Origin of the sequence: Ancylomarina euxina, from assembly GCF_003863355.1 — a bacterium.
GTDB classification, from domain to species: Bacteria; Bacteroidota; Bacteroidia; order Bacteroidales; family Marinifilaceae; genus Ancylomarina; species Ancylomarina euxinus.
This window is the reverse complement of record NZ_QQWG01000016.1, coordinates 57672-103696: the sequence shown is the minus strand read 5'-3', so window position 1 is coordinate 103696 and position 46025 is coordinate 57672. Positions and strand designations below refer to the sequence as shown.

The following is a 46025-nucleotide window of genomic DNA, read 5'->3' as shown; positions in this document are numbered from 1 at the left end:
ATTATTTTGAGAAATATTTTCTCTCCCTTTTTCAACTCTCGCCGTTTTCCTTTACCAGACTTTTAAGAACTTTTTCGCTATTTAAGCGGCTGCAAATATAAGAACTTTAATTCCTAAACTGCAAATCACAATTCGTTTTTTTTGAAATTTTATTTCCTCAAAAATATAGAGCTAAAAAAAGAGAATTCGACACAATGATCAAAACTCTCAACTACTCCCGAATCATGAGGTTGTTTAGTAGGTGTAAATAATCCTTTAAAAAATAAAAAATTCCTACGACCACCCTACCACTGCCTATAAAATACTACTAAACAACCATTTTATAAATCCACTCTCCGTTGAAAGTGGCTACAAATATAGGATCAAAACATCCTAACTTCCAAACGAAATCCAAGAAAAAAACAAAGAAATATTGCATTATACTGATTTAGTGATACTTAATTTCAAATCTGATTTTAAAATAAATATTTCTGACGCTATTTCCCAGTAGTAAGCAACTCCTTAAGTCGCTTTAACTGCCGTGCATCACCTAAAACAAAAAGTTGGAATTTTTGATCGAGTATAATATGCGGAGAAGGGTTGTAGATATAATTCCCTTCATCATCTTTCAAACCAATAATATTGGCTCCAGAAACATTTCTAACATTCAAATCTAAAATTGACCGACCAACAAAGCATGTGGCAAGCTTAGAACATGAGACTTCCATTAAGTTTACACCTTTGATTGATTGTAGCAAAATCTTGTCAACAAACTCAACAACATCGGGCTGAGCAACTAACTTAGCCATCTGCTGACCACCTAGAAGGTCTGGCATAATAACATTATTGGCCCCAGCGCGTTTTAATTTATTATCAGATTGCAATTTAGACGATCGAGAAATTATTCTAATTTCAGGATTCAACTCCCTAGCAGTCAAACAAACGTATACATTAGCCGCATCATCGGGTATTGCGGTAATCAGAGCCTTAGCTTTAGATATATTAGCAAGTGTTAAAATTTCCTCCAGAGTCGCATCCCCTTGAATAAACAGCAATTCAGGAATCATACGGATCTGATCAATACTTGACTCTTTTGAATCAATTACAACAACCTGCTCCTCATGCTCAATTAACTCAAGACTTGCCTGACGTCCATTTCGACCGAATCCACAGACAATGACATGATTACTTAACTTCTCGATTTTTCTAGCCACTCTATAATCTTTTAAATTTCTACGAAAAACACCATCTAAAATAAAACGGGTCACTGCTGAAACAATATAACCAAAAATACCAAAACTTGTCAAAATCAATAACATTGTAAACACCTTACCATTATCTGTAAGATCGTGCACCTCCTTAAAACCAACCGTTGAAATTGTAATTACTGTCATATATAAAGCATCGATCAGGCTATATTCTTTGTTAAGTTGCATATAACCAATCGTACCGATACCAATCACAATAAACATCAGAATCAAAGCGAAACTAAGTGTTTTAACATTTTCTTCCCAGACTTTACGTCCCTTTAATGACATTGCTCGTATTTAGGTGAAAAATAAAATCTAAATTAATCAATCTTATCTAACTGCAATACGTAAAATCACATTTGTTCAAGACGAAGAATTCTATTTCCTAATTCACATTCAAGACACTTATACTTATTGCAATATTCTGATTTCAGATGCAATAAAGATTGGGAATCAAAGGCTGACTTCACAACAACTCCACTTTCTATCCACGATTTAACAATCGAATTTCTCTCAGGCTTCATCTGTTCAAGATAAACTAAGACTCTATCAAGGTAGAAATGATTCCCAATTTCTTTACCATAAACAAATAGAATGGGAACAATTGCATTTATTATTAATATATCGATGGTCGATCTACCCAAGACTTTTTTCTTAAAGTCAACTTTTTCTCCAAACCTATAATGATTATCCCAATATTGAGAAGCCTCAGTTTCCAACAACAGATAAAACTCATTAACATTTTCAACCTGTTTAATTTTAGAAAATAATGATTGTGACTGATAAATCAATTTAGCGAACTGAGCAATACGAATAATTGGAAAGTTAACAGGGTGAATCCTCATAAATTTCCATCGCCTTTTCTCGATAGGCTTTAACTCAAACTTATTTTTCAAAAAACGATATTCTCTTTGCAAATCACAATAATATGGGTCTCCGGGAATAGAATCATCAAGAAACCCAGCTTGACCAAATAAAATAGCTTCCAATTGCAAGAGTGAATTTTTGTGTTTGGCAAGAATCTTCAGAGAAACTGATCTGGCAAGCTGCTCAAAAGGATCTGCATTTACCTTCATGCCAAAATATCGAGCCAATAATTGATAGAAGGTTTCTTCCCAAGAATCCGCATTTTGATGATAAATCTGATTTATCTCACCAGCCTTCCTCTCCAATCTTTCCAGCAACATTCTATCTAACCAATGATTCACAAAGAAATTATTCAATTTCGGGATATCCACCTGACAAGGAATCCAAGACTGAGAAGACATCAGGTTTTGATATCTTTTCAGGTATTGATCTGGAATTTTAAGCTCTAGACATGGTAACAAACGCCCATCTGACAAAATAATATCTGTATCATTTTTAAGAACAACATGTAAAATGACATTATTATAGGCCGAATCTACTTCGTGATGATGCTTATACCAATCAGACGATTTAATATGAATCTCCACATTTCCAACCCAAAGCAAGTCATCGATTTGGATTCGAGCTTCAAAAAAATCAGGGCCAGAATCTCTATTTAAACGACCAACATCAATCAATTCCAAATACTGCCCCTGACTTGACATCAATTCTTCTGAATCGAAAAGGCGATATTTCCAGATATAGTGTAGAAAATCCTCATTCATAAAAACAGATTCTAAGTTTTTAAATAGAATACTAAATTTATGATATGATTTCTAAGAATACAAAAAAAAGCGATGACATTGAGACCATCGCTTTTCTATTTCTTTAATAGCTAAGACTATAAGATTCCTTTCGCATCCATTAAGGCTGCCATCTCTTCCTGAAGTTCCAATGCTTTTTCGCATGCAACATCAGCAAAATTCGGAGTTGAATCAGCATAAATAATTCCTCTCGATGAGTTAACCAACAAACCACAATGGTCATTCATACCATATTTCGCGACCTCTTGCAAACTTCCACCTTGAGCACCAACTCCTGGAACCAATAGGAAATGATTTGGGGCAATCTTACGAATATCAGATAACATTTCTGCTTTTGTCGCACCAACCACGTACATCATATTATCCTGAGAACCCCACTCTTGTGATTTTTCAAGAACTTTCTCGAACAATTTCTGCTCCCCTTCCTGAAAGAATTGGAAATCGAAAGCACCTTTATTAGATGTTAATGCCAATAGAATTACCCACTTGTCTTTATATGAAAGGAAAGGCGTAACCGAATCCTCACCCATATAAGGAGCAACTGTAATTGAATCAAAAGGCATATTCTCAAGAAATGCACTGGCGTACATTTTTGATGTGTTTCCGATATCGCCACGCTTGGCATCAGCAATCAGGAATACTTCTGGGTAATTCTCCTTAATATAACAAACTGTTTTCTCAAGAGAAAGCCACCCCTTTGCTCCTTTACACTCGTAAAATGCAATATTTGGCTTATAAGCCACAACCAAGTGAGCTGTAGCATCAACAATCGCTTTGTTGAATTCAAAAATAGGATCTTCCTCTTTAAGCAAATGCGCTGGTATCTTCTTCTCATCGGTATCCAAACCAACACATAGGAAAGACTTCTTTAATTTAATTTGCTCGAATAAAGCTTGATAGTTCATTTGTTATTTATTTAATGGTTGTTTTATTTCTTTTTATCTAAGACTCATTAAAATGAAATCAAAAAAAAGGCAGTAGTTAAAAACCACTGCCAAATATTATTATAAACCACTTTCCTTAAGTCGCTCTGCATTTTCTTCAACCTGAAGCTTATCGATAATCTCTTGAATATCGCCATCGATAATAGCACTCAAATTATACATCGTTAAATTAATTCTATGATCGGTTACACGACCTTGTGGGTAATTGTATGTTCTAATTTTAGCCGAACGGTCACCAGTAGAAACCATCGTCTTACGTTTAGATGAAATTTCATCAAGATACTTCTGATGCTCCAGCGCATAAATACGAGAACGCAATTCGATCATCGCCTTAGCTAAATTCTTAATCTGAGATTTCTGATCCTGACAAGTTACTACAATACCTGTTGGATTATGAGTCAGACGAATAGCTGAATAAGTTGTATTCACCGACTGTCCACCAGGTCCTGAAGAACAATATGTATCCTTACGGATATCACTTTCTTTCACATCAATATCAAACTCTTCAGCTTCTGGTAATACGGCTACTGATGCAGCACTGGTATGCACACGGCCCTGAGTTTCAGTTTGAGGCACACGCTGAACACGGTGTACACCTGATTCATATTTCAGAACACCATAAACACCGTTACCAGACACATTTAAAACAATTTCCTTGTAACCACCAGATGTTCCTTCACTACATGAAGTCATAGATACTTTCCAACCTTTACTCTCGCAAAACTTAGTATACATTCGATATAAATCTCCTGCAAAGATACTAGCTTCATCACCACCAGCACCAGCACGAATTTCTACAATTGCATTTTTAGAATCTTCAGGATCTGCAGGCACTAGAAGCAATTTAATCTCATTCTCCATTTCTGGTAACTTTTCCTCAAGCTCTTCTAGTTCCATTTTTGCCATTTCGCGCAACTCTTCATCGCTTTCAGTGGCTAATATTTCTTTCGATTCAGTAATCGTTTCAAGTGCATTTCTATATCTCGTTGCAGCAGAATCGACTAACTCCAATTCTTTATATTCTTTACTTAGCTTAACATAGCGTTTCATATCACTCATTATCTCAGGGTCGGTAATCAATTGACTAACCTCCTTAAATCGGATAAAAACACCTTCTAGTTTTCCTAGTAACACATTATCGCTCATCCTTATAATCTCTTAAATTTGCACAAAATTAGGAAAATAAAATTACTTTAATTGATTTGAATCTCATTATTAGAATATTTAAGCTTCATCAGACAACATAATACTAAGCTAACATCAATATTCTCATACAAATAAATAAAAATTCTATTTCATTTGGATTTCAAATACAAAGAAGCCGATCATCCCAATAAAAGGACGATCGGCTCATTTATAAATTCTATTTAGTATTCGAACTTGCCGAATTCACTTTCAATAGTCAACTTTTTGCTATCAGAGGCTTCAACGCGTCCAACAATTTTAGCATCTACATTAAAGCTCTTCGAAATCTCGATAATATCATTTGCAATTTCGGCAGGCACATAGAACTCATAACGATGTCCCATATTAAAAACCTTATACATCTCATCCCACTCTGTTCCACTCTGCTCTTTAATCAACTTAAACAATGGTGGCACATCAAACATATTATCTTTTACGATATGAAGATTGTCAACAAAGTGTAGAACTTTTGTTTGTGCTCCACCCGAACAATGAATCATACCATGAATTTGTGAACGATACTTATCTAAAGCAACTTTTACAATTGGTGCAAAAGTACGAGTCGCAGATAAAACTAATTTACCAGCATCCAATTCAGTCCCTTCAACAGCATCGGTTAGTTTACAAGCTCCTGAATACACCAACTCTTCTGGAACCGCTCCATCAAAACTCTCCGGGTATTTTTCCGCAAGATACTTTGAGAAAACATCGTGACGTGCAGATGTTAATCCATTCGATCCCATTCCACCATTGTAAGTTTCCTCGTATGTAGATTGACCGTATGAAGACAAACCAACAATGACGTCACCCGCTTGGATTTTTTCATTTGTGATCACATCTTCGCGTTTCATTCTACAAGTTACAGTAGAATCAACAATAATTGTACGTACCAAATCACCCACATCAGCCGTTTCTCCACCCGTTGAATAAATATTCACACCTAGTTTACGATACTCTTCAAGCAATTCTTCGGTTCCATTAATAATTTCAGAAATAACCTCACCTGGAATCAGGTTTTTATTGCGTCCAATTGTCGACGAAAGCAGAATATTATCAACAGCTCCTACACAAAGCAAATCATCAAGATTCATAATGATTGCATCCTGAGCAATGCCTTTCCAAACCGATAAGTCACCTGTTTCTTTCCAATACATATAAGCTAAAGCAGATTTTGTTCCTGCTCCGTCAGCATGCATGATGTTACAGTATTCATCGTCTCCAGTAAGATAATCAGGAATCACCTTACAAAAAGCCTTTGGATAAAGTCCTTTATCAATATTTTTTATTGCATTATGCACATCTTCTTTCGATGCCGAAACGCCTCTTAAATTGTATCTTTCGTCTTTTCTCATGGTTGGATAGTAGTAAAAAAAGCGCTCTGCATGGCAGAACACTTTTGTTAATTTTTTGCCGTCGTAAAGTTAGTATTTTTTCCCTTTAACGAAAGCTATATTCCTGAACTATCTCTTCGATCTTTTTGATCTGTCAGTTCTTGACTCCGACTCCTTATTAATTCGTTCAATTTTAATCTCGGTTCTTCTATTCATCTGCATAGCGACCTGTTTATCTTCCTCATTAACTAGCTTGTAAATAAACGCCTTATTAAGTATATCACCAACCTTTAAGAATGGATATTTATCCTGTCCTTCTTGTTTCACAACCCAAGGCTTAGTCTCACCAAAGCTTAATGCTTTCAGTCGAGAACGATCGACACCTTGCTCAACCAAATAATCAACACAAACCTTTGCTCGTAATTGTGATACACTGTCGTTTACCAATTTTGGACCAACATAGTCGGTATGCGAACTTAATTCAATTACGATATCAGAATGCGTTTTCATTGTCATGACTAAATCGCTCAGTGCAGTTTTGGCCTCATCTGTCAACACCCACTCATTAAAACCAAACAATACATTTTTTAATCTAATCGGCACACCAACACCTTTAAGCTCAAAATTTAAATCAAGATTCAGTTTCTCATCAACGTTTCCTGCTTCAATCACCTTTTTCTCAGTAAGGAAATCGTCACCTGAAACCGTTATCGTATATTTTGTATTGGCTCGAATCGGCAATTTAAATTCGCCCTTATCATTTAAATTGATATTTGAATTTCCGTCCTTATCTGATTCAACTCGAACTCTGATATTTCTACCAGCCAATCCTTCATCAAAACTAATTTTACCTTCGGCAAATTCAATAATCATAGGGTCGATTTCAACCTTTTCAAACGAAAAGATATCGTCATTCCCTTTATTTCTTGATGACGCAAACAAGCCTTTATTTTCACCAGATTGGAAAACAATACTAAAATCATCCGCTTCGGAGTTTATAGGATACTTCATATTCTCAACATCCCAGACATCAGTTCGAGGTTTCGCCACATATAAATCCAAACCTCCCATTCCTTCTAATCTGTCAGATGCAAAATACAACATCCCATTATCACGGATATATGGAAAAATCTCATTTTTATCCGTATTAATATCAGCACCCATGTTGACAGGGCTTCCCCATTGGCCTCCTTCTGACTTTACCATCCAAATATCATTTCCACCGTAACCACCAGCCATATCTGATGCAAAATAAAGAGTTTCACCGTCAGATGAAACGGAAGGGTGTCCTACAGAAAGTGAATCTGCCACAATATCAATCTTACTCAACTCACCCCACTCATCTCCCTGAATGGCGATACTATAAATCTTAGTTCCTCGGTCTTTCCCATCAACTTTACGAGAAGATGTGAAATACAAAGTATTTGTCTTTAAATCAATACAGGCTGCTCCGTCATTAAAGACAGAATTTACACTATCACCTATACTAACGGGTCTTTGCCACTCAAATTCATCTTTGATGATTGTTTTAGAATCAATAACCTTTCCTCTTTTATTCTTTACATCTCTTTTTACCTCATTCGTATAATCAGAACGATAAAGATTAGAGTAATTATCACCCGTTACGCCATCTTGCTTAACACCAAAACCTCCCTTTCGGGTACTTGTAAAAACAATAATATTTGTATCACCACTATAATAAAGAGGGGCAAATTCACTAGCTGGTGAGTTAAGCTTATGCATTGGGCGGATAATATAAGCTTGTGGATTATCCTTCCACTCTTTTATTCTTTCGAAAACTCCTACCAATCTCTCTTCATCTCCTCTTGCATTTTCAGGGACATAATCCTTATAAATAGAAAAGGCCTCTTCTGCATCTTCAACATTTCCATTCTTAATTTCAACCTGAGCCAAGTGAGTCAAAGCATCTGGAAAAGAATCTCTTCTGCGCGTTGCTTTTTTATACCAACGTGCTGCTTTCTTTGGTTGGTTTATTTTCTCGAAACTAAGTCCCGCTTTGAGTGCTATATCTGATTTAAAAATATGATCGTCTGACTTTTCGTAAGCCTTATCATATTTAGACTCCGATTGATGATATAATCCTTTATCAAATAACTGATCGCCTTTGCGAGCGTAGTATTGTGGTGAACACGCCATGCAAAATAACAACGAAAGACAAAATGTAGTTCCTGCTAAAACTTTCATATTAACAACAGTATAAATAGTGCAAAATAAAATTGACTTTCCAATTTAGGAATTCCTGATAAAGATACAAAAGCAGATAAGCTTTCCTCTTATATTTAGACCATAAATATTTCAACTCATTTCCCATAGATCCCAATGTTTATCTTTAGGCAGATCAAACAAAAAAAAGAGCCCCGACTGGGAGCTCTTTCTAATCTATTATTTACAAGTTGACTTGTATCTTTTATTCTAATTATTAAATAGTAATTCGCGATACTTAGGCAGTGGCCACATCTCATTATCAACAACCAACTCCAGTTTATCGATATGATATCTAATTTCTTCTAAATAATGGCACACAGTTTTATCGTAAGCATAAGCCGATTCTGTAGCATTTTCTATAAGATTACAAGCTTTACGAGCTTCTACCATAGCTTTTACCTTAGCCTTAATTGAAGAAATATGAGCCGATATTTGTTTGATCAAATCTTTTCTTGCACCAGCTAATTCTTCAAACTCACTGTTAGTGAAAATATCTCTTAACCCCTGAACATTCTGTATTAACTTAGTTTGATAGGCTACCGCTACGGGTACGATATGGTTAATAGCCAAATCGCCAAGAACACGAGATTCGATCTGGATCTTCTTCGTAAATTTCTCCATCTCAACTTCAACACGAGCCTCAAGCTCTTTCTCAGTCATCACACCACTACCAATTAAGGCTTTTCTAGCAGCAGGATCTAAGTATTTCGACGTTGACTCTGGCACACTATTGATATTCGTCAAACCTCTTTCGGCAGCCTCCTTCACCCAATCATCAGAATATCCATCACCGTTGAAACGAATTGGTTTCGATTCGATAATCATCTTCTTCATTACCTGGAAAATAGCCTCATCTTTCTTAATACCTTCTTCGATTAAGAAATCAACGGAAGCTTTAAATTCATTTAACTGAACAGCAACTGCAGCATTCAAAGCGGTCATAGCAGCAGCATTATTCGAACTTGAGCCCACAGCACGGAATTCAAATCTATTTCCAGTAAAAGCAAAAGGCGAAGTACGGTTGCGATCTGTATTATCGAGAATAATTTCAGGAATACGACCAATACCCAATTTCAAAGCTGTTTTTTCGTCTGGAGTCATCTTTCTTTCTCCAACTTCCTCAACAATACGGTCTAACATTTTAGAAACCTCATCGCCCAAGAAAACAGACATAATTGAAGGTGGCGCTTCGTTTGCTCCCAAACGATGACTATTGGATGCTGTTAAAATAGAAGCACGCAATAAGTCTTGGTTTTTAAAAACAGCCATTAAAGTATTCACTACAAAACACAAAAATTGAATATTAGCTTTCGGATTTTTACCCGGAGCTAATAAAACAACCCCCGTATCGGTGCCCAATGACCAGTTGTTATGCTTACCTGATCCATTTATTCCAGCAAATGGTTTCTCGTGAAACAAAACTCTAAATTTATGATGACGTGCAACTTTTTTCATCACATCCATTAATAACTGATTGTGATCATTAGCCAGGTTAGCTTCCTCGTAAATAGGGGCTAATTCGAACTGAGATGGAGCCACCTCGTTGTGACGTGTCTTTACTGGAATCCCCAATTTATGACATTCCAATTCTAATTCCATCATGAAGTTAGTAACACGCTCTGGAATCGACCCAAAGTAGTGATCATCCAACTGCTGATCTTTCGACGAAGAATGCCCCATTAACGTACGACCTGTCAAGACCAAGTCAGGACGAGCCTGATACAAAGCCTCATCAATTAGAAAATACTCCTGCTCCCAACCTAAGTTGGTATGAACCTTAGTTACATTCTTGTCAAAATACTGACAAACGCCTACGGCAGCCTCATCAACTGCTGCTAAAGCCTTAAGCAATGGTGTTTTGTAATCTAACGCTTCACCTGTATAGGAAATAAACACAGTAGGAATACAAAGAGTTGTCCCTACAATAAAGGCTGGTGAAGACACATCCCAAGCCGTATAGCCACGTGCCTCGAATGTCTGACGAATACCTCCCGATGGGAAAGAAGAAGCATCTGGCTCTTGTTGAGTCAACAAGTCTCCTGAAAAGTTTTCAATCATATGACCACCATCTCCATAATCGATAAAACCATCGTGTTTTTCAGCAGTTCCATCCGTTAATGGCTGAAACCAATGCGTGTAGTGAGTCACATGGTTTTCAATTGCCCAGGCTTTCATACCCGCAGCAACACCCGAAGCCATTTTTCTGTCGATAGCGCCACCATTCTGATTAGCATCCATTACAGCTTTAAAAGCTTCTTTCGATAAATATTTTCTCATAGAGCCTGTATTGAATACTAGATCTCCATAATAATCGGTCACTTTGTTTGATGGTAAATGGACTTCCTTAGGAACCCTTGACAAAAGCTCAGTTAGAGCTTGGAAACGAATAGTGGACATGGTTATTTGGTTTATAAGTTAGAATAAAGGGCTTTATTTCTATAAAACGTGTTTTTTAGAGACACACCCCCTAAGAATGACACCACAAAGATGAGAAAAACTTTTTATTCGACAAAATCTATTTAAAAACAAGGGGCATACTGACGATTATATGCAAAAATTAAACAAAGCACCCCATTTAACAAAGGGATGCTAAACTAAAAACTATTAAAACAGGAAATAATGTTTATCCGAAATGTTTTATTTCTGACAAAAAAATGAGTGGATTAATGAGAAGAAGATTATTCTGTAGGAATTTTCTTTGCTTGTTTCAAGATATATTCTTTCACATCAACTTTAGAAGAAATTAAATCATAGAATTCAGAAATATACGCAAGTAATTTAAGACGATTATCTCTTTCGAGGTAAGGGAAATCAGTTATCAAACTCATTAATTCGTCGCGATGCTCATGAAATTCTGCAAAAGCTGCTTCGAATTCCTCATCAGACCATCTATAACTTTTATATCGTCTTTTATATTTTGCTTCTAAGTCTATTTGTGGATCGGGAACAAAATAGTCATGAGCGATAATTGCAGACCAATCAAAATCATAAGGAATAGCCACAGGCAAACTATGCTCGTTAACAGACATCAAATCTACATTATGTAAGCGAGAAACATCCCAATCACAATTCCCTATCATACATTGAAATAATGAGAGAACCAGAATATTAGATCGCAATACTTGATATTGCTTAACATTTCGAAACTTCAAAGCTCGACGTCCGATTCTATCTGCCAAATGCTCTTTATCTTCAATAAAAAAACCATAGCGCTGAATCGTATCCCGCCTATTAACATCTATAAAACTAATATGAGCCAAACGCACCTGATAGCTATAATCGGTAAAGATATTATACATTCTATACAATAGAAATTCCTCAAGAGTGTGCATCTCATAATCCTTCTTTGAATTTTGACAATGACTCACGTATTTTAGCTTATCCTGCCCTTGGAAAATAGATCCCCTTGCTTGATCAGCTTCAAATTTAAACCTTAAAGGCGGGAAGTCGCATGTTTGCTTACGTAAACGAAAATTGCCTCTTGTTTTTACCTTAACTGTCATATCGCTAAAAGCAGAGGACGAGTTCTTCACAGTAAACTTAGCATCATGATAAACTCTTTTATCTGAAACATCATCAAAAAGACTGATGTAATCGGCATAAAGATTAATTAGAAGGGGCTTTTCCTCAGAGAAAAGATCAGTAAAAGCAAGACTATCCTTATTTTGGAAACCAGCTAGAACTTGAAAATCAATTCCCCAAACCATTAAAATCAACAGTAATATAAATGACTTTACATTCTTCATCTTATATTATGATTTTCGAAGAAGTGAGAGCTTTTAAAATTATTTAATATACTCCTTTTCTCCATTCAACAAACAGCGATAAAACTGACCACCAACAATTAGTAATATTTGTGGTCGGAATTGCACATAACCCATAGGCACATTTAATGCACACAATTTTTTCTGGAATAAAAAACTAATTTCATCTAGCTCGGTATGTCCGAACATGATTTGCTTTACATTGTAATATCTTAGAACCTTATCTACCTCAGACTCGGTAATCATTGAGTAATATCTCGATTCCATCATATACCCCCTATACCACAAAGGATTTCCTGGGAAATAAATTTTACTTTTCAGTTCTTTAGCTGACATCGATTTAGCATTTAACAAACTATACCGAATGTCCATATTAATTTGATTAATTGACAGATTCTTTTCAACCACATCATAAGACAAGCCTCCATGAACAAATAGCTTGTCGTTTATTTTGAGAACAGAATTCAAAGATCTCAACCATCTTCCTAAATCAGCATTTTCAGCAAAGAAATTATAATAGTTCGTTAACAACCGTTTACTCAAATTTCTGTATTTAGGAGCTATGTATCGAGAATCATTCATCAATACCATCACCTCATGATTACCCAATATCAGATGAACTCTTCCACCTTTCTCTCTTGCCAGTCGAGATATGTGTCTAATAAAATACAAAGCTTCTGTTACCTGATCTCCCCTATCAAAAATATCTCCTACAAATACCAAGTGATTCTTTCCAAACAACCAACCCCCTTTGGCATTAATAACTTTATTAGCAACTAATAGCTTTTTCATGGTTTCAAATTCACCATGCACGTCACCCACAACCATTACAGAATCAACTCCAGAATATTCTGATTGACTTGGCTCAGGTTTCTGCTTTCTTAACCAATACCGATTTTTATCACCATACATACCCTTAAATTGAAGAGAATCCTTCTTTAGCTTGATAATCTTCTCCTTCAAGTCAAGGGTATTCCCGGAATGCTTGTGAGAAATATACCAAACCTTGACTCTGTCATTCTCTTCCCAGAAAAAATGAGGTCCATCCAAATAATCAGGCAGATTAATCTTATTAACATCACCCGAAAAAATTTTGTCATAGGACGAAAATGCTCCCGAACTAAGTTGTTTCTTTTTCTGAGCCTGTGTACAATACACAAACATTAAAAGAGACAAAAGCAAGACAAGCCTTTTCACTTTTAAAAATATTTCTCTTAACCACATCATATTTATCAATTTCAATACCGGAACACATAACATACTGCATACGAGTCGAATATGAATTTACCTTTTAAAAATAGGTGTTCACTACAGTTACAACTCGTGTTCATAAACGCACAGTTGCATATCTCAATAATTATTCTTTAGAAATGTTTTTTTGCAAAATAGTTGCACCCAAATTCCGATGGCCCTTTTTACAGATAACATCCCAACCGCGTTTTCTCAACTCTTTTGAAATAGCCGCATTTATCATGCCATGTCCTACCAAGATAGCAGTTTCTTCTTGACTAGCAAGCTTTTCTAGATTATCAGCAGCCCAAACAACTCGTTCTTTAGCTTCCTCATGACTTTCTATTCCCTCATGATTGCAGCCCAACAACCAAAAAAGTCGACTAACACCTTTCCAAAGATCTAAAGGGAGCTGTACTATAGAATTTGAACGAACAATTTTCAATTCAAATTCCCTAAAAATACGATCAGATACAATGACATAGGAATCGCCAAACAAACTCAGAGCTGTTTCTTGAGAACGAACTAAATTTGAACAATAAATTTGATGGGGCTTTTTTAAGTCAATTTTCACCATATTCAAATCTATTTCGTGAATAGGTGCCTTATTGTAATGCTCAACATAATCTTGAGCTTGAACCGAAGAGCTTAAAAACCTCTTATGTAAATTGGGTTTTGCATGACGAATTAAGTAAATCTGAATCTTTAACTGCCCTGCTTCCGATAGTTCGTTTTGGATAAACTCAGGAACATCCTCTACAGAAGTAAAAGGGAAATCGCAGCTAGTCTGCTGTGCAAAAACCACAGCAATTGAGAAATTAATGACAATTGCAAACCGAAGAATAAATTTCAACATACACGAAAATAAGAAATCTATCTGACAATACTATTACTTACACCGCCTACAAAGCATGCTCGGGAAGGTCGATATTGAATTTTTGAAGTCTTCTATATAGAGCATTCCAGCTCAAATTGAGAAGCTTTGCTGCCTGGGTTTTATTGTAATCACATTCTTTCAATGCTCGAATAATCACTTCCCGCTCAATCAATGCTAAATCAAAACTATTAACCAAAGAAAATTGCCCTTCCTTTTCGCTTACAAATGATGGGAAATGATCTAAATTCAACGAATCCCCATCACAAAGCATGACCGCACGTTCTATCAAATTCGATAACTCCTGAGTATTTCCAGGATAGTAATATTCAATCAGCTTACGCTCAGCGTATGGATCAAACCCACGAATAATCTTTCTCATCTTCTCTGAATATTGCCGTATAAAATAATTCATTAGAAAAGGGATATCTTCTTGCCTATCGCGAAGTGGTGGGATATATAAGTTATAACCATTAAGCTTCAGCAATAAATCCATTCGGAAATTGTTTTTAGACTTCAAACCGTTCAAAGTATCACTACAAGCCGAGATCAATCGAACGTCAACATCATTCTTTGCTTTTGAACCAATCTTGGCATATGATTTATTTTGAAGAACTGAATGCAATTTTGCTTGCTGATAAATAGATAAGTCAATAATTTCATCAAAGAAAAGAGTGCCACCTTTGGCAATTTCAAACCATCCAAACTCATCCTTCTGTCTGCCCTTTCTACTCTGTTTGAAACCAAAATACTTCTTTTCAAACATCGCATCTGAAACAGAAGCCATATTAATGGCTATAAAATTTTTCGCTGATCTACCACTTAAATTATGAATCCGACGAGCAATAGAATCTTTATACAAACCAATTTCACCAGTAATGAGAACCGGCACCTGATTATCCCTAGCCAACTCTTCCATCGCACTTTGAACCTGACGCATAGATTCACTACAATAAACAAAGTCTATAGAGTGCTGACTATTCAACTTCTGACTTAAAAAAGAATAATGCTTTTCAATCTCCTTATTTTTCTTTTTTAAGGAAACAAAGCTTTTCCCGCGCTCAATAGATATTTTTAAAGCTTTATACTCAATCGGTTTTTGCAAAAAGTCAATTGCCCCCGAATCAAAAGATTCTTTAATCTGCCAATCTTCAGCGCTACCGCTAATCATGATCACATCCGTCTCAGGATGAAACTCCTTTACATTTCTCAAAACCTCCACTCCAGTCATCTCAGGGAGATTAAAGTCACAAATTAAGACATCAATTCGTTCTTTCAACAATAAATCAAAAGCATCGGACGGACATAGTGCCGTAAAAACAACAAAATCTTTTTGCAACCTACTTTTAGCTAATTTTAAGTAGATGGGATCATCATCAAGAATAAGTGTGCTTAATTTATTATTCATCCTATTTATTTTCCAAAAACCTATAATACCCCTGAAAACTAAAAGCTAAAGCCATACATTTTCAAATACATAATCAATTTTAAATCTTTTAAAATAAGATAACCAAATTACAATATTTATTCATTAAACATCTAATTTTTAACATTTAAAGTTTCAGTATTCAGAACATAAAAAATCAACATCGCAAATACATAACTAAACATCGCTATTTCAATAAAATCTGACAGCTAAAATTATTTTGGAAGGAAAATAGGAATACAAAAAAAGCCGATCTAAAAGATCGGCTTTCTGGGTGGTGCCACCTGGAATCGAACCGGGGACACATGGATTTTCAGTCCATTGCTCTACCAACTGAGCTATGGCACCCAAAAGGTTATTCAAAAAAATAATAGTGGTGCCACCTGGAATCGAACCGGGGACACATGGATTTTCAGTCCATTGCTCTACCAACTGAGCTATGGCACCTTATTATAATTTGTTCGTCAAGTTTAAAGTGTGGTGCCACCTGGAATCGAACCGGGGACACATGGATTTTCAGTCCATTGCTCTACCAACTGAGCTATGGCACCGCTTTACTTGAGCGACACAAAAGTAAGCAAAAAATTATCGCCTCCAAATAAATTCTACGAAAATAAACAGGTATTTTCATCGATATATAAAGTTCTTATTACCTTTGCAGCCTAATAAAATTCTATATGCTTTTCGAAACTCACACATTATCAAATGGTATCCGTTTAATCCATCGTCAGGTGGATCAAAAAGTAGCACACTGTGGAATCATTCTAAATACCGGATCTCGCGATGAAAGTGAAGACGAATGGGGCATTGCCCACTTTATTGAGCACGTAATTTTCAAAGGAACGACAAAACGCAAGGCCTATCATATTCTAAACAGAATGGAAGATGTAGGCGGAGAACTCAATGCTTATACCACCAAAGAGGAAACTTGTATTTATGCTACTTTCTTAGATAAGGACTATAAAAGAGCCTTAGAACTCATCAGCGACATCAGTTTTAACTCGATTTTTCCAGAAAAAGAATTAGAAAAAGAAAAGGAAATTGTTCTCGATGAAATCAACTCCTATAAGGACAGTCCTTCAGAATTGATTTTTGACGACTTTGAAGATCTAATTTTCAAAAATGATCCTATTGGTCGAAACATATTAGGAACACCTGAAAACATTAAGCAGTTTACAAAAGAAAACATCCAGAATTTCATAAAAAACAACTTCCATACTGATCAAATGGTTATTTCATCGGTTGGAAATATCTCTTTTAAGAAATTGGTGAAAATGGTTGAAACTTTTTTTGCTAAGATTCCACAAAATTTACGAATCAACAAAAGAGTAAAACCTAAAATATATAAGCCAAGAACACTTGTTCTTGAAAAAAACACACATCAACGCCATTGTATTCTTGGAAATGTGGCGTATGATTTAAACGACGAAAGGCGGATTCCTTTATCGCTATTAACAAACCTATTAGGTGGGCCAGGTATGAATTCCCGTTTGAATCTTACTTTACGAGAAAGACATGGTTTGGCCTATAATATAGAAGCTGGCTATTCTCCATATGTAGATACAGGTCTTGTGAGCATCTACTTTGGAACCGATAAGGGTTATCTGGATAAATGCCTATCGCTTATTTATAAAGAAATGGATCTCCTGTGCACAAAGAAACTCGGCGCCATGCAATTGACGAGAGCGAAGAATCAAATACTAGGGCAAATTGCTATCTCTTGTGAAAATAATGAGAATTTGATGCTTAGCGTTGGTAAAAGCTATTTACTATACGATAAAATTGACTCTCAGCAAGATATTTATGACAAAATAGAAAGCATTACTGCAGAAGAACTTCTTGAGGTTTCTAACGAGATATTAAACAAAGACCATTTGACCACTTTGATGTATAAATAAATCATGATTGAAGTAAACAAAGCCCTGGAAGACTATATATTAGGGCACTCAGAAAACGAAGATCAAGTTCTAAAGGATTTAAATAGAGAAACACATGTAAAAATGTTGCGTCCCAGAATGCTTTCGGGCCATCTACAAGGAAAATTCCTAAAAATGATCTGCCAAATGCAAAACCCTAAACGTGTTTTGGAAATTGGGACTTACACAGGCTATTCTGCCATATCAATGGCAATGGGCACTTCTTCTGATTGTGAGATCCACACTATTGATTGTAATGATGAGCTAGAAAGTTTTACGAGAAAATTTTTCAAACAATCGGGCTGCGAAGAGCGTATTAAATTTCATATTGGAGAGGCTTTGGATATCATTCCAAAACTAAAAGGTGAATTCGATTTGGTTTTTATTGATGCTGACAAACGTCAATACACTGAATACTACGAAGCCATTATGCCTTTATTAAAAAAAGGAGGCTTTATTTTAGCAGACGATGTCCTATGGGATGGTAAAGTTCTTGAAGATATCGATCCAAACGATAAACAAACCCAAGGAATTCTTGATTTCAACAAGCATGTTCAGGATGATGAAAGAGTTGAAAATCTCATGCTACCTATTCGACATGGCTTAATGATGATTCGAAAGAAATAGACTCAAACTTATATTTAAAAGCTTCAAAATAGAGAATCTCTCTTTTTGAAGCTTTATTATTCCGATCTCTTATTCTGTTACCACCACCAAACGCTTTTTCCCATCCATCTTTACCGTTATCGGCTTTTTAAATCTCACATGCTTAATGGCACCGTCAGCCTCAACCAACTCTTGAGCCTTAAACATTTCATAATCGATGTGAGAATCTTTTGAATGATAATATACCGAACAATAACCAATATTCATAGAGGTGACATTGTGAAAAAAATGAGATCCTGAGGAGGCTTCCAATGGATAATCTTTATAACTGGTTTCCACAATCAATTTAGATCTCGATATATCTTTCCACTTCACTGGGATACCAATCCATCTGTCACGAGTTCCCCAACGTCCAGGTCCGATAAGGATGTAATGTCGATCTTCATTTTCCATTTTTTGATTAATCTCAGCAATTTTATCAGCAATACTAGATGTCATACCTTTCTCAAATAGATCTGGATCAACAAAAATAACATCCGTAATATCTTCAACTAAACCATTTCCCATTCCTTTATCAGAGAACATCAAGCTTGTAGCTGGATTAATTGTATCCATATCGATATTATAGTCGTCTGCTCCTGCGACTAAGGGTTTTATCTGCAAAATATAGAAGGATGACTTGCCATCTTCATCCCTGTTTAAATCCACTGAGAACTCTATCTCAACGGCTGAACCCATTGCCTCTTCAATAATCTCGAGTACTGTCCGAATGGTTTTAGCCAAAGGAATATAATCGTATTTCAAGATATTAGCAAAGTTTACAATCCTCGGTCCATATTTATCCAAGCCAGGACTGATCATATCATTTTCAGTATCATAAACTGATGCACAATGGGTCAAAGTTCCATGATCTTCAGCTTCATCTATGTCTAAACGAATAAGACCTGCAGTATCGCCTTCGAGTAAATTTAACTCCTTCTTTTTTAAATTAACCGCATAAAATTCAAGTTGTGAATTCTTAAATTGATCCTTAGCTGTGTTATTCTCACTCGAAGGAAATGCGGGTGAAAAGCGATAGGCCTTTTCACCATCAACCACATACTTGCCCAGACCAACAGCTATAACAGCAAAACCATCCTCAGGTTTCATATGTCCGTAGGGGTAATAATTATACGATTGTGCAACACCACTGATATGTGGATAGAAATAATCGCCATACACATTGCCAACAACCTCCTGTATGACAATTCCCATTCTTTCCTCATCTACTGAATAATTACTCCCATGAATACTCGTTTGTGACTCATTGGAAAAAACGGAAGCATAAACCAATTTAATTGCATCCAAAACCTGATCAAGTCTTTTATTTAAGTCTGGATTACTATTAGGCAATAAATAGGTTTGAAAAATTCCCGCAACAGGTTGCTGAAGAGAATCCTCAAATAAGCCTGAAGAACGAATAGCCAATGGCTTATCAAAATTTGAAAGTATATGCTTGATTCGATTCTTTAATCGAGACCTTAAACTTCCTTTCAAGAATAGTTTTTGAATTTTTGAATAGTCCGAAACTTGCTTAATCTTATTTACCAAATCATTACGCTCCATAAAACTCATATACTCATCAACACCAATTACAGCCGTCATGGGAGCTTTTACATTAATCCCAGGCACATAGCTACTCAAGTTCAAATTATAGAGCATTGAATTGATAAAAGCCAAACCTCTACCTTTCCCCCCTAAGGAGCCTGGAGACAAGGACACAATATTCTCGGCATTAAAGCCAGGCTGAGATTTAAAGGCAACGATCTTTCCTTTCCGTTTTTCATTTCGAAACTCATGGATCATACTTATTAAATAAGCTCGAATATCTTCTGCCGATTTAAAATCAGTCGTTTTATAACGGGCAATCATCTTTGCAATCTTAACCTCTCCACGAGCCATTAGCCACAACGAAAAATTATTTCGGTTGGCATGATAGATTAAGGATTCAGCAGGTATATTGTACAAATGCTCTTCAAACTCCCTAAGCGATTTAGCCGTTACAATTGGATCCCCATGAATATTCTTATACACAAAATCACCAAAACCAAGATATTCCTCAATAAAAGCGCGTATATCCTGACGCAAACTATCTGAATTTTTATCAATAAAACTACACTTTAGTTCTTTGGCATGAGAGGCATTATCAACTTCGGATGATTGTAGAATTGCTGGTAGGTTTGGCAATTCACTTCTAATTTGTTCTACTAGTTTAATTCCTGCCCTATCATCCATCACCTCATTCATCTTAAACTTTACATCAGAGATCAAGCATAGCAGGTAATCCTTATATCGACTATAAATTGACATCGCTTCCTCATAATTAGAGGCCAAGAGGATCTTTGGGCGTGCACGCATCCTCAGAATTTTATATTGAGGATCAGTAGTCACATCATCAATTATTCTTTGAGTTTGAGCCATCACACTCTGATACAGCAGAGGCAAATAACGGGAATAGTACTTAGCCGAATCCTCCACAAGTAGAATAACCCTCACCAATCCAACATCTGTGTCGTTCTCAGCATTGACCTTATCCTCCAAACTCTTAATCATGGCAATAAACACCTGAGACTCGCCATTCCATATAAACATTTTATCAACACAGTGCAAACTGTCACGTTGTTCTTCATAAAACCCAACATCTGCATCATTATTCAGCAAGAGAAATATTGAGATATAAGGAAAATCTTTCTTAACCCTTTCACTAAGCTCAATTGGTGTTTTTTTATCTACACCAACCATAACAATTATCATATCAAAATGCTTGGATCTTAGCTGTTTCAAAGCTTCATCACAACAAGAAACCCCTGTTACCCTAGGCATTGAAGATAAATTAAGCTGATGATACTCATCGTAAATTTGTTCAGTAAACCGACCCTCTCGTTCGATATTATACGCATCGTAAAGGTTTGCTACTAACAATATTTCTTTAACCTTAAAAGGCATTAAGTCGTGATATACATCACGGTTCGCATTATTTCGATTCAAATAATCATTCAGAAGATTTCTATTCTCGACACGTACAAATGGCCCCTCAATGTATTCATCCTCCGAATGCTCCTCCTTCGTTTTCGTTATCAAATATTTTCCTGCCTCAGTATTGATATAACCCGAAATCATATTCGATATATTATCAATTAAATCTCTCTCCTCTTTGAGAAAAGGACCTTCATATAAATCCGGGAATTCCTTGGTGTAAAAAATTTCTATTAATCCTATCCGCTTATCAATACATTCGAAGCTCTGCTTCAATACCCACTTGGATTCGCTAAAATTCGGACTTAAATATTGCTTCTCATCAAAACTAATACGTGCAGCTGTAAAAGGAGGATATTGCATAGCCTCTTTCAAAATAAAACTAATATGTTGTAAGGTATCGGGAATTGATTTTGCCTCTTTAATAATCCCAGTCGTTTTATTAATTGCAGCTAACTCCTTCAATCTCTCAAGATTCTCCTTTGCTAATCGAGAAACATTTCTTTTATCTGGTTTTAATGTCATAAGCTTATATTTTGCACACTTTTAAATTTAACAAAAAATCAGATCATATAAAATCTTGACTCTCAAGTATTTCTTTTTTACCTTTAATAAGGAATCTACATTTACGAGATCATTCCCATTCTACGAAATTCAATAGTTTCGAATTTATTAACTAGATCGATTTTCCAACCTAAAACCACAGATATGACAAGTACGATGACAAGCACAAAAAGATCAAGCTTTGGAGAGGAATTCATGAATAATTTTAAAAATCGGAATCCAGGCGAAATAGAATTTCATCAGGCTGTGCACGAGGTAACGGAATCCTTGCTCAATTTTATTGAAGACAATCCGAAATATAAGAATGCAAAGATTCTTGAACGTATGTCGGAACCTGAACGTATTATTATTTTTAGAGTCCCTTGGGTTGATGATAAAGGAGAAATTCAAGTCAATAGGGGGTACCGAGTTGAAATGAACTCTGCTATTGGACCCTATAAAGGTGGACTTCGTTTTCACCCAACAGTAAATCTTAGCATATTAAAATTCTTAGCTTTTGAACAGGTATTCAAAAATAGTCTCACCACACTGCCTATGGGTGGTGGGAAAGGTGGATCGGATTTCGACCCGAAACAAAAAACAGATGGTGAAGTAATGAGGTTCTGTCAAAGTTTCATGACTGAACTTTCAAAGCATATAGGACCTAATACTGATGTTCCAGCCGGTGATATTGGTGTTGGTGGTCGTGAAATTGGCTTCCTGTTTGGTCAGTATAAAAGATTGAGAAACGAATTCACAGGCGTTCTTACTGGTAAAGGAAGGGAATGGGGAGGCAGTTTAATTCGCCCTGAAGCAACAGGATATGGTACTGTTTATTTTGCTGACGAAATGCTTAGAACCAGAAATGATAGTTTCAAAGGTAAGATTGTAACTGTTTCGGGTTCTGGCAATGTGGCTCAGTTCACAACCGAAAAAGTAAATGAGCTTGGTGGTAAAGTCGTCACTCTTTCCGATTCATCTGGTTTCATTCATGACCCAGATGGTATCGACGCTGAGAAATTAAAATTTGTCATGCGATTAAAAAATATAAAGAGAGGAAGAATTGAAGAATATGCTAAAAAATTCGGCGCTGAATATTACGCAAATGAAAGACCTTGGAAAATTAAATGCGATGTCGCTCTACCGTGTGCAACACAAAATGAAATTAATAAGCAAGAGGCTGAATTATTAATCAAAAATGGTTGTATTTGCGTTTCAGAAGGTGCCAATATGCCTTCCACACCTGATGCCGTTGATGTTTATCTTAAGAATAAAATTCTTTATGGACCTGGGAAAGCTGCAAATGCCGGGGGGGTTTCTGTTTCAGGATTGGAAATGTCGCAAAATTCATTGCGTATGAGCTGGACTCGTGAAGAAGTTGACGGTCACTTAAAGCGAATTATGCAAGATATTCATACCACTTGTGTAAAATATGGCAAAACAAAAGATGGCTTTATCAATTATATGGATGGAGCTAATATTGGAGGTTTCGTAAAAGTTGCCGAAGCTATGTTGGCTCAAGGACTGGTATAAAGAAAAAGAGGCGCCAATGGCGCCTCTTTAATTACTCTATTCATATATTATAACTCTATTGATCCAGCCAATCGAAATCCTCTTCCATCTTTCACAAAACTAAGATCACCTAGTCTAAAATAAACCCCTCCTCGGTAAGAAACACGTTCACACCCATCAGGGATATGATCAAAACAAGCTGCCTCTGGAGCATTTACTCTTATGTAACCAAGCTCTGGATAATACTGATAGTATCGCCCTCTTGAATAATAAAAGTCACCATCGCAATGAGTAATAATAGTTGGTCGAGCTGAGAATTTTACGACGACATCCCCATATCTTGGATGTGCATAACATCTATGTCCATGACGCTTGTAATAACGACGAGCAACTTGTTTGTGGTGACTATGCCCATGCTTAGCATGTCTGTCATATTGATGATTATCATGACGTCTTACGACTCTATCGTTATGATAACGATCTCCATCGTAATGTCTAGTTCTTACCTTAGAATACTCATCATGATGGTTATGCTTCTTATGGCTCTTTGCATGATAATCTTTCTTCTTATCTTGCTTATGCTCTTTAGTTCGTTTAGTATATTTGCTTTTCTCATTCCTGTTTCGCTCATCCTGATGTGATCTGTGTTGAGCAAAAGTAGGTAGTCCTGAAAATATAATTGCTGCTACCAATACTATACTGGCAACCAACTTCTTTATTATCGATCTTCTCATGGCAATTGTATTTAAGTTTTAAAAAATAGTTATCCTCTGGTAGGGATAAATCTTAAACTGATATATCACTCTTATTATTGCTCTACACTGCAAAGCTTGTGCCATAAAAATAAGAAAGCACCAAACACAAGTGTATTTAGTGCTCATAAAGAATTAAACTAAAGCTAATTCACATTTATTTTATTTGTTTCCTGATAGCTTTCTAAAGCTATATCAGTAAAACTTCTTTTTTTTTTAGGTCTTGTTAAAAACCCTCAAGGATTGATTGGATATAAAATAATTCCAAAGCCAATTAATTAAAATGAAGAATCAATTTCTCGGCCCAACAATAACTATCAAATGAAGAAATTGCCAAAGAGTTAAATACATAATCGCACTTTTCCTAAGAAGATAAGTAGACTTAAATTTTTATCAGGCAAATCTCACAATTGGTCAAAACACTTCGAAATAAACTATTTACAAACTTATTATTAACGTATATTATATAAGAATTTAATAATCTCAATAGAAATATATTAAAGCTAAATCATATGAAAATCTCTGCGCCTATTCTTCTTTTTCTATCGGTTAGTTTATTAGCTCAATGTCAAAACAAACAAAACAGTACTCCAATAGAAAACAATCCAACTTCAATTAGTTATGAACTAATTGTTGATGACTTAACAATTCCTTGGGCTATGGCATTTCTACCAGATAAAAGTTTATTAATAACGGAAAAATCAGGGATATTATATCACTTCATTGAAGGTGAAAAAATTGAAATTGAAGGTCTGCCAGATATTTTGATGCGTGGCCAAGGAGGATTAATGGATATCGTGTTACATCCTAATTATGAAGAAAATAATTTGATCTATTTCTCATATATCTCAACCCAGGGCGATGGGGAAGGAAGCAACACTGCAATAATGCGAGCCAAATTAGATGCAGAAAGAAATATCTTGACAGATAATCAATTATTATATAAAGCTTCTCCTAATAGCACAAAAGAGCATCACTTTGGTAGTAGAATTACATTCGATAATAATGGGTATTTATACTTCACCATTGGGGACAGAGGCGATAGAGATGTAAATCCTCAGGATATAAATCGAGATTGTGGTAAGGTTTATAGACTTTATGACGATGGACGAATTCCTGCAGATAATCCTTTTGCTGGACAAATTGGTGCTAAAGAAGCCATATACAGTTTTGGGCATCGAAATGCACAAGGCTTAACAAAACATCCAGAAACTGGAAAAATATGGGAACACGAACATGGTCCCAAAGGGGGAGATGAAATTAATATTATTGAAAAAGGAAAAAACTATGGTTGGCCAGTTATTAGCTATGGTATTAATTATGATGGCACAACATTTACAGATATTACACACAAAGAAGGCATGGAACAACCTATTCATTATTGGACTCCCTCTATTGCACCCAGTGGGATGTGCTTTATTACATCTGATATTTACAAGGGATGGAAAGGAAATCTTCTTGTAGGTTCCTTAGTGTTTCAGCATCTGGAACTTCTTACCATAAAAGATGATCAGGTTGTAAATCGCGAGAAATTATTACCTGATATTGGACGAGTTAGAGATGTTCGAATAGGCCCTGATGGTTATATTTATGTAGCTGTGGAATCTAAAGGCATATTTAGGTTAAGTCCTAAATAAGAATAAATAATAGCTACAATTCTAGACGATGCATTTTTTTAGCTATTCCAATCATTTTAGACGGAAGCACAAAACCCGAACCTAAAAACATAGAGAGTATATTAATATTTTATTGAAGTAAAACTGATTTCTGCAAAACAATTTATACTTGGGAATAAAAATAATAGCACCATGAATCCGATAAAGCCAATCATATTTTGTCTTGTTTTATTACCGATTCTAGCCATTTCTCAAGAAACTAAAAAGCAAGATACTTTAATAAGATACACTTTAGAAACAATTAATGTTAAGGCTAGTCGAATTGAAAGTACTTTCAATCAACTGCCCTATGCTTATTCTGTATTAAAGACAAAACAAGAAGATCAATTCAAACCTCAACTTTCTTTACAAGAGTTTATTAATCAAATTCCAGGGCTATATTCTCAAAATGCAAATAACTTTGCTCAAGATTTAAGAATCTCAATCCGAGGTTTTGGTTCTCGATCAGCATTTGGCATTAGGGGCATAAAACTCATTATTGACGGTATTCCCGAAACCACTCCTGATGGGCAAGGACAATTGGATAATTTAAACCTTGGAATAATAAAACAAATTGAAGTGATTAGAGGAGCAGCCTCATCACTTTATGGGAATGCTTCAGGCGGTGTTATTGCCATACAGACTAAGAAAAATTTCGCACAACCATTTTCCAAATTACGAACTTCAATTGGAGCCTTTGCCATGCAAAACCATTCTATAAGTACTGGTTTTGGAATTAAACGTGCAACATACTTTATACATGGGGCTTATACCTCATCTAATGCATACCGTGAACACAGTCGTTTTAAACAATACGCATTTAACACGAATGTTTCTTACATATTAAGCTCCCGATATAAACTAAATATTATTTTAAACTACTTAAATAGCCCTGTAGCTCAAGATCCGGGAGGGTTAAATATGGAAGAAGTAAAAACAGATCGCCAACAAGCAAGAAACACAAATCTCCAGTTTAAAACGGAGGAATCTGTCAAGCAATTAAAAATAGGACTCGCACTAAAGGGGAGAATTAATGTTGGATTAGACCTAGACGCCTATACTTTTCTTAGTTATCGTGATTTTATAGGTAAACTTCCTTTTGAATATGGAGGACTTATTAATCTGTATAGAAACTATGGTGGCCATGGAGCAAGTCTAACTTACAAAAACTCAAAAAATAAGTTTAAACTAGGATATGACATTAATTTTCAGTCTGACAATAGAAAGCGTTATGAAAACTTAGATGGTTTTCAAGGAAATATCACTTTAAATCAACAAGAAAAATTTGGTAATATTGGGCTCTATTTACTCGATCATTTTTCTTCAGGGAGATGGAATCTGACAGGAGGTTTTCGGTTTGATTGGAATAAACTAAAAGCCCAGGACAGAATTCTAATTGATGGCGATCAATCAGATATTCTAACATATCGCAGAATAAATCCAAGTTTAAGATTCGCATATAACGTCATAAATAATCAAAAAATATTTACTGGTATCTCAACTAGTTTTGAAACACCTTCCCTTTCTGAATTATCTGCCAATCCACAGGGGGAACAAGGTTTCAACCATAAACTCAAACCACAGACTGCTGTAAATTACGAGATCGGATTAAAAGGACAAATAAGTGAACAGATATATTACCAGTTCAACTATTTCTTTATCAAGACAAAAAATGACTTGGTCCCCTATGAGATAGAAACTTCTCCAGGACGTAGTTTTTACCGAAATGCTGGAAAAACAAATCGGAATGGATTGGAATTCGAGATGACTTACCGTCCTAATAAAAACTGGAAACTGAATACATCATACACCTTCTCTAACATAAAATATAAAGATTATTGGGTTGGAGACAGCAATTTTAAAGGAAACTATTTACCTGGAATTCCAAAAAAATTAGCAAGTATTTCATTAGAATATCAATCACAAAAGGATTTTTATATTAATTTTCAAACCAACTATATAGGTTCATTATATGCAGATGATGCTAATACTGTAAAAATCCCCTCTTATTTTCTTTCGAAACTAAACCTTGGATATTCCCATCAATATAAAGGACTTACTGTGAAACCCTTCTTAGGAATAAGCAACCTTTTCAATCAAAAATATAATGATAACATACGCATTAATGCTTTCGGGCAACGATATTTTGAACCAGCCCCTAACATTAATATATATGCGGGTATATTATTAAAAATATAAACAGCTAATTCTTCATTCATTCAATTAGTTTAAATTTATTTTCTGATGCCTTTCTGAAGCTATATCGGTAAAGCTCCTTTTTTTAGGTCTAATCAAAACTCGCAAAGATTGATCGGATGTAAAATAATTCCAAACCCAATTAATTAAAATGAAGAATCTATTTTTCACACCAACAATAGCCATCAAGTGAACAAACAACCAAAGAATCCAAGCTGCAAAGCCTTGTATTTTCATTCCTGGCAAATCAGCCACAGCCAAATTTTTGCCAATTGTAGCTAGCGAACCTCTATCCTTATAATGGAAAGTCTTCATGCTTTTATTCTGCAGAAGATTCTTGAAATTCTTAGCAAGATTACCAGCTTGCTGTAAGCCAACTTGAGCAACCTGAGGATGTCCATTTTGATAATCGCCCTCTTTTTGAATAGCCAAATCACCAATGGCATATACTTGATTCAAGCCTGCCACTTTATTATATAAATCAACTCGAATTCGACCACCTCGAGAGGCTGCAATTTCAGATATTCCTTTAATCGGATTTGCAATGACACCTGCAGCCCAAACCAAAGTGAAAGAATGAAACGCCTCTCCATTATCAAGTTTTATTGTTAGTCCATCATAGTCCGCTACACGTGCTTCAGTTTTCACGATCACTCCCAATTTTCTCAAATAGGCTTCTGCTTTCTTAGATGCGTTATCCGACATGCCATTTAGCAATTGCCCCGATGCTTCGAACAAATACACATTCATCAAAGAAAAATCCAACTCAGGGTAATCCTTAGGAAGAATTTCTGATTTCATTTCGGCTAAAGCTCCAGCCAACTCTACACCCGTAGGCCCACCACCAACTAAAACAATATTCATATAATTGGCAGCCTTTACAGGATCAGATTCATTTAGCGCCTTCTCATAATTTCTAAGAATGGAATTTCTAAGAAAAATCGCCTCCGAAACCGATTTCATCGGGATCGCAAATTGCTCAATATTTTTGTTCCCAAAATAATTGGTATCAACGCCAGTAGCTAAAACCAGGTGATCATACTTCAGTTTTCCTAAGCTGGTATAAATCTCTTGAACATTAGTATTGACTTCCAAGAGTTCCGCCATTCGAAAATGGACGTTCTGACGTTTCTGAAAAATTTTACGTAAAGGGAATGCGATAGAACTGGGTTCCAATCCCGAGGTTGCAACCTGATAAAATAAGGGTTGAAACTGGTGAAAATTATTTTTATCAATTAAGACAACCTGATAAGCTGTATTAGCCAATTGTCGAGCTAGCTTTAATCCAGCAAATCCGCCACCAATGATTATAACTCTCTTCTTTCCATTTTCAGGAATATGCTTAATTTTTTCCATTTCAAAATTATTAGACAGACTGATCAAAATCCCTTAAATAATAAAAGACCTTTTTATCTGATACAAAATAAAGAAGAAATTCGCTAATAATCTAATTCAATGAAATTATAAATTTGAAGAATACAAAAAATCCCAGTTTTGAATAAGATCAAAACTGAGATTAATGACTTGCTATTATATTTTATATTATTTCTTTGCAGCAATGACTGACATTTCAACTAATAATTCTGGTCGTGCTATGCGAGCTTCGACACAAGCTCTGGCTGGTTGATGTCCATCCTCTACCCAGGCATCCCAAACTTCGTTCATTGCAGCAAAATCTTTCATATCGCGCACATAAATAGTAACAGATAAAATGTGTTTTTTATCTGACCCAGCTTTATCCAATAGCTCTTCTATTTTCTCAAGAGTTGTAATCGTCTGTTCCTTAATATCAGCATTTGCATCTTTAGCGGTTTGCCCACATAGATAGATCGTATTGTTGTGTTCTACAATACGGCTCATTCTTGGCGTTGAGTCTGTTCTTGTAATACTCATCGTGTTTATTATTTAGTGTTAATAGTAAACACGAAGATAATAAATCATCATTCAAGTCAACATTTATGACTATCTTCATAAACAGTCAAATTCTAGAAAAAATACAAAGTCATGAAAATAATTACTTCTGTTCTAATCCTGTTTCTTGGATTCTCATCATGCGACGCCAGTAAAAATGTTACATCAAAGTGTGAAGTACAAAACCCACTTGAAGATGTAGCTTGGCTCAAAGAGCTTAAAGAATCTTTAAAGGATAGCGATGTGGGGAAAACAATTTACCAAGCTTCATACAAGAACGAAACCGTTTTTTATGTGATGATTACCGACCCCAGAGTCAGATTAGCTTTTGGCGTTACGCTTTGGGATTGTGAAGGGAAAGTCATTCGTGAATTCAAATCTGGAGAATCAGAAGATTACGAAAAATTGGTCACGAATCGAATTGTACTATACCAACATGTTCCTAGTGAAAAAGAATAATCAATCTTGTCCTAAATAATTTTTACAATTGGGCTTTCCACCCAAACCCGACATCATTTCTTGTCTTGAAACAAGAAACGAAGCAAAGAAATTCAAGGCTACTTTTTAAATATCTTTCTTATTTGCCTCACGCTTAAGTGCGGCCGGGTGATTTCCTCGACAAGCTCGGAACTTCCCGGTCTTTCTAAAGCTTTCGTAAAACGAAAAACATTTAAAAGAGATGCCATATTATAAAAGTGCCCAAAAATAACCTCTCTATCTTAACATCTAACTTAAATGCATTGTTAACAATAAAATGCAGAACATAAACAAAAACATTTAGGACGGGTTTGAAGAATAATCTCTAATTCTCTTTTAAGAATCGGACAAGCGGAGCTTTCCATCAGGCATATTCTTTTCACTTCTTCGGAATCTTTCGATAATCAACCGTTGCAATATCTTGCTTTAAGCGTTTACTAGGACGAAAAGCAATGGTACTTTTCTTAATGCGATGACGTGTCACCTCTTCCTCCGAATCAACACCTTCAGCTGAGATATGAAGAGAGAAGGTCCCTAAATCGCCCAATTCAACACTTGTATTGTCTTTTAACAACTCAGGAATTAACCCGGTGAAAGCCTCTAAAACACCAACCACATCCGATGGACTAAAAGTAGACATAGACGAAATTCGATCTGCGATATCTCTTAAATCTTCCTTCCGTCGATTCGCGACCCTAGGGTAATATTTCTCTTTTTTACCATCCTTACTCAATGGTATTTTAATTTTTACAGGTTTATAATAGACTGCCATATACCGATGATTTGAATTAACACTAACTATAAGTTGATTCTATTGTCATTACGATCTAACATTATCACCTACAAGTTAATCATTTTTTATGTACATCAAAAATAAGTTTAAGATACATCAAAGCAATGTTTCATGTACATCAAATAATTAAGTTGTAGTTAGAAGATAATCGAATTAACGGTAGAAGAGTGTCAAACGCACAGTATAAGATGACCAAGCTATAGTTAGTGAATAGAAAAAGGTGAGTTAAAAGTTTAAGTTATAGAGCAAATAAAAATGCCGCTCCAAATCGTTGGAACGGCATTTATATATTAAGAGTTAATCTCTTCTTACTTCATACTAGCAATACGATCTTCTAAAACCTTAATTTTAGCTTCGGCATCAGCCATTTTCTTCTTCTCAATCTCAATTACTTTTGCAGGTGCGTTGTTTACAAAACGCTCGTTGCTCATTTTCTTCTGAACTGACATTAGGAAGCCTTGAGTGTATTTCAACTCTTCTTCCATCTTCTTCAATTCTTCTTCAACGTCAACAAGATCTCCAAGAGGAATAAAATACTCAATTGCATTTACAATAAACGACATGGCTCCAGTCATTTCACCATTCGCAATCGTAATCTCTTGCAGGTTACACATTTTAGCTACTACAGAATCGAAAGAAGTATCGTAATTATCTTCTTTTGCTTTGTAGTTCATTTCTAAAACGTCCTTGAAAGCAATATTCTTCTGCTTACGGATATTACGAACAGCTACAATCACTTCTTTCACCTGCTCAAATTTTGCCAATAAGTTAGCATCATATGAATCTGGTTTAGGCATAACTGAAACCATGATACTATCCTCTTCAGAACGATCGGCAAGTAATTGCCAGATTTCCTCTGTTAAGAAAGGCATGAATGGGTGCAACAACTGCATTAACTTCTCAAAAAGAGCGACAGTTGAATCGAAAGTCTTCTTATCTATTGGCTGCTGATAAGCTGGCTTAACCATTTCTAAATACCATGATGAGAATTCATCGCGGAATAAAGTATAAACAGTCATTAAAGCTTCGCTGATACGATACTGTTTGAACTGCTCATCCAGTTGCTCCATGGTGTTATTCAAACGAGCATGGAAAACTTCAGTTGCAATACGAGCATATTCTGGTTGCTCAATATCGGCAACTTCCCATCCTTTAACCAAACGGAATGCGTTCCAAATCTTCGTTGTAAAATTACGTCCCTGCTCGGGTAAGTTTTCGTTGAAAAGCAAGTCTCCCCCGGCAGGAGAACACAATAGCATACCTACACGAACACCATCAGCACCATACTTAGCAATTAGATCTAATGGATCTGGTGAATTCCCTAATGATTTAGACATCTTACGACCTAATTCATCACGAACGATACCAGTTAAATATACATTAGAAAATGGCTTCTCTCCTTTATATTCATATCCTGCAATAACCATACGAGCGATCCAGAAGAATAGAATATCTGGTCCCGAAACAAGATCATTAGTAGGATAATAGTAATTAATTTCTTCGTTTTCTGGATTACGAATACCGTCGAAAACTGAAAGAGGCCATAACCAAGACGAAAACCATGTATCTAATACATCTTCATCCTGACGCAAATCTTCAGCCTGATAGGTTTTACCTGTTTTAGCTGTTGCTTCAACAAGAGCTTCTTCAATTGTCTTTGCTACTACATAACCACCTTCTGGTAAGTAATAAACCGGAATACGCTGTCCCCACCATAACTGGCGAGAAATACACCAATCTTTTACATTCTCCATCCAATGACGGTAGGTGTTCTTGAACTTAGCAGGGTGTAACTGAATATCGTCATTCATCACATGCTCCAAAGCTGGCTCAGCCAATTCCTTCATATTAAGGAACCACTGCATACTCAATTTAGGCTCGATAACCGCATCGGTACGCTCAGAAAAACCTACCTTATTTACGTAATCTTCAACCTTCACCAAATTACCGGCTTTCTCCAAATCAGGAAGAATCAAGTCACGAACTTCAAAACGATCTTTCCCTACATAAAGCTGCGCAGCTTCACTCATGGTACCGTTATCGTTGAAAATGTCGATGGTTTCCAAATTATGACGATCACCAATCTGATAGTCATTAATATCATGAGCAGGTGTAATTTTCAAAGCACCTGTACCGAATTCCACATCTACATATTCATCCTCGATAATCGGAATAGAACGATTAACCAAAGGAACGATACAACGCTTACCTCTTAAATGAGCAAAACGTTCGTCGTTTGGGTTAATACAAACTGCTGTATCACCTAGAATCGTTTCAGGACGAGTGGTTGCAATCGTAATATAATCATCGCTACCTTCAACTTGATATCTTAAATAGTAAAGTTTCGATTGCAATTCTTTGTGGATGACCTCTTCATCAGAAACAGCTGTTTGAGCTGATGGATCCCAGTTTACCATACGAACACCTCGATAGATCTTATCTTTCTTATACAGATCAATAAAAGTATCGATTACTGATTCGTAAAGACCCTCGTCCATAGTAAATGCAGTACGATCCCAATCACAAGATGCACCCAGTTTTTTCAACTGTTCCAAAATAATACCACCATGTTTCTCTTTCCATTCCCAAGCATGTTCCATAAACTCTTCACGAGTAATATCTGCTTTTGAAATGCCCTCCTGCTTCAATTTATTCACAACTTTTGCTTCAGTCGCAATAGATGCGTGATCGGTTCCAGGTACCCAACAAGCATTTTTTCCCTGTAGTCTAGCTCTACGGACCAATACATCTTGAATCGTATTGTTCAGCATATGCCCCATGTGTAACACACCAGTGACGTTTGGTGGTGGTATCACAATTGTATATGGCTCTCTCTCGTCTGGTACAGAGTGGAAGAATCCTTTATCCATCCAATACTTATACCACTTGTCCTCCGATTCTGCAGGATTGTACTTTGTTGGGATTTCCATTATTTATTAATTTTTGAGTCCTTAATTCCTAAACAGCTAAATTCAAAATCATAAATTTTAAAAAACTTAATCTAATTAACTGTCTTTCAATCTAAGCAACTCGTATTTAGATAAAAATTGTTTGCGAAAAATTTGGCACGAAATTAAGAAATTCTGGGTTAAAAACCCGACTTAAGTGCGAGATTTTAAATAAAGACAGTACAAAATAAACTTGAGGCATTTTCACAACCAAATAAATAATGAATTCTTAATATTATAATTGAAAAAAGAGAAATAAAACAAGACCATCACCTACTAAGCATAATTTCTCACAATCGATAACTAAATTCAAGAGAGAAGTAACTAAATCAATAAAAATCTCCTTAATTAAAAATTCAATTCACCTTAAATATTTCAATTTCCATATTCCTTTCCTAAAAGGCTCTAAACAACAGTATTTATAATAAAAACATCTATTTTTCGAGACGCAATCGTTTTCGGGTTTAAGATAAAAGCATCCGTAATTACACAAAAGCTAAACTATTTTCATATATTTAAGTATAACTGTTGAAGAGCAGGTAAATAAGGCATTTATTTTATGCCAATCTGAATATATTTGTCTTCGAATAAAGAAATATTTCTTCAATAAAGAACATCAAATTATTAGTTGTATATACTTTATCGTTCTAAGCTAAATTCATTTGAAATTCTGCTTTAAGTTTTAAAAGCAAAACAGAATGAAGGACTTAAACGATAATATAAAAAATTACGCATATGAAAATAACTGTTGTAGGCGCGGGTAATGTAGGCGCTACTTGTGCAAATTGCATCGCTCAAAAAGAATTAGCAAACGAAGTCGTTTTATTGGATATCAAAGAAGGCGTTGCCGAAGGTAAAGCTCTTGATATGTGGCAAACTGCTCCAATCAATTATTACAATACTAAAGTAACAGGTGTAACTAACGATTATGAAGCTACTGCAGGTTCTGAAGTTGTTGTAATTACATCAGGACTTCCACGTAAACCAGGCATGAGTCGTGATGACTTAATTTCTATCAATGCTGGAATCGTAAAGTCGGTTACAGAAAACGTTGTAAAGCACTCTCCTGATGCGATCATCATCATTGTTTCTAATCCTTTAGATGTGATGTGTTACGCAGCTTATTTAGCAGCAAAAAAACCATCGACTAAAGTGTTTGGTATGGCTGGTGTACTTGACACTGCTCGTTACCGTGCATTTATTGCTGACGAATTGCAAGTTTCACCAAAAGATATTCAAGCTCTATTGATGGGTGGTCATGGTGACACTATGGTACCACTTCCTCGTTACACAACTGTTGCTGGTATTCCTGTAACTGAGTTGATCGATGCTGATAAACTAGAAGCAATTATCGAAAGAACTAAAAAAGGTGGTGGTGAGTTAGTCAACCTAATGGGAACTTCTGCTTGGTATGCTCCAGGTGCTGCTGCTGCTCAAATGGTAGAGGCTATTGTTCGTGACCAGAAAAGAATTTTCCCTGTTTGTACACTTCTAAACGGTGAATATGGCATGGAAGGCATCTATTTAGGTGTACCTGTTAAATTAGGTAAGGCTGGTATCGAAGAAGTAATTGAAGTAAAACTGAACGATGCCGAAATGGAATTATTGAAAGGTTCTGCTGCCGCAGTTAAGTCAGTAATGGATGTTTTGGATGGAATGAATATCATCTAATCCTTCTTCAACTGCACAATATGAAAAGGCTTGACATTCGTGTCAGGCCTTTATTTTTCATATCCACCCACTCAATCTACAAGGCAAGTATTCAGACCATTAAACACTTCCATATCATATTTAACAAGTATTAACCCTACCTCCTAATTTGTTAAACCTTCGATATATCTATATTAGCAGCTCATTTTCCTAAAAAATATGATGCGATATATATTTATTCTTCTTTGTTCTCTAAGCTCAATCATCAGCACTGCTCAAAAAAATAGCATTGTTAAAGGTTCTGTATTTGATTCAAACACTCAGAACACCGTGCCTGGCGCCAGCATTGTTATCACTAATCAAAAAGATTCACTAGATATAAGAGGAACCATTACTGATGATAAGGGGGATTTCCTAATGAAAGTCAAACCTGGAGACTATCATCTTTCTATTTCATTTATCGGTTACAGAACCATAAAGAAAACAATCCATCTCGACAAAACAACAATAAATGTTGGCCAGTTCAATTTGATTGAAAACAAAAAAATGTTGAGAGAAATTAATATCGTTGAAACACTCCCACCAACAAAGCAAAAAGGTGATACTACAATATTCAACCCGGATGCCTTTAAAGTAAATCCGGATGCTACAGCAGAAGAATTAATTGCAAAAATGCCTGGATTTTATAGCCTTGATGGTAAATTAACAGCACAAGGCCAAACCGTTAAAGAAGTTTTAGTTGATGGAAAAAAATTCTTTGGGAAAGATGTCTATCGAGCCTTAGAAACCCTTCCTACTGATATCATAAAGAAAATTGAAGTCTATGAATATCAAAGTGAAGAGTCAAAATTTTCAGGTTTTGAGGATAAGGTGAAAAGCAAAACAATAAACATTGTAACCAAACAAAAAAGTAAGAATATGCGATTTGGGAACATTGCTGGTGGAATAGGTAAAGATGAGAAGTATGCTATGAAAGCCACCCTCAATCAGTTTTCTGAAAACACTCGATTTACAATTGTCGGAAACTCAAAGAATGTTAACGCTCCACTTCACTTAGGTCGCAAAGGAGCTTTTCGACGATCGATTAGTGGGAATGATTTACAAGATAATAATCTAGGCTTAGATTTTAATAACAAGGGTAAAAATGAAAGTGAATTATCAGCCAACTATAGCTATTCTGAAAATGATATAAAAAGCGAAACCAGAAGTTTAAGTACCTACACGTCCTTTCCACGTGAAGGCCAGGTGTTATCTGAAAAAGACACCTCAAACAACGATCAGACTAAACATGCATTAAGCATTAACTGGGATATTAAAAGCAATCCCAAAAATCAAATCATGCTGGGCTCAAACTTATCAACATCGGATTTAAAAACGAAGAACACATCAATTTCTGAAACTCACAAATTTGCTGAATTTATCAATTCTAATAATAACAAAACAGCATCGGATAACAAATCAACCAACTTTTCCCAGGATTTCATGTTCTCCCGAAATTTGAATAAAGAAGGACGTACACTATCTGTGCAAGCCTCATATAATAGAGACGACAACACAATCAATACTAATCAGAAATCTCAGCTTAAAGGACAAACTGAGCAAGGCAACCAAAATATTGATCAGATATCAAATCAAAAAACAAATTCCGACCATTTTAGATCTAACATATCATTCAATGAAAAATTAGGAAATAATAGTCGTTTATCATTGGGCTACAACTATTCAATTCATCGAGAAAAATCGAAGAAATCGAATTATAATCTAGACACAAATTCTACAGCTTATTCAAAGCTTGATACTCTAACATCAAACCAATTTAAAAATCTCACGACTAACAACACCTCTCGAATCTCGTACAACTTTCGTAACGACAAACTAAGTTTCATGTTAGGAAGTGATTTTGAATACACTCATCTTAAAAACGATGAATCATTTCCAAATAAACAGGATCTAGAGAAAAGTTACTTCACCATTTTACCTTCAGCTAGTTTTTCATACAACTTGAATGCAAATTCAATGTTTAACATCTATTACAGAATGGGTACATCTAACCCCAGCGGACAACAACTACAGGAAATCGCAAATATTTCAAACCCGCTTTTCATTTCAATGGGGAACTCAGACTTAAAGCAAACTCAAAATCACAATATCATACTATTTTACACATCATCGAATATGGAAACGGGACGTTTCACATCTTTGAATATGAGCGTAAATAAATCCAACAGATCCATTAGCCAGAGAACTATTATCGCTGAAAATGACACCCTTATCAATGGTAAGTGTAGACTCCCTAAAGGAGGCCAGTTCTCACAACCCACAAACCTTAATGGGCAATATAATATTAGCGGTAGAATCACATATGGTATCCCTGTCACAAAACTAAAATCAAAACTGAACATCAATGCTTCGGCAAATTACATGCATAACCCAACTTTGATAAATGATAAAAAATCGTTTTCAAATTCTTTATACCTGAATCAGGCTTTAGAGCTTCATTCAAATATTAATGAAAAGCTTGACTTTACTCTTTCAAGTAGAACGCATTATTCCGTTTCAAAGAACAGCAAACTTAAAACATCCAGTTCAAAATATTTATCTCAAACCAATAGCTTAAGTCTATATTGGAATTTTCTTAAGAGCTTTATTCTAAAGACCAACACCAAGTTTGAAACTAAAAACAACATCAATTCTCATAATATTGAAAACAACTGGTTGCTTGATATCGGTATTTCAAGCAAAGTATTCAAAAATAAAAGAGGTGAAATTTCATTTGTCGCTTACGACATTTTAAATCAAACCAGCGAAAGAACGCACCGGGTAAGAGATTTGTATACGACTGATAGCTATTCAAAGAAAATGAATAAGTTTTACATGCTAAGCTTTACTTACAAAATCAGAAATAGAAATGAAGGCTAGAGAATAATAAAAACAATATAAACATGTGCAATAATTATGATATCATGCACTGAGAATCCCTTCCCAGTAAGAACCGACTTTATTCATATATGTTTCAAAGAAGCATTTAGACATTTAATAAAAAGCAAAATAGCCATATTCTTCCCTCTCATTCCTTATCTTTGGTTTTCAAAATTTATAAAATCGAGGAAAGAACCCCAATGAATAAACAAGCCACCCGTATTCCCATTGAAATCATTGAGCTTGAAACTCAGAGTTTTCATCTTATTGTAAAATGTACTCTAAACGGAGAGCAAACCGGTGATATGGTTATAGATACAGGTGCCTCAAAAACTGTTTTCGATAGGAATTTCGTACTCAACTACCAACACAAAGATCAGGACAAAGACGATTTACAATCCTGTGGTTTAGGCGGCGAGGATATTGATTCCGATTTAGTTGAAATTACAAGTTTGAGTTTTGGTGATTTCACATCGGAGGCTTTAAATGTTGTACTCATCGATTTAAATCATATTAATAAAATGTATGAGAAACATTGCCAACGTCAAATTTGTGGATTATTGGGCAGTGATTTCTTACTTAATCATCAGGCCATAATCGATTATCAAAAAAGCCTCCTCATTTTAAACAAAAACCAATAAAAACTGTCTAAAGCAATGAGACTGAGCACAAAAATATAGTTCAAACAAATTCAAAAAAAAATAATATATTTGTGCGTTAATTTGAGGTGAAAAATAAAAATATCACATAATAAGAATTTATTAAACCTAAACACATGCGAAATAAAGGAGCGATTAGACTTCTCGCTATTGTATTTGCCCTAGTGAGTTTGTATCAATTGACTTTTACTTATGTAACGAAGAAAGTTGAGAAAGATGCTCGTCTGTTTGGTGCAGGCGATATCAAGAAAGAGCAAACTTACCTGGATTCAATTCGAGGAGAAAAAGTGTATAGTTTCTTAGGACTAAGAGGTTATACTTACAAAGAGTGTAAAGAGCTTGAGATGAACTTAGGGCTTGACCTTAAGGGTGGGATGAACGTAACAATGGAGGTTTCTGTTGTTGACATCATCAAGGCAATGGCTAACAATAGCAAGGACGAAACTTTCGTTGCAGCTATTGCAAAAGCTAAGCAGATGCAAGCTAACTCTCAGGATGACTTCGTAACGCTTTTTGGAAAAGCATTTAGCGAAATTAACCCTAGCGCTCAGTTATCTTCTCCAGATATTTTCGGAACTCTTGAGTTAAAAGATAAAATTGCTTTTGGAGCTAAGAACGAAGACGTTCTTAAAGTACTTAAAAAAGAAACTGAAGCTGCGATTGACAATACGTTCAATATTCTTCGTTCTCGTATCGACCGTTTCGGTGTGGCACAACCTAACATTCAGAAAGCTGATGTATCGGGTCGTATCATTATCGAACTTCCAGGTATTAAAGATGCAACTCGTGTTCGTAAACTATTACAGGGAACGGCAAGTCTTGAATTCTGGGAAACTTATACGTACAGCGAAATTGGTGGTGCTTTAAATGCAGTTAATGCAAAGTTAGCTGAAATTAATGCTGCTAGCCAAGTCGTTGATGCAACTCCTGAAGTAAAGGACGAAGTAAAGGCTGACGAAGAAGTTGCTCTTTTAGATAAAATTGAAGGTGCATCTCAAGATTCATTAAGCAATGCTAAAGAGTTAGCTGAGAAATACCCTTTATTCTCGGTTCTTAATCCTAACCAAGGTAGAGGCGGTTCTTCTTTAGCTGTTGTGGGTTACTCACACATTAAAGATACTGCTCGCGTTAATCGTATTTTCGCAATGCCAGCCGTTAAATCGGTTATGCCACGTAACTTGAAGTTCTTTTGGGGCGTTAAGTCTATCGACGATGGTGGAAATGTTTTCGAACTATATGCTATTAAAGTAACAAGTCGCGATGGCAAAGCACCACTTGATGGTGACGTTGTAACTTCGGCTCGTGAAGAAATCGATCAGCAATCAGCAAGAGCTGAAGTATCGATGAGTATGAACGGTGAAGGTGCAAAAGTTTGGGCACGTTTGACTAAGGATAACCTGCAAAGATCAATTGCTATTGTTCTTGATGGCTACGTTTATTCTGCTCCAACTGTACAATCAGAAATCAAAGGTGGATCTTCTTCTATTAGTGGTAACTTCACTATCGCTGAAGCGAAAGACCTTGCAAATATTCTTAAGTCAGGTAAGCTTCCAGCTCCTGCACATATTATTGCTGACGAAGTTGTTGGACCATCATTGGGACAAGAGTCAATTGAAAAAGGGATGTGGTCATTCATTATCGCTTTCGTATTGATCTTACTTTATATGTTCTTCTTCTATAGCAAAGGTGCTGGTCTTACAGCTAACATTGCTTTGATTACCAACTTATTCTTCATCTTCGGGGTATTAGCTTCATTAGGTGCGGTGTTAACTCTGCCTGGTATTGCGGGTATTGTCTTAACAATCGGTATGTCGGTTGATGCGAACGTACTTATTTTCGAGCGTATTCAGGAAGAGATGAAGTCTGGTAAAGGTTTAGGTTTAGCGATCTCTGATGGTTACAAAAATGCTTACTCAGCGATTATCGATGGTAACTTAACCACTCTTTTGACGGGTATTATTCTTTACATTTTTGGTGAAGGTCCAATTAAAGGTTTCGCTACAACTCTTGTAATCGGTATTATCTCTTCATTATTCGCAGCGATTTTCATTACTCGTTTGTTCTTTGAAGGTGGTCTTAAGCGTAAGCGTAACATTACTTTTACAACAAAACTTACTGATAAATGGTTGCGTAATGCACACATTACTTTCATCCAGAAAAGAAAAATATTCTATGTGTTCTCTGCTATTGCTATTTTAGCGTCAATCACATCTTTATCCACTCGTGGTTTAAATCAAGGTATCGACTTTACCGGAGGTAGAACTTATGTTGTCGCTTTCGATCAGCCAGTCGTTGTTGGTGAAATTGCTAAATCTCTTGATGTTGTTTACGGACACGCTCCTGAGGTGAAAACATTTGGTGGTGATAGTCAGGTTAAGATTTCTACTAAATACAAAATTGACGAAGACGGCGTTGAAGTTGATGATGAAGTAGAAGCTAAATTATTTGAAGGTTTGAAAAAGTATCTTCCAGCTGGAACAACACTTGAATCATTCCTTGAAAATAACCGAAAGATGTCACAAAAAGTAGGTCCTACTATTGCCGATGATATTCGTCAGTCAGCAGTTTGGTCTATCCTGTTTGCATTGATCGTGATTTTCCTTTATATCATGATTCGTTTCTCTAACTGGCAGTATGGTTTAGGTGCTGTTGCAGCACTTGCTCACGATACAATTATTGTATTGGGTATCTTCTCTGCAACCTACAGTATCATGCCATTCTCACTGGAGATTGATCAAGCCTTTATTGCAGCGATTCTAACGGTAGTAGGTTATTCGATTAATGATACCGTGGTTGTATTTGACCGTATTCGTGAGTACTTGGGATTATATCCTAAACGCGATCCAGAAGAAAATATTAATAATGCATTGAATAGTACCTTGCGTCGTACCTTTAGTACTTCTCTTTCTACTTTAGTTGTATTGTTAGCGATCTTCTTCTTCGGTGGAACATCAATCCAAGGCTTTACATTTGCATTAATTGTGGGTGTTGTAGTAGGTACATACTCTTCACTATTTATTGCAACGCCTATTGCTTATGATACAAAACTACGTATTCAGAAAGTAATTGCTAAAAAACACTAAGACCTATCATTCTTGATACACTTCATGCCCCGAGGAAATCCTCGGGGCATTTTTTATTTAAATGATTTCAGAATAGATTAATATTGCGAGTCACCCATTCTTAATTAGTTAAAGAATATACAAGAATCAATCACTTTTGGTATCTTTGAACAAATCTTAAATTAAAACATCATGTTATTATTTATAAGTGGACCAGAAATTTTTGTTGTTATTCTTGTTGTCGTGATGCTTTTTGGAGCTAAAAAAATTCCAGAACTTGCCCAAGGATTAGGAAAAGGAATGAAAGAATTCAAGAAAGCGACTGAAGATATTAAGAGAGAAATCAAAGATGAATCTGATATCGTAAACAACCTCAAGGATTTTAAAGACGATTTAAGCAAAAAGCTTTAAGCCTTTAGCTTATTCTAAAATAAAGCTTATCCCTCATAACTGATAAAGACAAGGCAGAGATATTTCATTCTTCTGCCTGTTTTTATATATACTTAAGCAATCTTTAATTCCATATGGATTATCTATATCTCATTATAGGCTTTGTCATTCTTTTATCTAGTGGTGATCTACTCGTAAAAGGTGGTGTTGCACTATCTTCACATTTCAAAATATCAACACTTGTTGTCGGTGTAACCGTTATCTCTTTTGGAACATCGGCACCAGAACTATTTGTGAGTCTAGGGGCGGCACTTTCTGGTAGTCCTGATATTGCCATAGGAAATGTTGTGGGATCGAATGTATCCAATATTGCCCTAGTACTTGGATTCACAGCTCTCCTGTTACCACTGCCCGTAAAAAGCAATTCTCTCAAATTCGATTGGCCTGTTATGATGGGAGCCTCACTCCTATTCTTTGCCTTTGCTCAAAATAATCTGATCGAAACCTGGGAAGGTATTAGCTTTCTTATTTTACTAATTGCCTATATGATTTTCACAGTTATAAAATCGAGGGGCAATAAAGAAGAAGTATTCAAAAAACCTGAACATTCCATACTAAAGGCAGTTGGCTTAATTGTTTTGTCTTCGATTGGTCTTTATTTTGGAGCCGATCTTTTGGTCGGTGCGGCTAAAAATATCGCCTTAGGATACGGCGTCAGTGAACGTGTTATTGGACTAACTCTTGTTGCTTTTGGAACTTCAGTTCCCGAGTTAGCAACCTCTGCAATTGCAGCTTTAAAAAAGGAAATGGACATCTCTGTTGGTAATATTATAGGTTCAAATATTTTCAATATATTCGGCGTTTTAGGTATCACGTCTGTTGTTAAAAACATCTTTGTTAGCAATGATGCTCTTAATTTTGATATGATTTGGATGCTCGCAATTTCTTTTCTCTTATTTTTGTTAGTATTACCATTAAAAAAGGCAAAACTGCACCGATGGAAAGGCCTTATTCTTATTTTAGTTTATTCTGCTTACGTCTTTTTTATTTTCAATAAATAAAAAAAACAGAGCTTCAAATAGCCCATTTCTATGATTACAGCAAAACAATTAAAGAAAAGTTTTGGACAGGTTCATGTCCTAAAAGGTTTAGACTTTAATGTTAAAAAAGGAGAAATTGTTATTGTTGTGGGGGCAAGTGGAGCAGGAAAAACAACCTTACTTCAAATTCTAGGAACTTTAGATCGACCAGATTCTGGACAATTGTTTTTTGATGGTGTCGATATTTCGAGCTTAAATGAAAAAGATCTTTCGGCATTCCGCAATAAGAATATTGGATTTGTTTTTCAATTCCATCATCTTTTACCAGAATTTACAGCATTAGAGAATGTTTGCATTCCCGCTTTTATTGCAAAAAAATCAAGAGCAGAGGCAACAACAAAAGCGAAGGAACTTTTATGCATGCTAGGTTTAGATCATCGCTTAGATCATAAACCATCCGAATTATCGGGAGGAGAAAAGCAAAGAGTGGCTATTGCTAGAGCTTTAGTCAACGATCCTATGGTTATTTTTGCCGATGAACCATCGGGTAATTTAGATTCTGTTACACGTCAGGAATTGCACGAAATAATTGTAGACCTAAGAAACAAACTCAACCAAACCTTTGTAATCGTCACTCACGATCTGGAGATGGAACATATGGCTGATCGAAAAATTGTGATGACCGATGGGATGATAGATATTAGTGCCTAAAATTCAAAGTGCCTTGAGTACTTATAAGTTAAGAACACAACTCATTACTCTAAGTACTTCTAAACTCTAAATACTCAAGCCCATACACAATGAACCTTTCTAGCTCTGAACTCAAATCTTTTCTCGATGAGAAATACGATCTCTACAATAGAGAGACTTTCATTGAGACCGATCCCATTCAAATTCCCAAAGCTTTTTCAAAGAAAGAGGATATAGAAATAGCAGCTTTTCTTGCTGCAACTATTGCCTGGGGGCAACGTCCGACCATTATCCGAAATGCAAAAAAACTCATGCAATGGATGGATGAAGCACCTCATGATTTTATCATGAATGCTAAAAATTCAGATCTTGATATTTTTGCCGGTTTCAAACATCGAACATTCAACGGTGAAGATGCTATTTTCTTTATCAAAGCCCTGCAGAACATCTATAAAAACCATAAGGGACTGGAAGCCGTATTTTCCAAACCAAAGATAGGCGGTGGTGACGCAAAAGATGCCTTAGCCCATTTTAGAAAAATTTTCTTCTCTATCGATCATCCTGAAAGAACCGAGAAACATGTTTCAAATGTTCTGAAAAAATCATCGGCCAAACGTCTGAATATGTTTCTACGCTGGATGGTTCGTAAGGATTACAGGGGTATTGACTTCGGTTTATGGCAGGGCTTGACTCCTGCTGACTTATATTTACCTTTGGATGTTCATACGGGACGAGTGGGTAGAAAACTTGGCCTTCTTAATCGCAAGCAAGACGATTGGCCAGCAGTAGATGAAATCACAAGATCACTTCGTCAGCTCGACCCTAATGATCCCATAAAATATGATTTTGCTCTTTTTGGACTAGGCATCTTCGAGAAATTTTAATCCAAGAAAATACATTCAAAATATTATAAACATTAAGTTCATGGCTAATTCCTATTTCCAATTCAAACAATTTAAAATAAATCAGGAAGGTTCTGCCATGAAAGTAGGCACTGACGGGGTTCTATTAGGAGCTTGGGCAGATGTTAGTGAAGCCAAATCATGCCTTGATATCGGAACAGGAACAGGCTTAATTGCCATCATGTTGGCTCAACGAACAGGGAATGATACTAAGCTTGATGCCGTCGAAATTGACGCCTCATCTTATCAACAAGCTGTTAATAACTTTGAGGAATCTCCTTGGTCAGATCGAATGAATGCTTTTCATGTCTCTTTTCAGGATTTTGTCAACCAAAACACAGAAAAATATGATCATATTGTCAGTAATCCGCCCTATTTTATCAACTCACTTAAGGCAAAAGGTGAATCACGAAGTCAGGCACGACATACCGATGGTTTGCCTTTCGAAGATTTAATCGACGGTGCTAAAACACTATTGAACCCGAAAGGAAAATTTTCAGTGATTCTGCC

The 46025-nt window shown here is 35.8% G+C and carries 32 protein-coding genes and 3 tRNA genes (1 of these 35 only partly in view); 15 read left to right on the top strand and 20 right to left on the bottom strand.

Annotation, left to right across the window (positions count from 1 at the left end):
• Nucleotides 1–476 precede the first annotated feature (476 nt).
• From DWB61_RS13995 to DWB61_RS13930, 14 genes are all read right to left on the bottom strand, one after another.
• On the bottom strand, nucleotides 477–1517 hold the full coding sequence (locus tag DWB61_RS13995) for a potassium channel family protein (protein ID WP_125031533.1): 1041 nt from the start codon (nucleotides 1515–1517) through the stop codon (nucleotides 477–479).
• Nucleotides 1518–1582: 65 nt separating this feature from the next.
• Entirely contained in the window at nucleotides 1583–2860 is a 1278-nt protein-coding gene (locus DWB61_RS13990) for a DUF2851 family protein (RefSeq protein WP_125031532.1), read from the bottom strand.
• A 116-nt stretch (nucleotides 2861–2976) separates the two neighbouring features.
• Nucleotides 2977–3804, bottom strand: a complete 828-nt coding sequence (gene pyrF / locus DWB61_RS13985; RefSeq protein ID WP_125031531.1) for an orotidine-5'-phosphate decarboxylase — start codon at nucleotides 3802–3804, stop codon at nucleotides 2977–2979.
• Between the two features lie 99 nt (nucleotides 3805–3903).
• Nucleotides 3904–4989, bottom strand: coding sequence for a peptide chain release factor 1 (gene prfA, locus DWB61_RS13980; protein ID WP_125031530.1), 1086 nt, complete (start codon nucleotides 4987–4989; stop codon nucleotides 3904–3906).
• A 221-nt stretch (nucleotides 4990–5210) separates the two neighbouring features.
• Nucleotides 5211–6380 carry an AIR synthase related protein gene (locus tag DWB61_RS13975; protein ID WP_125031529.1) on the bottom strand — a complete coding sequence of 390 codons (1170 nt, stop codon included), beginning with the start codon at nucleotides 6378–6380 and terminating at the stop codon, nucleotides 5211–5213.
• 108 nt (nucleotides 6381–6488) lie between these two features.
• Nucleotides 6489–8564 (bottom strand): OmpA family protein, encoded by a 2076-nt coding sequence (locus DWB61_RS13970; RefSeq protein WP_125031528.1) that lies wholly within the window; start codon nucleotides 8562–8564, stop codon nucleotides 6489–6491.
• 228 nt (nucleotides 8565–8792) lie between these two features.
• Nucleotides 8793–10982, bottom strand: a complete 2190-nt coding sequence (locus DWB61_RS13965) for a glutamine synthetase III family protein (RefSeq protein ID WP_125031527.1) — start codon at nucleotides 10980–10982, stop codon at nucleotides 8793–8795.
• Between the two features lie 281 nt (nucleotides 10983–11263).
• A complete protein-coding gene (locus DWB61_RS13960) occupies nucleotides 11264–12331 on the bottom strand; it encodes a hypothetical protein (RefSeq protein WP_125031526.1) in 1068 nt (355 codons plus the stop codon).
• 39 nt (nucleotides 12332–12370) lie between these two features.
• Nucleotides 12371–13576 carry a metallophosphoesterase gene (locus DWB61_RS13955; RefSeq protein WP_158614430.1) on the bottom strand — a complete coding sequence of 402 codons (1206 nt, stop codon included), beginning with the start codon at nucleotides 13574–13576 and terminating at the stop codon, nucleotides 12371–12373.
• A 130-nt stretch (nucleotides 13577–13706) separates the two neighbouring features.
• Complete coding sequence (locus tag DWB61_RS13950) at nucleotides 13707–14435, bottom strand: histidine phosphatase family protein (protein WP_125031524.1); 729 nt, start codon at nucleotides 14433–14435, stop codon at nucleotides 13707–13709.
• A gap of 46 nt (nucleotides 14436–14481) precedes the next feature.
• On the bottom strand, nucleotides 14482–15861 hold the full coding sequence (locus DWB61_RS13945; RefSeq protein ID WP_125031523.1) for a sigma-54-dependent transcriptional regulator: 1380 nt from the start codon (nucleotides 15859–15861) through the stop codon (nucleotides 14482–14484).
• A 293-nt stretch (nucleotides 15862–16154) separates the two neighbouring features.
• Nucleotides 16155–16227, bottom strand: a tRNA-Phe gene (locus tag DWB61_RS13940).
• 26 nt (nucleotides 16228–16253) lie between these two features.
• Nucleotides 16254–16326, bottom strand: a tRNA-Phe gene (locus DWB61_RS13935).
• Nucleotides 16327–16357: 31 nt separating this feature from the next.
• A tRNA-Phe gene (locus DWB61_RS13930) sits at nucleotides 16358–16430 on the bottom strand.
• Nucleotides 16431–16556: 126 nt separating this feature from the next.
• Between DWB61_RS13930 and DWB61_RS13925 the strand changes: the two genes are divergently transcribed.
• Nucleotides 16557–17777: a M16 family metallopeptidase gene (locus DWB61_RS13925; RefSeq protein WP_125031522.1), complete on the top strand. Its 1221-nt coding sequence runs from the start codon at nucleotides 16557–16559 to the stop codon at nucleotides 17775–17777.
• 3 nt (nucleotides 17778–17780) lie between these two features.
• Nucleotides 17781–18422, top strand: coding sequence for an O-methyltransferase (locus tag DWB61_RS13920; protein ID WP_125031521.1), 642 nt, complete (start codon nucleotides 17781–17783; stop codon nucleotides 18420–18422).
• Between the two features lie 69 nt (nucleotides 18423–18491).
• On the opposite strand, the gene DWB61_RS13915 is transcribed toward DWB61_RS13920, so the two are convergent.
• Nucleotides 18492–21941 carry a PEP/pyruvate-binding domain-containing protein gene (locus DWB61_RS13915; RefSeq protein WP_125031520.1) on the bottom strand — a complete coding sequence of 1150 codons (3450 nt, stop codon included), beginning with the start codon at nucleotides 21939–21941 and terminating at the stop codon, nucleotides 18492–18494.
• 183 nt (nucleotides 21942–22124) lie between these two features.
• Between DWB61_RS13915 and gdhA the strand changes: the two genes are divergently transcribed.
• Complete coding sequence (gene gdhA, locus DWB61_RS13910; protein WP_225423400.1) at nucleotides 22125–23492, top strand: NADP-specific glutamate dehydrogenase; 1368 nt, start codon at nucleotides 22125–22127, stop codon at nucleotides 23490–23492.
• 47 nt (nucleotides 23493–23539) lie between these two features.
• On the opposite strand, the gene DWB61_RS13905 is transcribed toward gdhA, so the two are convergent.
• Entirely contained in the window at nucleotides 23540–24205 is a 666-nt protein-coding gene (locus DWB61_RS13905; RefSeq protein ID WP_125031519.1) for a DUF6515 family protein, read from the bottom strand.
• Between the two features lie 530 nt (nucleotides 24206–24735).
• Here DWB61_RS13905 and DWB61_RS13900 point away from each other — a divergent pair.
• The gene (locus DWB61_RS13900; RefSeq protein WP_125031518.1) at nucleotides 24736–25860 is read left to right on the top strand and encodes a PQQ-dependent sugar dehydrogenase; all 1125 of its coding nucleotides are present in this window, start codon (nucleotides 24736–24738) and stop codon (nucleotides 25858–25860) included.
• A 171-nt stretch (nucleotides 25861–26031) separates the two neighbouring features.
• Nucleotides 26032–28077, top strand: coding sequence for a TonB-dependent receptor family protein (locus DWB61_RS13895; RefSeq protein WP_125031517.1), 2046 nt, complete (start codon nucleotides 26032–26034; stop codon nucleotides 28075–28077).
• A gap of 24 nt (nucleotides 28078–28101) precedes the next feature.
• Here the strand turns inward: DWB61_RS13895 and DWB61_RS13890 are convergent, their stop codons facing one another.
• Together DWB61_RS13890 and DWB61_RS13885 are read right to left on the bottom strand one after the other, a co-directional pair.
• Nucleotides 28102–29430 (bottom strand): NAD(P)/FAD-dependent oxidoreductase, encoded by a 1329-nt coding sequence (locus tag DWB61_RS13890; protein WP_125031516.1) that lies wholly within the window; start codon nucleotides 29428–29430, stop codon nucleotides 28102–28104.
• A gap of 186 nt (nucleotides 29431–29616) precedes the next feature.
• Complete coding sequence (locus tag DWB61_RS13885; RefSeq protein ID WP_125031515.1) at nucleotides 29617–29967, bottom strand: RidA family protein; 351 nt, start codon at nucleotides 29965–29967, stop codon at nucleotides 29617–29619.
• A gap of 111 nt (nucleotides 29968–30078) precedes the next feature.
• Between DWB61_RS13885 and DWB61_RS13880 the strand changes: the two genes are divergently transcribed.
• Nucleotides 30079–30444: a hypothetical protein gene (locus DWB61_RS13880; protein WP_125031514.1), complete on the top strand. Its 366-nt coding sequence runs from the start codon at nucleotides 30079–30081 to the stop codon at nucleotides 30442–30444.
• A gap of 397 nt (nucleotides 30445–30841) precedes the next feature.
• Here the strand turns inward: DWB61_RS13880 and DWB61_RS13875 are convergent, their stop codons facing one another.
• Nucleotides 30842–31234 (bottom strand): HU family DNA-binding protein, encoded by a 393-nt coding sequence (locus DWB61_RS13875; protein WP_125031513.1) that lies wholly within the window; start codon nucleotides 31232–31234, stop codon nucleotides 30842–30844.
• 329 nt (nucleotides 31235–31563) lie between these two features.
• Complete coding sequence (locus tag DWB61_RS13870) at nucleotides 31564–34185, bottom strand: valine--tRNA ligase (RefSeq protein ID WP_125031512.1); 2622 nt, start codon at nucleotides 34183–34185, stop codon at nucleotides 31564–31566.
• A 753-nt stretch (nucleotides 34186–34938) separates the two neighbouring features.
• Here DWB61_RS13870 and mdh point away from each other — a divergent pair.
• From mdh to DWB61_RS13825, 9 genes are all read left to right on the top strand, one after another.
• Entirely contained in the window at nucleotides 34939–35874 is a 936-nt protein-coding gene (gene mdh, locus DWB61_RS13865) for a malate dehydrogenase (RefSeq protein ID WP_125031511.1), read from the top strand.
• A 198-nt stretch (nucleotides 35875–36072) separates the two neighbouring features.
• A complete protein-coding gene (locus tag DWB61_RS13860; protein WP_125031510.1) occupies nucleotides 36073–38772 on the top strand; it encodes a TonB-dependent receptor in 2700 nt (899 codons plus the stop codon).
• Nucleotides 38773–38972: 200 nt separating this feature from the next.
• Nucleotides 38973–39413 carry a retropepsin-like aspartic protease gene (locus DWB61_RS13855; protein ID WP_125031509.1) on the top strand — a complete coding sequence of 147 codons (441 nt, stop codon included), beginning with the start codon at nucleotides 38973–38975 and terminating at the stop codon, nucleotides 39411–39413.
• A gap of 134 nt (nucleotides 39414–39547) precedes the next feature.
• On the top strand, nucleotides 39548–42514 hold the full coding sequence (gene secDF, locus DWB61_RS13850; protein WP_125031508.1) for a protein translocase subunit SecDF: 2967 nt from the start codon (nucleotides 39548–39550) through the stop codon (nucleotides 42512–42514).
• Between the two features lie 171 nt (nucleotides 42515–42685).
• Entirely contained in the window at nucleotides 42686–42904 is a 219-nt protein-coding gene (locus DWB61_RS13845; RefSeq protein WP_156190255.1) for a Sec-independent protein translocase subunit TatA/TatB, read from the top strand.
• A gap of 113 nt (nucleotides 42905–43017) precedes the next feature.
• Entirely contained in the window at nucleotides 43018–43944 is a 927-nt protein-coding gene (locus DWB61_RS13840; RefSeq protein ID WP_125031506.1) for a calcium/sodium antiporter, read from the top strand.
• Nucleotides 43945–43974: 30 nt separating this feature from the next.
• On the top strand, nucleotides 43975–44634 hold the full coding sequence (locus DWB61_RS13835; RefSeq protein WP_125031505.1) for an ABC transporter ATP-binding protein: 660 nt from the start codon (nucleotides 43975–43977) through the stop codon (nucleotides 44632–44634).
• Between the two features lie 89 nt (nucleotides 44635–44723).
• Complete coding sequence (locus DWB61_RS13830) at nucleotides 44724–45497, top strand: TIGR02757 family protein (RefSeq protein WP_125031504.1); 774 nt, start codon at nucleotides 44724–44726, stop codon at nucleotides 45495–45497.
• 40 nt (nucleotides 45498–45537) lie between these two features.
• A protein-coding gene (locus tag DWB61_RS13825; protein WP_125031503.1) for a tRNA1(Val) (adenine(37)-N6)-methyltransferase crosses the window boundary here: on the top strand, nucleotides 45538–46025 show its 5' portion. The gene runs 232 nt beyond the window's last position; 488 of the gene's 720 nt are visible here — the first part of the coding sequence; the start codon lies at nucleotides 45538–45540; the stop codon falls past the right edge of the window.

What these genes read in the sequence shown, in the direction of transcription:
- DWB61_RS13995 (WP_125031533.1), bottom strand. Translation starts at nt 1,517, where the DNA reads ATGTCATTAAAGGGACGTAAAGTCTGGGAAGAAAATGTTAAAACACTT.
- DWB61_RS13990 (WP_125031532.1), bottom strand. Translation starts at nt 2,860, where the DNA reads ATGAATGAGGATTTTCTACACTATATCTGGAAATATCGCCTTTTCGAT.
- pyrF (WP_125031531.1), bottom strand. Translation starts at nt 3,804, where the DNA reads ATGAACTATCAAGCTTTATTCGAGCAAATTAAATTAAAGAAGTCTTTC.
- prfA (WP_125031530.1), bottom strand. Translation starts at nt 4,989, where the DNA reads ATGAGCGATAATGTGTTACTAGGAAAACTAGAAGGTGTTTTTATCCGA.
- DWB61_RS13975 (WP_125031529.1), bottom strand. Translation starts at nt 6,380, where the DNA reads ATGAGAAAAGACGAAAGATACAATTTAAGAGGCGTTTCGGCATCGAAA.
- DWB61_RS13970 (WP_125031528.1), bottom strand. Translation starts at nt 8,564, where the DNA reads ATGAAAGTTTTAGCAGGAACTACATTTTGTCTTTCGTTGTTATTTTGC.
- DWB61_RS13965 (WP_125031527.1), bottom strand. Translation starts at nt 10,982, where the DNA reads ATGTCCACTATTCGTTTCCAAGCTCTAACTGAGCTTTTGTCAAGGGTT.
- DWB61_RS13960 (WP_125031526.1), bottom strand. Translation starts at nt 12,331, where the DNA reads ATGAAGAATGTAAAGTCATTTATATTACTGTTGATTTTAATGGTTTGG.
- DWB61_RS13955 (WP_158614430.1), bottom strand. Translation starts at nt 13,576, where the DNA reads ATGATGTGGTTAAGAGAAATATTTTTAAAAGTGAAAAGGCTTGTCTTG.
- DWB61_RS13950 (WP_125031524.1), bottom strand. Translation starts at nt 14,435, where the DNA reads ATGTTGAAATTTATTCTTCGGTTTGCAATTGTCATTAATTTCTCAATT.
- DWB61_RS13945 (WP_125031523.1), bottom strand. Translation starts at nt 15,861, where the DNA reads ATGAATAATAAATTAAGCACACTTATTCTTGATGATGATCCCATCTAC.
- DWB61_RS13925 (WP_125031522.1), top strand. Translation starts at nt 16,557, where the DNA reads ATGCTTTTCGAAACTCACACATTATCAAATGGTATCCGTTTAATCCAT.
- DWB61_RS13920 (WP_125031521.1), top strand. Translation starts at nt 17,781, where the DNA reads ATGATTGAAGTAAACAAAGCCCTGGAAGACTATATATTAGGGCACTCA.
- DWB61_RS13915 (WP_125031520.1), bottom strand. Translation starts at nt 21,941, where the DNA reads ATGACATTAAAACCAGATAAAAGAAATGTTTCTCGATTAGCAAAGGAG.
- gdhA (WP_225423400.1), top strand. Translation starts at nt 22,125, where the DNA reads ATGACAAGTACGATGACAAGCACAAAAAGATCAAGCTTTGGAGAGGAA.
- DWB61_RS13905 (WP_125031519.1), bottom strand. Translation starts at nt 24,205, where the DNA reads ATGAGAAGATCGATAATAAAGAAGTTGGTTGCCAGTATAGTATTGGTA.
- DWB61_RS13900 (WP_125031518.1), top strand. Translation starts at nt 24,736, where the DNA reads ATGAAAATCTCTGCGCCTATTCTTCTTTTTCTATCGGTTAGTTTATTA.
- DWB61_RS13895 (WP_125031517.1), top strand. Translation starts at nt 26,032, where the DNA reads ATGAATCCGATAAAGCCAATCATATTTTGTCTTGTTTTATTACCGATT.
- DWB61_RS13890 (WP_125031516.1), bottom strand. Translation starts at nt 29,430, where the DNA reads ATGGAAAAAATTAAGCATATTCCTGAAAATGGAAAGAAGAGAGTTATA.
- DWB61_RS13885 (WP_125031515.1), bottom strand. Translation starts at nt 29,967, where the DNA reads ATGAGTATTACAAGAACAGACTCAACGCCAAGAATGAGCCGTATTGTA.
- DWB61_RS13880 (WP_125031514.1), top strand. Translation starts at nt 30,079, where the DNA reads ATGAAAATAATTACTTCTGTTCTAATCCTGTTTCTTGGATTCTCATCA.
- DWB61_RS13875 (WP_125031513.1), bottom strand. Translation starts at nt 31,234, where the DNA reads ATGGCAGTCTATTATAAACCTGTAAAAATTAAAATACCATTGAGTAAG.
- DWB61_RS13870 (WP_125031512.1), bottom strand. Translation starts at nt 34,185, where the DNA reads ATGGAAATCCCAACAAAGTACAATCCTGCAGAATCGGAGGACAAGTGG.
- mdh (WP_125031511.1), top strand. Translation starts at nt 34,939, where the DNA reads ATGAAAATAACTGTTGTAGGCGCGGGTAATGTAGGCGCTACTTGTGCA.
- DWB61_RS13860 (WP_125031510.1), top strand. Translation starts at nt 36,073, where the DNA reads ATGATGCGATATATATTTATTCTTCTTTGTTCTCTAAGCTCAATCATC.
- DWB61_RS13855 (WP_125031509.1), top strand. Translation starts at nt 38,973, where the DNA reads ATGAATAAACAAGCCACCCGTATTCCCATTGAAATCATTGAGCTTGAA.
- secDF (WP_125031508.1), top strand. Translation starts at nt 39,548, where the DNA reads ATGCGAAATAAAGGAGCGATTAGACTTCTCGCTATTGTATTTGCCCTA.
- DWB61_RS13845 (WP_156190255.1), top strand. Translation starts at nt 42,686, where the DNA reads ATGTTATTATTTATAAGTGGACCAGAAATTTTTGTTGTTATTCTTGTT.
- DWB61_RS13840 (WP_125031506.1), top strand. Translation starts at nt 43,018, where the DNA reads ATGGATTATCTATATCTCATTATAGGCTTTGTCATTCTTTTATCTAGT.
- DWB61_RS13835 (WP_125031505.1), top strand. Translation starts at nt 43,975, where the DNA reads ATGATTACAGCAAAACAATTAAAGAAAAGTTTTGGACAGGTTCATGTC.
- DWB61_RS13830 (WP_125031504.1), top strand. Translation starts at nt 44,724, where the DNA reads ATGAACCTTTCTAGCTCTGAACTCAAATCTTTTCTCGATGAGAAATAC.